This is a genomic window from Marinobacter suaedae, assembly GCF_030519635.1.
In the GTDB taxonomy this organism is placed as follows: Bacteria; Pseudomonadota; Gammaproteobacteria; order Pseudomonadales; family Oleiphilaceae; genus Marinobacter; species Marinobacter suaedae.
Window position 1 is genome coordinate 113225 of the sequence record NZ_JAUMIS010000003.1, and the last position, 57671, is coordinate 170895.

The following is a 57671-nucleotide window of genomic DNA, read 5'->3' on the forward strand; positions in this document are numbered from 1 at the left end:
CGAATCTGCCGTATGGGAGGCCGGTTCCGGTTTCCGTATTAGTGATTCGGCCAGTCCCTTGCCGGCGAGGCTCTTCAGTTGTTGTTGTGTGTAGCCAGCTTTGGTGATGGCGCTCATTGACAGACCTTCAGGGTGCTCCTGCAACAAGGTGAGAAGTGCCTTTTGTTTGTGCGCATTTGCTGGCAGTTCCGGGGAAGCGGACGTTGCGCGCCAGCAAATCTCGGGTTTTTCCTCGGCAGGCTGACCCCGTCGAAGGGCTGGCGGCAAGGCGGTAAACAGGCATTCGCCCAGTGGATGCTGGTAGTAATCGCTGGCCCAGCTTAATAGGCGGAAAGTTTCCGCTGGAAGGGCTGGCCAGTCCTCCAATGCGTACGATACGGGCTTCAAAGTTATGCCCGCAGGAGGTTTGGATCCTGTTTCCACAACAATGCCAGTGATCTTTTGGCGACCGAAAGGTACGTGAACTCTCTGTCCCGGTTGCAGTTGGAGTTCCACCGGAACGGTGTAGTCGAATAATTGGCGAATTGGGCGGTTCAGGGCAATGCGTGCGGTGGATGACACTCGATCTTCCCGTAGATTGTGGTATTTGCGTACCCTTGAGAACTGCCGTTTGGTGCGCAAAACCACCGTTGAACGGCGCTCAGAGCCCCGGGCTGCTTGCCTGAAGGGGGGATTGCAAGTAAGATGCGCGGTCTGTTCGGACAGGGCACGATTTTGCCCTGTCTTTTACATTGGTTCAAACATGCGGTGCCTGACGCTCTGGTCTGTTGTTAGTAGACGGCGATTGGGTAGCGGCATGACCTAAAGAGGTTCGCCATGAAAGAAGGTATTCACCCAAAGTATGAAGACGTTACCGCTACCTGCTCTTGCGGTAATGTAATCAAGACCCGCTCTACTGTTGGTCATGACCTGCAGCTGGACGTTTGTTCTCAGTGTCATCCGTTCTACACTGGCAAGCAGAAGGTTATGGACACCGGCGGTCGTATCGACCGGTTCCAGAAGCGTTTTGGTGGTCGTATCGGCGGCAAGAAAGCCTGATAGCACCAACGCTTACGAAAAGCGCCCCGCGGGGCGCTTTTTTTGTGCCTGACAGAAGTGTGTGCCGTGATTCTGGGTAGGTAGTAGTAACTATTGAGGCCTCACAAAACTCTGCAGCGAGACTTGTTGTTTATCAGGCAGCGGGCCATAATGGCGCGCTCCGGAGGGTGGAGTCCCTGCGGTTAATGACCTAATTAAACGTGACAAACGGAACAGTGGCAATGTCTCAAGATCTGAAAGAAGCGGCCCTTGAATACCACGCCAAGCCGCGGGCAGGTAAGCTGAGTGTTGAAATCACCAAGCCAACCAAAACGTCCCGTGATCTGTCGTTGGCGTATAGCCCCGGGGTTGCCGAACCGGTCCGCGAGATCGCAAAAGACCCGGAGAATGCATACAAATATACCGCCAAGGGCAACCTGGTGGCCGTAATCTCTGATGGCTCGGCGATTCTTGGCCTGGGTAACCTGGGTCCTCTGGCGAGTAAGCCAGTCATGGAAGGCAAAGGCGTACTGTTCAAGCGCTTTGCTGGTATCGATGTATTTGATATTGAGGTGAACTCCGAAAGTCCTCAGGCATTTATCGAAACGGTTGAGCGTATCGCGGATACCTTCGGTGGTATCAACCTGGAAGATATCAAGGCACCTGAGTGCTTCGAGGTTGAGCGTGCTCTGATTGAAAAGTGCAGTGTGCCTATTTTTCACGATGATCAGCATGGTACAGCCATCGTTACGGCTGCTGGCATGATTAACGCGCTCGAACTTCAGGGAAAGAAAATTGATGAGGCCAAGGTCGTTTGTCTGGGTGCTGGCGCGGCGGCGATTGCCTGTATGAAGCTGCTGATCAGCTGCGGTGTCCGCTCTGAAAATATCTACATGCTGGATCGGAAGGGTGTGATTCACTCAGGTCGTGATGATCTGAATCAGTATAAGGCGATGTTCGCTAACGAAACGGACAAGCGCACTCTGGATGATGCCATCGACGGCGCAGATGTATTCCTCGGCTTGTCCGGTCCGGACCTGCTGACGGCTGACCAGCTCAAGAAAATGGCGCCAAACCCCATCGTTTTCGCGTGTTCCAATCCGGATCCCGAGATCAGTCCGGAAGTGGCTTTGGCCGCCCGCGACGATTTAATCATGGCGACTGGTCGGTCGGATTACCCGAACCAGGTGAATAATGTGCTTGGCTTCCCCTTCATCTTCCGTGGTGCGCTTGATGTGCGTGCTACCGCAATCAATGAAGAAATGAAGGTTGCAGCAGTGCACGCTATCCGTGAGCTGGCCAAAGAGCCCGTGCCTCAGGAAATCTGTGAAGCCTATGGTGTCGACAGCTTCGAGTTTGGCAAGGAATACATCATTCCTAAGCCAATGGATGTTCGCCTGCTGGAAGTTGTTCCTGCGGCCGTCGCTCGCGCTGCGGTAGACTCCGGTGTGGCACGTCATCCATACCCGGCTCATTACCCGCTGAAATCCATGGACGACATCATTTAAGTCGTTTCTGGGAAATAAAAAAAACCGGCGGAATTCCCGCCGGTTTTTTTTATGTCTGCGCTTCGTGGTGTGACTGCCTAGAAGATCTGCCGGGACAGGTCTTCGCTGTCACCGTTGCCGCTCGTAGAGTTTTCTTCGGCGGTAATGGGCGCAGGCGCGTCCTCTTCGCGAAACAGTTCGAACACGCCTTCTTCACCTGGACGGGCCCGCTTGCCTGTTTCCGGGTTGATCCGGATGTTAACAATCCCGTTCGGGCGAGGCATGGTGGCCGCAGGCATGCCATCAAGTGCGACTTTCATATAGTCGATCCAGATAGGCAGTGCGGTGCTTGCGCCGAACTCGCGTCTTCCCAGTGGTGCTGGTTGGTCGAAGCCCACCCAGGCTGTGGTGGCGATCTTGTGGTTGAAACCTCCAAACCAGGTGTCCTTCTGTTCGTTGGTGGTCCCGGTTTTGCCCGCAATGTCCGAACGTCCCAGTGCCAGGGCTCGTCTACCGGTACCCATGCGAATGACGTCCTGCATCATCGAGTGCAGGATGTAGACGGATCTTTCATCGGCCAGGCGCATCATATAGCGCGTGTCCGGGCTTTCAATTTTGCCGCCCTCTTCCTTTGCCGTTGGTTCGTCTTTCGGTGCGGTGCTTTCTGTTAAATTCCCTTCTGTGTTCTCGGTGATCGCAATGAGAGGTTCCGGGTTTTCAGGTTGTTCGGTTTGTTGCTTTATGCAGGCCTCATCGCATAAGACCGTTTCAGGTGCGTTATAGAGGGTGTCTCCGTTGGCATCTTCGATGCGTTCGATGAGGTAGGGGGAGACATCAAAGCCGCCGTTGGCGATAACGGCAAAACCCCGGGCCAGTTCCATCGGTGACAGTTGACCGCTTCCGAGCGAGAGCGACAGGTTTTCTGGCATGTTATCGGCAGGGATCTTCAGTTGCCTGAGGTAGTCCAGGGTGTTTTCGATGCCAACATCTCTCAACAGGCGGATCGATACAATATTTCGGGAGCGGTAGAGGGCTTCCCTCAGGCGTGTCGGGCCATAAAACTGCCCTGAAGAGTTTTGTGGGCGCCAGGCTGTTTCCAGTTCGTCGTCTTCAAAGACAATGGGGGCGTCATTGTAAACGGTGGCGGGCGTTATTCCGTTCTCCAGGGCGGTCAAGTACAGGAACGGCTTGAACGTGGAGCCGGGCTGCCGCTTCGCCTGGGTCGCGCGATTGTACTTGCTCTGCCGGAAGCTGTAGCCGCCCGCAAGCGCCTCGATGGCTCCGGTTTGAGCGTTCAGGGAGATCAGGGCTCCCTCGACCCGGGGTACCTGTGCCAGCGATACCGAGGGAAGCGTGGGGGTCTCCCTGTTTTCTGGCTCTTCGCTGCGGTAGTGGACGTAGATTACATCGCCAGCGGCCAGCACATCCGAAGGTTTCTCCGGGCTGGGGCCGCGCAGGTCTTCGGTCTTGAAGCGCTGCGCCCAGGTCATGGTTTCAAAGGGCATGATGGCGTCGCCGATACCCCGGGCGTGTACTTTTGCTTGCAGGTTCTCGTCGTTCACCTCAGTGACCAATGCTGGAGTCAGTGAGGCGACGTAGGGGTAGTTCAAGACAAGGTCGGACGCCTCCTGGCTGTCGAGAGTTTCCTGGTCGATCTGCCCTATGGGGCCCCGGAAGCCGTGGCGGCGGTCATAGGCTTCAAGGCCGGCGCGCAGGGCGTTGGTGGCTGTCTGCTGGTTGTTGCTGTCCACCGTGAGTGTCACTACATAGCCGTCGGTGTAGGCGCCTTCACCGTAGCGACGAACCAGTTCGGATCTCGCCATTTCGGCCACGTAATCGGCGTCGACCTCGACATCGGTGGCGTTGTAGCTGGCGGTTAGGGGTGCAGAGGTGGCGAGCTCATGGGCGTCTTCGGTGATGTATCCGAGATCGCGCATGCGGCCAATGATCCAGTTGCGGCGAATAAGCGCCCGCTCTGGGTTCGCCAGAGGGTTAAAGGCGGAGGGGGCCTTTGGAAGGCCTGCGAGCATCGCCATCTGGGCAAGTGACAGCTCGTTGATGGGCTTGTCGTAATACACCTGGGCTGCCGCTGCAATGCCATAGGCGCGGTTGCCCAGATAGATCTTGTTCAGGTACAGCTCGAGAATCTGATTTTTAGTCAGCTCGCGTTCGATCTGAAGAGCAAGGAGTATCTCGTTGAACTTACGGATAAATGTTCGATCCCGTGACAGGAAGTAATTTTTTGCAACCTGCATGGTGATGGTGCTACCGCCGGACTGGATGGATCCGGTAGATATCAGTTCGATGGCAGCCCGCGCCAAGCCTTTGATGTCCACACCGAAGTGCTCGTAAAAACGTGCGTCCTCCGCGGCCATAAAGGCTTGTAACTGAATTGTTGGGATCTGTTCGATTGTGATAGGTGCCCTTCTCTTTTCCCCGAATTCTGCTATTAATCTGCTGTCTTTGCTGTAGATCCGAAGCGGTGTTTGCAACTTGATATCAAGAAGTTGTTCCACGGCCGGGAGTCCGGGGCGGAGATAAAGGTAAAAGCCTGAGGTTACGATGATGGCGACACTCAGTCCGGTGAAAAATAACCAGGCTAAAACACGAGATGTACGCAGCAAATGTGACATTTTTTTCTGACAACTGTTGGATATAGGGCTATTATTTGAGAAATTGCTTTAGGTTATGAAGGTTACCTTCGCTGGTGCAATGCTTCTCATTTAAGGAAGGCCATTGTAGACGGAAAACAAAAGAAATTCTCTTAAATAAAAAACACATAAATAACGACACCGGTGTTGTCTGACCAGGTATTAAGGTGAGCGCGTGTTCGGATTGTTTGGAAAGAAATCCAGTGCAGTGCTGGGCGTGGACGTAAGTTCAAGTTCAGTCAAGCTTTTGGAACTGTCAAAGCAGGGCGACCGATTCAAGGTCGAAAGTTATGCGGTGGAGCCGTTACCGGCGAACGCCGTGGTCGAAAAGAATGTCACTGACGTTGAGGCCGTCGGCGAAGCGTTGAACAAGGTGGCGTCAAAGTCGCGCACCGGGGTGAAGCAGGTTGCAGTAGCGGTATCCGGCTCTGCGGTGATCACCAAGATCATCCAGATGGACGCCGGGCTTAACGAATTTGAAATGGAAGATCAGATCGCCCTCGAGGCCGATCAGTACATTCCTTATCCCCTTGATGAAGTTGCCATCGATTTCGAAGTTCAAGGGACTTCCGAAACCAACCCAGACCAGGTCGATGTGCTTCTGGCGGCGTGCCGGAAAGAAAACGTCGATATTCGTGAGGATGCGCTGGAAATTGCAGGTCTTTCCACCAAGGTGGTGGACGTTGAGGCCTACGCACTTGAACGCGCTTATTCGTTACTTGAACCACAACTCGATTCCCAGGGCGAAGAGCTGGTTGTTGCGATCGTTGATATAGGCGCGACGATGACAACCCTCAGTGTTCTCGCTGGCGGCAAGACCGTTTACACGCGAGAGCAGATTTTCGGTGGTAAGCAGTTGACCGAAGAGATCCAGCGTCGATACGGTCTTTCCCAGGAAGAGGCCGGCCTGGCCAAGAAGCAGGGCGGATTGCCGGATGACTATGAGTCTGAAGTGCTCGGCCCGTTCCGTGAAGCCGTTGTGCAACAGGTGGCCCGGGCGCTGCAGTTTTTCTTTGGCGCCAGTCAATACAATGCGGTCGACTATGTGATTCTGGCAGGTGGTACTGCCTCTATACAGGGGCTGACAGAAATGGTCGAAGAAAAAACGGCAACGCCTACGTTGGTCGCAAACCCCTTTGCGGATATGGCAGTGGGCTCCAAGGTTAATGCGTCCACCCTCGGTAACGATGCCCCCTCACTGATGATTGCCTGCGGTTTGGCAATGAGGAGCTTCGACTGATGACAAGGATAAACCTCCGGCCCTGGCGTGAAGAGCTAAGGGCAGAAAAGCAGAAACAGTTCGTTGTCATGATCTTCGGTGCCGCCATTATCGCGGCAGGCCTCGCGTTTTTGTGGGTATCCGATGTGGATGGTCGAATCGCCCATCAGCAGTCGCGAAATGCCTACATCGAAACCGCGATGAAACAGCTCGATAAGCAGATCAAGGAAATCGAGGACCTCAAGCGAAAGCGCGATGAATTGCTGGCTCGTATGCAGGTGATTCAGGATCTTCAGGGGAAACGCCCGGTTATCGTCCGTGTCTTTGATGAAATGGTCAGAACATTGCCGGATGGCCTTTTTTACACCGAGTTGGAGAAGACCGGCGACACGGTTGAAATCGTGGGGATGGCCGAGTCCAACGGCCGGATTTCATCTTTGATGCGCCGTTTTGAAGAGTCGGACTGGTTCGCGGATCCGAGCCTTTCCAACGTCTTGGAAGCAGACAGCAAGAAAGCCGGGTACAGTCAGTTTAACCTGTCGGTGAAACAAAAGACGCCGGAGCCCGAAGGGGAGGAGAAGTAATGAGCCTCGCGGACTCAATGAAAAGTTTGAACGAGTTGGATCTGAATGATCTCGACTTCAATAACGCTGGTATTTGGCCTGCACCGGTCAAGTTTATTTTTGCTCTGATCGTGTTTGGCCTGATTCTGGGAGGCGGTTACTGGTTCTTCGTGAAGGACAAGTACGCGCAGCTGGAGAGGGTGGAGCAAAAGGAGCAGGAGCTACGGCAGCAATACGAACAGAAGGCCTATCGCGTCGCCAATCTGGAGGTGTTCAAGGCCCAGATGGCGGAGATGGAAGAGACCTTTGGCGCTTTGGTTCGGCAGTTGCCGAGTGAGACGGAGGTCCCGGGCTTGCTGGAAGACATCACCAATACGGCGCTGGGCAGCGGGTTGGCTTTACGGGAAGTAGAGCTGCAGCCAGAGCAGCAGCGGGATTTCTATGCTGAGTTGCCGATCGACATTCGTGTATCGGGCACTTATCACGAGCTTGCGTCTTTCGTGAGCAGTGTTGCGAGTCTGCCGCGCATCGTGACCTTGCACGACTTAACTATCAAACCAACTAGCGAAGATGCCGAGCAGCTTGATATGCAGGTTGTTGCGCGCACTTATCGCTACCGGGCTGGAGAATGAGCATGGCAGTAAAGCATGCAGGAAAAGCCTGGCTGGGTGTATGCCTGGTATCTCTGATGACGGCGTGCACGCAAGGCAGTGGTTTCTCCGATCTAGACAAATTCATGGCGGATACCCGGGCAAAGCCCCGCGGGCACGTTGAGCCGCTTCCCGAGTTCAAGGCTTATGAGGCTTTCACTTATTCGGCCGCGGATCGAAGGGCACCTTTTGAGGCTCCCATTGATGTGCAGCTCACCATGGCAGAACAGCAGCCAGATAGTCAGGTCGAGCCTGATCTGGATCGGCCTAAAGAAGTGCTGGAAACCTTTAACCTGAAAGAGCTTGCTATGGTCGGTACTCTCCGAGGGACCTCTGGCTCTCTTTATGCCCTGATAAGGGACGACGCAGGAGGTATCCATCGTGTTCGGACCGGCAATTATATGGGACAGAATTACGGCCGAATTGTCGGCTTGAATGAAACCCGGGTCGAGTTGCTCGAAATCGTTCCGAATGGTCAGGGTGGTTGGATAGAACGTCCGCGCTCCATGACATTGGACGGAGAGGAAGGCTAGGGAGCGGCATAATGATAATCGTAAGAAAAATGCATGAACAAAAAAGTTTGGGGTCGAGGCTAGCGATGTTTAAGAAACTCAATGTATACGTCGGCGTGATCACTCTGGGGCTGTTGTCGAGCCTGGCTCACGCGGTCACGCTGGAAGACGTTTCATTCTCGTCGCTGCCGGGAGAGCGCCTCGAGGTCACGTTGGCCTTTGACGGTCAGCCCCCGACGCCAACCGGATACACCATCGAGCGTCCTGCACGGATCGCGGTGGATTTGCAGGGCACAACGAGCGGGCTGGATACGCGTAGCATTCCGCTGGGTTCGGGAAACGCCCAGAGTATGACGGTGGTTGAAACCAAAGATCGTACCCGGCTGATTTTCAACCTGATTGAACTAGCCCCCTACGACACCGTAAGAAGCGGCAACTCGCTGGTTCTGACCATTGGTGGTGACTCATCCACAGCGCAACCTGCTGTCGCCGCAACCTCGTCAGCAGTTGCCTCCAGTTCGCCTCGTCGCGCAGATACCCTGGCGGGCGTCGATTTTCGCAGAGGCAAGGATGGGGAAGGCCGGGTCATTGTTGACCTGGGTAGCGAGCGCACTTCCGTCGATCTTGCCGAGCAGGCTGGTAAGATCCGACTGACCATGTCCGGCCTGTCCGTTCCGGAAAATCTGCGCCGCCGCCTGGATGTGACGGACTTTGCAACCCCTGTACACCGCGTCGATACCTTCATGGAAGGTGGTAATGCCGTGGTTGAGATTCGTCCGGAAGGAAGCTACGACTACATCGCTTATCAGTCTGGAAGCGAGTTCACGGTGAGTGTTGAACAGCTGAGCGAAGAAGAAGCTGAAGCTCGTCGCGAAGAGAAGTTCCCATACACTGGCGACAAGCTGTCCCTGAACTTCCAGGACATTGAGGTCCGCTCTGTTCTCCAGTTGATTGCTGATTTCACCGGACTGAACCTGGTGGCCAGTGACACGGTTGGCGGAAGCATCACGCTCCGTCTTCAGAATGTTCCCTGGGATCAGGCTCTGGACCTGATTCTGAAAACCAAGGGTCTGGATAAGCGTCAGATCGGTAACGTCCTTCTTGTTGCTCCGGCTGACGAAATCGCTGCCCGCGAAAAGCTTGAACTTGAAACCAATAAGCAAATTGCAGAGCTTGCACCGGTACGTCTTGAGATTATTCAAGTTAACTACGCAAAAGCTGCTGATGTTGTTGCTTTGATCGAAGCAGACCAGGAGCTAATCTCCGATCGAGGTTTTGTGTCTTCTGACAACCGCACTAACACCATCAGCGTTCGTGAGACCGCCGAAAATCTGGAAGAAATCCGCCGTCTCGTCTCAACTTGGGATGTGCCGGTTCGGCAGGTTTCTATCGAAGCCCGTATCGTTCGTGCACAGACCAATGTTGCTGAAGACCTTGGGATTCGCTGGGGTGGCGCAGCTTACAATGTGAGTGGCGACAATGTGTTTGCCATCGGGGGCTCACAGGGCACCGTTGAAGAAGCGCGTCAGGCTGCAGCCGGTAATAATGACACCATTACTTTTCCAGGTGCTTTGGCGGTCGACCTCGGTGTTTCTAAGGAGGGAGCCTCATCCTTTGCCATCGGCTGGGGTAGTGACGACTTCCTGGTGGACCTCGAGTTGTCTGCGCTGGAAAGCGACGGCCAGGCCGAGGTGGTTTCCCAGCCGCGAGTTGTGACAGCTGACCGTCAGACCGCGTCTATCAAGTCAGGTGAGGAGATTCCATACCAGGAAGCCTCTTCCAGTGGTGCAACGTCCGTATCCTTCAAGGAAGCGGTACTGTCTCTGGAAGTCACCCCGCAGATTACGCCGGACGACAAGATCATCATGGACCTGGTGGTCAATCAGGACTCCCGCGGTGAGGTTACAGCAGGTATCCCCTCCATTAATACCAACTCAGTGACCACTCAGGTGCTGGTGGGTAATGGCGAAACGGTCGTGCTTGGCGGTATCTTCCAGTCCGAGGTTGCGACCCAAACTACCAAAACACCGTTCCTCGGTGACATCCCATACCTTGGACGCCTGTTCAAGCGTACCGAGCATATTGATGAACGCAGTGAGTTGCTGATCTTCATCACTCCTAAGATCATCAAGAGCGATCTTATTCAGTAAATGCTCTGAGCAAAAAAGCCGCCGCGTAAAACCGGCGGCTTTTTTGTGTGACAGAGGTGTTCTAACGAGAAGGGTTATTTAGGGAAATTGTTGCCCTGTGCTATTCTCAGCGACCTGAAAAACCATCGAGCGGAAGTCATGTCATTGCCCAAGCGCGTTGTCCTGGTTGGCCCCATGGGGGCAGGGAAAAGTACGATCGGTCGCCTCCTCGCCAAGGAACTGGGTTATCAGTTTATGGATTCGGACCGCATTATCGAGGAGCGTTGTGGGGCGAATATTCCCTGGATCTTTGATGTGGAAGGGGAGGACGGTTTCCGTCAGCGGGAAACCGCCATGCTCCGCGAGCTTGCGGAACAAGATCAGGCTGTCCTGGCCACCGGTGGGGGCGCGATTATGCGACCGGAAAACCGGGAGGTTCTCAAACAGGACGCGGTCGTCATTTATCTGAGAACGTCTATCGAGCAGCAGGTCGAGCGCACACGTAAAGACCGGAATCGTCCTCTTCTGCAAAATGAGGATCCTGAGGCGGTTTTGAGGAAACTCTTTTCAATTCGGGACCCTCTGTATACCGGGTTGGCAGACATCGTGATGCAAACAGACCGGAAGAGCCCCCGTCTTGTCGTTCGGCAGCTCGTGAACAGATTGAACCCCAAGACTCCCAGGCACAAACGCAAGGTTCATAAGGAGGGGCGCCACCATGTCTAGGATTCTCCATGAGCTGAACGTGGATCTGGGAGATCGGAGTTATCCGATCGTCATTGGTCAACAGTTGCTGGGAAACTACGATCTGACACCTTGGGTTGGCGGCAGCCAGGTGATGATCGTGACCAACGAAACCGTGGCTCCGCTGTATCTTGAGCGTGCGATCCGGAGCTTCCCCGGCCTTCAGGTAGACACTGTCGTCTTGCCTGATGGTGAGCAATACAAGGACTGGGGGACACTCAACCGAATTTTCGATGCTTTGTTGGAAAAGCGTCATAGCCGAAAGACCACACTGGTAGCCCTCGGTGGGGGGGTTGTGGGAGACATGACCGGTTTCGCGGCAGCCTGCTACCAGCGTGGAGTGCCTTTCATTCAAATCCCGACCACCCTGCTATCACAGGTTGATTCATCGGTGGGAGGAAAGACGGGCATTAACCATCCCCTTGGCAAGAATATGATCGGGGCTTTCCACCAGCCCGACGTCGTGCTCATCGATACCGCCAGCCTGACGACTCTGCCGTCCAGGGAAGTTTCTGCGGGCCTGGCTGAGGTCATCAAGTATGGCCTGATCCGCGATCTGGATTTTCTCGCTTGGCTAGAAGCTGAAATGGAGCGCCTAGTGGCACTTGATTCTGAAGCGCTCGCTGAAGCCATTTACCGCTCATGCCGTTGCAAGGCCGAAGTGGTTGCTCTGGACGAAAGAGAAGGTGGGCTGCGCGCTATTTTGAATCTCGGTCACACCTTCGGTCACGCCATCGAAACCTTTGCTGGCTACGGTAACTGGCTTCATGGTGAGGCGGTCGGTACCGGCATGATCATGGCCGCCGATCTTTCTGCCCGGGAAGGTATGATCTCTGATGCCGATGAGCGTCGTGTCAGAGACATTGTTCGTCGTGCGGGATTGCCCGCTCGACCGCCGGAGGGGATGAGCCCTGATGACTTTATGGCCTTGATGGCGGTCGACAAAAAAAATATCGACGGCAAGCTTCGGCTGGTCTTGCTGGCTCATGTCGGTCAGGCCGTGGTGACCGCAGATTCCAAACCGGAAAACCTGACCGAAACCCTGGCGAAGTTTTGTCGCTAGGTTTTCGTTGGTAGCGGCATCGAACCGCGCGTAGTGAAAATCGCTGACAGGGAAGCCTTGTGACAGAGGATCGTCTCAATACCTGAGGTACCGATGGTGTTTTCCCCGGTTGCAGGAGCGACTTGGCTTGCGCGCCAATCCCCTGGAATCGGTACGCAGTGAATCGCCCCGCCTGCATTCGCAGGCATCGATCAGACGGCAGAGCCGATTGGTCCGGATTTGGCTGCCTTGGGCGTCCATCAGATTCGCTTGTTGCACACAAGAGACCAGCTAAACGATGCTCCCTGAGTCCGCCGTGCTGCAGCGCTTTGAACCTGCTTGGCAAAAACTTTCCGATTCCCGGGTCTAAACCCCGTTCGAGAGGCGCAAATGCGCCGAACTCCGCAGAATAAAGCATGCTGCCATTTGAGTACGTATTTCTACGTGTGTAAAATGGCCAGCCCCCTTATTTTCAGTGTCAGAGGGTGGTTAGTTGGCCCTTTAGCGGCTAACCCTCTGATTGAAAAGCATATCTACGCGAGAGTACGCTTATGATGACAGGTTTGTATCATCCCGAAGAATTCAGGGACAACTGTGGCTTCGGCTTGATCGCCCATATGAAAGGCGAGGCCAGTCACAAGTTACTGCAAACTGCCATCGAGTCGCTGACGTGCATGACCCATCGTGGCGGTATTGCTGCCGATGGTAAGACTGGCGATGGTTGTGGCCTGCTGATTCAGAGTCCGGACGCCTTCTTGCGGAAGGCTGCCAAGGCCGCCTTTGGCAAAGAACCCGGCGATGTCTTTGCGGTAGGGCAGGTGTTTCTGAATCAGGACGAGAGCAAAGCAGAGGCTGGACGGGCTGCCGTTGAAAAACGCCTGGTCGAGCAGGGGCTGGAAATCATGGGCTGGCGAGAAGTGCCGGTCGATGTTAGCTGTCTGGGGCCAATGGCCTTGGATTGCCTGCCCCGAATCGAGCAGGTGTTCGTGGTCCCGGCGGGGAAAGCGGAAAAAGAGTTCGCCATCAGCCTGTTTGTTGGCCGTCGTCACGCTGAGCGGGACATGGCCGATGATTCAGAGTTCTACATCTGCAGTCTGTCCCATCGCACACTGGCCTATAAAGGCCTGATGATGCCGGCGGACCTCGCCAACTTCTACAAAGATCTCGGCGACCCGGACTTGCAGACCGCCATCTGTGTGTTCCACCAGCGCTTTTCCACCAACACCATGCCGCGCTGGCCACTGGCCCAGCCGTTTCGCTACCTGGCCCATAACGGTGAAATCAACACCATCGACGGCAACCGTAACTGGGCCATCGCCCGCGCGGCCAAGTTCAGCTCACCGGAGCTGCCAGACCTGCAGACCCTGCAGCCGCTGGTTAACCTGACCGGTTCTGATTCTTCCAGTATGGACAACATGCTGGAGATCCTTCTGGCCGGTGGTGTAGAACTGTTCCGCGCTGTTCGCATGATGATTCCGCCTGCCTGGCAGAACGTCGATAGCATGGACCCGGAGCTGCGCGCTTTCTACGAGTACAACTCCATGCACATGGAGCCCTGGGATGGCCCTGCCGGGTTGGTTATGTCCGATGGTCGCTATGCGTTGTGTATGCTCGACCGTAACGGCCTGCGCCCGGCTCGCTGGGTCATCACCAAGGATGATTTCATTACCCTGGCGTCTGAAATCGGGACCTACGATTACCAGCCGGACGATGTGGTTGCCAAAGGCCGGGTGGGCCCGGGTCAGATGCTCGTGGTGGATACCGAAACCGGCCAGGTGCTGCACACCGATGACATCGACCAGCGTCTGAAGACAGCCCAGCCCTACCGGAGCTGGTTGCGCCAGAACGGTCTGCGTGTAGAAACCACTTTGAATCAGCAGACTCCGGAATTCAAACTGATGGATCCTGACGATCTTCTGGTTCACCAGAAGATGTTCAATGTGTCTTTTGAGGAGCGGGATCAGGTCCTGCGTCCGTTGGCCGAGAGTGGTCAGGAGGCGGTTGGCTCCATGGGTGACGATACGCCCATGGCTGTGCTCTCCAGCAAGGTGCGCCATGTCGGTGATTATTTCCGGCAGAAGTTTGCCCAGGTAACCAATCCGGCGATCGATCCGCTGCGGGAATCCATCGTTATGTCGCTGGAGACCTGCCTCGGCGTTGAACAGAATGTGTTTCAGGAAACCGCAGAGCACGCGAACCGGATCATTCTGTCGACGCCGGTTTTGTCTCCGGCCAAGTTCCTGAAAGTTGTCAACAACGGGCGGCCAGGTTTCGAAGTCGCCAACATTCACCTGAGTTACCGTCCTGAACTTGGCCTTGAAGGCGCTATCCGGGGCATCTGCGAACAGGCCGAGCAGGCCGTTCGGGATGGCAAGGTGATTCTGGTCCTGACAGACCGGGAGCTCAAGGACGGCGAACTGCCGATTAACTCGTTGATGGCTACCGGTGCTGTGCATCACCATCTGGTTGAGCGTGGCCTGCGTTGTGATTCCAACCTGCTGGTGGAAACCGGCTGGGCCCGGGATCCCCATCAGTTCGCGGTTTTGTTTGGCTTCGGTGCGACCGCCGTGTACCCCTACCTGGCCTACCAGGTGTTGAACGATTTGATCCGTACCGGCGAAATGCTGATGGACCCGATCGAGGCCAAGAACAATTACCGTCGAGGCATCAACAAGGGGCTGCTGAAAATCCTGTCCAAGATGGGTATCTCAACCATTACCTCCTATCGGGGTGCCCAGCTGTTCGAAGCCATTGGTCTGGCTGATGAGGTGGTGGATCTGTGCTTCAAGGGCGTGCCCAGCCGAATCCAGGGCGCTGGCTTCTTCGATTTTCAGCAGGATCAGGAGCAGTTGGCGGCTCTGGCCCGGAGTTCCCGCAAACCGATCACTCCGGGAGGTTTGCTCAAGTACGTGCACGGGCAGGAATATCACGCCTTCAATCCTGATGTGGTTGCCAAACTGCAGGAGGCTGTGACTAATGGCAATTACGGTCACTACAAGGAATACGCGGCGCTGGTTAACGAGCGCCCGGTGGCTACGTTGCGGGACCTGTTGTCCCTGCGCAAGGACGTGACGCAAATTGACCTGTCGGATGTTGAGCCGGTGGAGAAGATCTTCCCGCGTTTCGACTCGGCCGCGATGTCCCTTGGTGCTCTGTCACCCGAAGCCCACGAAGCGTTGGCTGTGGCGATGAACACCCTTGGTGGACGCTCCAACTCCGGTGAGGGTGGCGAGGATCCGGCTCGCCATGGCACTGAAAAGCGTTCCAAGATCAAACAGGTGGCTTCGGGGCGTTTCGGTGTGACCGCCGAATACCTGCGCAGTGCCGATGTCATGCAGATCAAAGTGGCTCAGGGTGCCAAGCCGGGTGAGGGTGGCCAGTTGCCGGGTGGCAAGGTGAACGACCTGATCGCTCGCCTGCGTTACTCGGTACCGGGCGTCACCCTGATTTCGCCGCCCCCGCACCACGACATCTACTCGATCGAGGATCTGGCCCAGCTGATTTTTGACCTCAAGCAGGTCAATCCGGATGCGCTGGTATCGGTGAAGCTGGTGTCTGAGCCGGGCGTCGGCACCATTGCCGCGGGCGTGGCCAAGGCCTACGCGGACCTGATCACCGTTTCCGGTTACGACGGTGGTACTGCCGCGAGCCCGCTGACATCGATCCGCTATGCCGGCTCTCCCTGGGAGCTGGGGCTGACCGAGACCCATCAGGCCCTCCGTGCCAACGACCTGCGGGGCAAGATTCGCCTGCAGACGGACGGTGGGATCAAGACCGGTCTGGATGTGGTGAAGGCGGCCATTCTGGGTGCGGAAAGCTTCGGCTTCGGCACCACACCGATGGTGGCGCTGGGTTGTAAGTACCTGCGTATCTGTCACCTGAACAACTGTGCAACCGGTGTGGCAACCCAGAACGAGCATCTGCGGGAAGAGCATTTCAAGGGCACGGTTGAAATGGCCATGAACTTCTTCCGTTTCGTAGCGGAAGAAACCCGTGAATGGATGGCCAAGCTGGGTGTCCGGACTCTGGAAGAGCTGGTCGGTCGTGTCGACCTGCTGGAATGCCTGCCTGGCAATACCGAGCGCCAGAAGAAACTGGATCTGTCCCGGTTGCTGTCCAATGACCACATTCCGGCCGACAAGCCGCATACCTGTCAGGTCGAGCACAACCATCCGTTCGACAGGGGCGCCTTGGCTGAGCAGATGATCAAGGACACGGCGACCGCCATTGAGAACACCTCCGGCGGTGCCTGGTCCTACAAAGTGACCAATTGCGATCGCTCAATCGGTGCCCGTCTTTCTGGTGAGATTGCCGCTCGGCACGGTAATCAGGGTATGGCGGACGCGCCGATCACCCTGGACCTGACCGGTACGGCCGGCCAGAGTTTCGGTGTGTGGAACGTCGGTGGTCTGAACCTGATTCTTGAGGGTGACGCCAACGACTACGTGGGCAAGGGCATGACCGGCGGCAAGCTGGTGGTGAAGCCGCCCCGTGGCAGCGAGTTCAAGACTCAGGAAACGTCCATTGTCGGTAACACCTGCCTGTATGGTGCAACCGGAGGCAAATTGTTCGCCGCTGGCACCGCGGGCGAGCGTTTCGCGGTACGTAACTCCGGAGCCCACGCCGTCGTTGAAGGCGCTGGGGACCATTGTTGTGAGTACATGACCGGCGGACTGGTGACTGTGCTGGGCAATACCGGCCACAACTTCGGCGCCGGTATGACCGGTGGCTTCGCCTACGTGCTGGACCGCAACAACACGTTTGTTGACAAGTACAACCACGAACTCGTGGAGATCCAGAGGATTTCAAGTGAAGACATGGAGTCCTACCGGAACCACCTGCGTGGTGTCATCCGTGAGCACATCTCGGAAACCGGCAGTGAGTGGGCCGCGCACATCCTTGAAAATTTCGAAGATTACATCGGCCGTTTCTGGCTGGTTAAACCCAAGGCTGCCAACCTGCGCAGCCTGCTGGCTAGCACCCGGGCAAGACCGGAATAAGGTCTCCCGGTAAGACAGGGTTTAAGGGTGGCCTATGGACGGCCGCCCTGGTCGAAATTGAGCTGATGAGAGTAGCAAGATGAAAGAACGACTGAGTAACGACTTCCAGTTTGTTGAGGTTGGCCGGGTTGACCCGAAAAAAGTCCCTGCCAGAAAGCGCAAGCAGGAGTTTGGTGAGATTTATCATCCTTTCACGGCTGGCGCCGCGTCTTCCCAGGCGCATCGCTGTCTGGCGTGTGGCAACCCCTACTGTGAATGGAAATGCCCGGTACACAACTACATTCCCAACTGGCTGAAGCTGGTGTCCGAGGGCAATGTGATGAAAGCGGTGGAGCTGTGCCACCAGACCAACTCACTGCCCGAGGTTTGTGGTCGCGTGTGCCCACAGGATCGCCTGTGTGAAGGTGCCTGTACGCTGAATGACGGCTACGGCGCGGTGACCATCGGGTCGGTGGAGAAGTACATCACTGATACCGCGTTCGCCTTGGGCTGGAAGCCCGACATGTCGTCGGTCAAGTGGACCGACAAGAAGGTCGCGGTTATTGGTGCCGGCCCAGCAGGGTTGGGCTGTGCGGACATTCTGGTGCGTAACGGCGTCAAGCCCGTGGTGTTTGACCGCTACCCGGAAATCGGCGGCCTGCTGACTTTCGGTATCCCTGAGTTCAAGCTGGAAAAGTCGGTGATGAGCCGTCGTCGTCAGGTATTCGAAGAAATGGGCGTGGAATTCCGCCTGTCCACCGAGGTGGGTAAGGATGTCATGCTTCAGGACATCATCGATGAGTACGATGCGGTCTTTATGGGCATGGGCACCTACACCTACATGAAAGGCGGCTTCCCCGGTGAGAACCTGCCTGGCGTTTACGATGCCCTGCCATTCCTGGTTTCCAACGTGAACCGCCGTCTCGGTTTTGAAGAGGACACGGCTGACTTCATTGATATGAAGGGCAAGCGCGTGGTGGTTCTTGGTGGTGGTGATACCGCGATGGACTGCAACCGAACCTCTATCCGTCAGCAGGCCGAGAGTGTGACCTGTGCCTACCGGCGGGACGAAGAGAACATGCCGGGTTCCCGTCGAGAAGTAGCCAACGCGAAGGAAGAAGGGGTGAAATTCCTGTTCAACCGTCAGCCCATCGCCATTATTGGTGAGGATCAGGTGGAAGGTGTGAAGGTGGTGTCCACGCGTCTGGGCGATCCGGATGAGAATGGTCGTCGTCGCCCTGAAGTTGTGCCGGGCAGTGAGGAGGTGATTCCTGCGGACGCGGTACTGGTCGCCTTCGGTTTCCGCCCCAGCCCGGCGGACTGGTTTGACGAGATGAACGTCCGTACCGACGATTCCGGACGTGTGGAAGCACCGGAGGAAGCTGCGTACGCGTTCCAAACGAGCAATCCGAAGATCTTTGCGGGTGGCGATATGGTTCGCGGTTCCGACCTGGTGGTCACGGCCATCTGGGAAGGGCGCCAGGCGGCCGAAGGTATTCTGGACTACCTCGAAGTCTGATTCCGGCCAGAAGACCAAAAGGGCGGCTTACTCGTGGTAAGCCGCCCTTTTTTATTGCTGCAAACGGGGTATCATTGCTCCCCATTCGGATAGAACCACTCACCGACCAGGAATGCTGGAATGTCTATGACTGAGTTGAAGAACGATCGCTTTCTGCGCGCGCTGATGCGCCAGCCTGTGGACCGTACCCCTGTGTGGATGATGCGTCAGGCCGGACGATACCTGCCGGAATACCGGGCGACCCGGGCCAAGGCCGGCGACTTCCTCAGCCTGTGCAAGAATACGGAGCTGGCCTGTGAGGTCACGCTTCAGCCGCTGGAGCGCTACCCACTGGACGCAGCGATCCTGTTCTCGGACATTCTGACCATTCCCGATGCACTGGGTCTGGGCCTGTATTTCGAAACCGGCGAAGGCCCCAAGTTCAAGAGAACCATCCGCTCCGAAGCCGATGTAGACGCCTTGCCGGCGCTGAATGCGACAGTCGATCTTGATTACGTGATGAATGCGGTGTCGACCATTCGTGGCGCGCTCGGTGGGCGGGTTCCGTTGATCGGTTTCTCCGGCAGTCCCTGGACCCTGGCCACCTATATGATCGAGGGAGGTTCGTCCAAGGACTTCCGTGAGGCCAAGAAATTGATGTATGGCCAGCCCGAAGTCATGCACCGGTTGCTGGATCATCTGGCGGACTCGGTCATTGATTACCTGAACGGCCAGATCGATGCGGGTGCCCAGGCGGTGCAGATTTTTGATACCTGGGGTGGGGTACTGAGCAGCTGGGCCTATGAGGAGTTTTCGCTTCGTTATATGAAGAAGATTGTGGCCGGGCTTAAGCGTGAAAACGATGGCCGGAAAGTGCCGGTGATTCTGTTCACCAAGAACGGTGGTCAGTGGCTGGAGTCCATCGCGGATGTCGGTGCGGATGCGGTTGGACTGGACTGGACTACAGACATCGGCAATGCCCGTGCCCGTATCGGCGACCGGGTTGCCCTGCAGGGCAACATGGATCCGGCCATGCTGTACGCGCCGCCGGCCCGAATCCGACAGGAGGTTGCCGACATTCTGCGCCGCTTCGGGTCCGGAACGGGACATATCTTCAACCTCGGTCACGGCATTACGCCGGACGTGGACCCGGAACACGCCGGTGCCTTTATCGAGGCGGTGGTTGAGCTGAGCCCCCAATATCACCAGTAATCTGGTGGTTGCTGCAGGGGTGTGGTCAGGCTGCACCCCATTCCTCGATTTGTGAAACAGGCGCCAGAATGGCCGCTGGCAGGATAGTGATGGCGGGTTTATAGTCGGGTAAAACCACGCAGGTAACAGGAGCGCCCCTTGTCAGCCTTAGCCGCGGAAAAACGCCGTTTCCATCGAATCGAATTCGACGCCCCCTGTGAGTTGCACTGGCAGGATGAGGTGTGGGAAACGACGGTTCTGGATATCTCTCTCAAGGGTGTCCTGGTTCGGCGGCCGGACGCGTGGGACGTGCCGCTGAAAGACCCCTGTGAAGTGATAATCCATCTGAATGATCGCGAGATCGGTATCGTGATGGCGGTGGCCCTGCGACATGTGGAAACCCACAGGCTGGGTTTCAAGTGTCAGTACATTGATCTGGAGAGTGCGAGCCACCTGAAGCGGTTGGTGGAATTAAACCTCGGGGATCAGGCGTTGCTGGAGCGGGAATTCGCTCACCTGCTCGAATAGGGGGCGTTTTTCATTTCCATGCTCTAACGAAAAAAGGCCCGTAAGGGCCTTTTTTCAGAACTCTTCAAGTGCCGCCAGCGCGTCACTCAGTCGGGTAACCGCGGTTACCTTCATGCCCTCTATGGGCTTTCTCGGAACGTTGGCTTTTGGCACCAGGGCGCGGGTGAATCCGTGCTTGGCCGCTTCGTAGATGCGTTCCTGGCCGCTGGGTACCGGTCGGATTTCGCCAGACAGGCCCACCTCACCGAAAATCACCACATCCTGTGGCAGCGCGCGATCCCGGAAGGACGACACGATCGATGCCAGCAGCGCCAGATCGGCACTGGTTTCGGCCACCTTGACGCCGCCCACCACGTTGACGAACACGTCCTGATCGGACACGTGCATGCCGCCGTGCCGATGCAGAACGGCCAGCAACATGGCCAAACGGTTCTGATCCAGGCCCACGGCCACGCGGCGGGGGTAACCCCCTTGCGCCATGTCCACGAGCGCCTGGATTTCTACCAGCATGGGCCGGGTGCCTTCCCACACCACCATCACCACACTGCCCGGTGCGGCTTCTTCACCCCGGTTGAGAAAAATAGCGCTGGGGTTTTTCACTTCTTTCAGACCCTGCTCCAGCATGGCGAACACGCCAAGCTCGTTAACTGCGCCAAAGCGGTTTTTGATGCCCCGCAGGGTTCGATAACGACTGTCACTGGAACCTTCCAGCAGGATGGAGCAGTCGATCATGTGTTCCAGTACTTTCGGGCCGGCAAGGCTGCCGTCCTTGGTAACATGGCCCACGAGGAACAGAATGGTGCCGCTTTGCTTGGCGAAGCGGGTCAGAAAGGCGGCGCTCTCCCGCACCTGAGATACCGAGCCCGGGGCTGACTCGATGTCGGACATATGCATGACCTGAATACTGTCGACCACCAGAATACGGGGTTTCTCCGTCTCGGCAATCTGAATTACCCGCTCCACGCTGGTTTCGGACAGCATCTTCAGGTCTTTGGTGGGTAGTCCCAGGCGCTTGGCGCGCATGGCGACTTGCTGCAGGGATTCCTCCCCGGTGACATACAGAGCCGGCACGCTTTCCGCCAGATGGCAGACTGCCTGAAGCAGTAGAGTGCTTTTACCCGCGCCGGGGTGCCCGCCCATCAGCACAGCTGAGCCTTCGACGAGGCCGCCGCCCAGTACCCGGTCGAACTCCTGCATACCGGTGCTGATGCGTGGCTGCTCCGCCAGGCTCACGTCATCCAATCTCTGGATTTCGGTCAGACTGCCGGCAAACCCTTCAAAGCGGGCGCCGCGAGCGCCCTTGGGCTGACTCCCAACGCCACGAACTTCACTGATGGTGTTCCATTCGTGGCAGGCACTGCACTGGCCTTGCCACTTGGAGTAGTCTGCACCGCATTCGGTGCAGACATATGACGTTTTGGTCTTTGCCATCAGGCCAGCTTCTTGTACTTCATGCGCTGGGGCACCATGGCGGAGTCACCCTTGCGCTTCTTGTGGTCTTCGTCGTATTCGTTGAAGTTACCTTCGAAGTACACCACTTCGCCATCATCCTCGAACGCCAGGATGTGGGTGGCGACGCGGTCCAGGAACCAGCGGTCGTGGGAGATCACCAGGGCGGCTCCCGGGAAGTTGAGCAGGGCTTCTTCCAGCGCTCGCAGGGTTTCCACGTCCAGGTCGTTGGTCGGTTCGTCCAGCAGCAGAACGTTGCCGCCTGCTTTCAGCAGCTTGGCCAGGTGCAGGCGGTTGCGCTCCCCACCGGACAGATCACCAACCCGCTTTTGCTGGTCGGAGCCCTTGAAGTTGAAGCGGCCAACATAGGCGCGGGACGGAGTCTCGTAGTTGCCCACCTTGATGATGTCCTGGCCGTCACTGAGTTCTTCCCAGACGGTCTTGTCGCCTTCGAGGTCGCGCATCTGGTCCACGTAGGCCAGTTTGACCGTCTCGCCGACAGTGATGGAGCCGCTGTCGGGCTGGTCCTTGCCGGAGATCATGCGGAACAGGGTGGACTTGCCGGCCCCGTTGCCGCCGATGATGCCGACAATCGCGCCGGGCGGTACGTTGAACGAGACGTTTTCATAGAGCAGGCGGTCGTCGAAGGACTTGCTGATGCCGTCCACCTCGATGACTTTGTCGCCCAGGCGGGGGCCAGGCGGAATGTACAGTTCGTTGGTTTCGTTACGCTTCTGGAATTCCTGGGATGACATTTCCTCGAAGCGGGCCAGACGGGCCTTGCTTTTGGACTGACGGCCCTTGGCGTTGGAGCGCACCCACTCAAGCTCGTGCTTGATGGCTTTCTGGTGGGCGGCTTCCTGCTTGGCTTCCATCTCCAGACGCTTCTCTTTGTTCTCCAGCCACTGGCTGTAGTTGCCCTCGAACGGGATGCCGTGGCCCCGGTCGAGTTCCAGAATCCAGCCGGCGACGTTGTCCAGGAAGTAACGGTCGTGGGTAATGGCTACGACAGTGCCTTCGTAGTCGTGCAGGAAACGCTCCAGCCAGGCGACGGATTCGGCGTCCAGGTGGTTGGTGGGCTCGTCCAGCAGCAGCATGTCCGGGCCCGACAGCAACAGGCGGCACAGGGCAACCCGGCGACGCTCACCACCGGACAGGTTTTTTACCATCTGGTCCCAGGCTGGCAGGCGCAGTGCGTCGGCGGCGACTTCCATCTTGCGCTCGATGTCGTGGCCGTCGGTGGCCTGGATATAGGCCTCCAGTTCGCCCTGCTTCTTGGCCAGAGCGTCAAAGTCGGCATCCGGTTCGGCATAGGCGGCGTAAACCTTGTCCAGTTCGGCCAGCGCCTCGTGGACGCCGGAAACCGCCTCGTCGACAATTTCCTTCACGGTTTTGTTGTCGTCCAGTTCCGGCTCCTGGGGCAGGTAACCAACGTTGATGCCCGGCTGGGGACGGGCTTCACCGATGTAATCCTGATCAACACCCGCCATGATGCGCAGCAGGGTGGACTTACCGGCGCCATTCAGACCCAAAACACCGATTTTGGCGCCGGGGAAGAAGCTCAGGGAGATGTCTTTGAGGATTTCGCGCTTGGGTGGTACCACCTTGCCGACGCGATTCATACTGAATACGTATTGGGCCATAACGGGCTGTGTCCTCTGTTGAATTCGGAGGTGATCAAAATATGACTTGGGGATTAGGCACGTAAGGTAGCGAAACCGCATCGCTATAGCAATTGAGGGAAAGTCGAAGCACCGTGGTGTGAGGGTTTGTCCTGAGCCGGTAATAGCGGTACAAAAGATGATTTTTTACCGGTATCTAAGCTAGAATAGCGGCCCAATTTTTCAGGGTGTACGGATGGGCACAGCGCCCCCGTACCAGCCACACATACAGGGGCAGCGCATCCATGTTTAATCGTGATATGAAAATCGCCGGCTTTGACGATGAACTCTGGAACGCCATGCAGGCGGAAGAGAAGCGTCAGGAAGCTCATATCGAGCTGATTGCATCCGAGAACTACACCAGTCCGCGGGTGATGGAAGCTCAGGGCAGCAAGCTGACCAACAAGTACGCCGAAGGCTACCCCGGCAAGCGCTACTACGGTGGCTGCGAATACGTCGATGTGGCTGAGCAGCTGGCCATCGACCGTGCCAAGGAACTGTTCGGTGCGGCCTACGCCAACGTGCAGCCGCACTCCGGCTCGCAGGCTAACTCGGCCGTGTTCATGGCTCTGCTGAAGCCAGGTGACACGGTTCTGGGCATGAGCCTGGCTCACGGTGGCCACCTGACCCACGGTGCCAGCGTGAACTTCTCAGGCAAGATCTACCAGGCCGTCCAGTACGGTCTGAACCCGGAAACCGGCCTGATCGACTACGACGAAGTGGAAGCACTGGCGGTTGAACACAAGCCGAAGATGATCATTGCCGGCTTCTCCGCTTACTCACAGGAGCTGGATTTTGCCCGTTTCCGTGAGATTGCAGACAAAGTAGGCGCCTACCTGTTTGTTGATATGGCGCACGTGGCTGGTCTGGTTGCCGCTGGTGTTTACCCGGACCCGGTACCTCACGCCCACGTGGTTGCGACCACCACACACAAGACCCTGCGTGGTCCTCGCGGTGGCCTGATCCTGGCCTGCGACGACGCTGACCTGCAGAAGAAGCTGAACTCCGCCGTTTTCCCGGGTGGCCAGGGTGGCCCTCTGATGCACGTGATCGCCGCCAAGGCTGTGTGCTTCAAGGAAGCCATGAGCGATGAGTTCAAGGCTTACCAGCAGCAGGTTGTGAAGAATGCCGGCGCGATGGCTGAAGTGTTCGTTGATCGCGGCTACGACGTGGTTTCCGGTGGCACCAGGAATCACCTGTTCCTGCTGAGCCTGATCAAGCAGGACATCACTGGTAAAGATGCCGATGCGGCTCTGGGCCGTGCTCACATCACCGTGAACAAGAACGCCGTGCCGAACGATCCGCGTTCCCCGTTCGTGACCTCGGGCCTGCGCATCGGCACCCCGGCGATCACCACCCGCGGTTTCGGTGAAGCCGAGTGCCGCGAGCTGGCCGGCTGGATCTGTGACATCCTCGATAACATGGATGACGAGTCCATCATCGAGCGGGTACGTGGCCAGGTTGAGGCCGTGTGTGCCCGATTCCCGGTCTACGGCTAAACTTTCCGTCAAGACCTGCCGGGCCGTGTGTCTCAGGCGCACGGCCCGGCCTCCGTTCTGGAGCCTCTGAATTATGCATTGTCCCTTCTGTGGTGAAGCAGATACGAAAGTCATCGACTCGCGCCTTGTGGCCGAGGGCGATCAGGTTCGCCGCCGCAGGGAATGTCTGTCCTGTCATGAGCGTTTCACGACCTTTGAAAGCGCCGAACTGGTGATGCCCCGGGTGGTTAAGCAGGATGGCGTCCGGCAGCCCTTCGATGAAGAGAAGCTTCGCTCCGGTTTGATGAAGGCGCTTGAGAAGCGTCCCGTGAGCATCGAGCAGATTGATGCGGCGTTGAACCGGATCAAGTACCGCCTGCGGGCGACCGGGGAACGGGAAGTCAAATCCATGCAGGTGGGCGAAGAGGTCATGACCGAGCTGCGCCAGCTGGACCAGGTGGCGTACGTTCGCTTTGCTTCGGTGTATCGAAGTTTCCAGGACATCAATGAATTCAAGGAAGAGATTGAGCGCCTGGCCGAGGCCAATGGTGAGCATCCGGTGGATGTGGCCAAGGCACTGGCGGATAATCATCCTGCGAAAGGGAAAGCATGACGGACGTCCGTGACAGGGCCATGATGGCGCGGGCGATTCAGCTTGCCTGGCGTGGTCGCTACTCGACGCATCCCAACCCGAGGGTGGGGTGTGTTATCGCCCGGGGCAATGTCATCCTGGGTGAAGGCTGGCACGAGCGTGCCGGTGAAGCCCACGCTGAAATCCGCGCGCTGAGCCAGGCCGGTCCGTCCGCCCGAGGCGCAACGGCCTACGTCACGCTGGAGCCATGCAGCCATTTTGGCCGGACTCCGCCCTGCGCCCGCGCATTGATTGATGCCGGTGTGGCACGAGTGGTTGCCGCCACCAAGGACCCCAATCCGGCAGTCTCGGGCCGCGGGCTGGAGTTGCTGATTGAAGCCGGTATTCAGGTGGAAGTCGGGGTGCTGGCGGATGAGGCAGCGCGACTGAATCCGGGGTTTATGAAACGAATGAATACCGGGCGGCCGTATGTTCGCCTGAAGATGGCGGCCAGCCTGGATGGACGCACGGCGATGGCATCTGGTGAAAGCCAGTGGATTACAGGACCGGAAGCCCGCAAGGATGTTCAGCGTCTGCGGGCAATCAGCGACGCTATTCTGACAGGCGTGGGCACCGTGCTGGCGGACGATCCCTCGCTGACCGTAAGACGGACCGAGTTGGGGGATATCGGCGACGCAACCGAGCCTTCCCGCCAGCCGCTTCGGGTGATTGCTGACCGGGATGCCCGCACGCCACCAACGGCGAAGATTCTGCACGGAGGCAACGTGCAGCTGTTTTGCGCATCATCCACGTTGCCCACGGCGCCGGCGCAAGATCTGGCAGCACTGGGTGTGAGTATCAACGGGGTGGCCTGGAAGGACAACGGCATTGACCTGTCGGAGTTGCTGGACGCTCTGGGTGACCTGGGTATTAACGAATTGCTGGTGGAAGCCGGTCCGACGCTGGCGGGTACGTTTATTCAGGAGCAGCTGGTTGATGAGCTCTGGCTCTATCAGGCCCCGGTATTTCTTGGCAGTACTGGCCGGCCAACGGCCCACCTGCCGCTGGAAAGTATGGCCGACAAGGTTTCCTGGATCGTCCGGGATCGTCGCCAGGTCGGCGACGATCAGCGCCTGATTCTGGTGCGTAGCTAATTCTTAAATTCACGGTGAACGGCAGTTCAACTGTCTATCAACCGCAAGGGTACAAGACCGTATGGCACTGAATACCATTGAAGAGATCATTGAAGACATCCGTCAGGGCAAGATGGTCATCCTGATGGATGACGAGGATCGTGAGAACGAAGGCGATCTGGTCATGGCGGCGGAACACTGTACCCCGGAAGCCATCAATTTCATGGCCCGCTTCGGTCGTGGCCTGATCTGCATGCCGATGACCCGTGACCGCTGTGCGCAGCTGGGCTTGCCGCTGATGGTTCAGCAGAACGCATCCGGTTTCGGCACCAAGTTCACCCTGTCCATTGAGGCAAAAGAAGGGGTGACTACCGGTATCTCTGCCGCCGACCGCGCACGCACCGTTCAGGCTGCCGTGGCTCGCGATGCCAAGGCCTCCGATCTGGTTCAGCCCGGTCACATTTTCCCGCTGATGTCCGATCCGGGCGGCGTCTTGAGCCGAGCGGGGCATACCGAAGCCTCCTGCGACCTGGCGGCGCTGGCAGGATCTGAGCCGGCAGGTGTGATTTGTGAAATTATGAACGACGACGGCTCCATGGCACGTCGTGAAGACCTCGAGCGATTTGCCGAAGAGCACGATCTCAAGATCGGCACCATCGCCGATCTGATTCACTACCGCACCATGAATGAACGCACCATCGAGTGTGTGGAAGAGAACGAGCTGGACACCGAGTACGGTGTGTTCAAGCTGCGCACCTATCGGGACAGCATTCAGGGCTCCACCCACCTGGCTATGGTGATGGGTGATATTCGTGAAGATGAGCCTGTCCACGTTCGCGTGCACATCACCGATACCCTTCGGGACTTACTCGGTGCCCGTCGCAAAGACTCCCGTAGCTGGCCCCTGCACCGTGCGCTGGAGAAGGTGGCGGCCGAAGGCCAGGGGGTTGTGGTTCTGCTCAACAGTGGTGAGGACAGCTACAATCTGGAAGACCGCATTCACGATTTCTTCGGCGAGGAGCGGGGTTCCGCCGGTAAAGGTAGTTCGGGTGTCTATTTCACTGTCGGGACCGGCTCACAGATCCTGCGCGATGTGGGTGTTCGCAAGATGCGACTGCTGAGTCCGCCCATCAAGTTTTCAGCCATTTCCGGATTCGATCTGGAAGTGGTGGAGTACGTTCCCTACACCCCTGACTAAGTAACCCGGTCAGGGCGTGTGCCCTGGCCTGACAAGGAGCCATGCATGGCAGATATTAAAGTAATCGAAGGTGACTTCACTCAGTGCAGTGGTCGCTATGCGCTTGTGGTTGGCCGGTTTAACGGTTTCGTGGTTGAGAGTCTGGTGGAAGGCGCGATTGATACGCTGCGTCGCCATGGTATTTCCGAGGACGACATTGCCATCATTCGCGTGCCAGGTGCCTACGAAATGCCGTTGGCGGTCAAGCGCGTTGCCGAGACTCAGGATTACGATGCAATCATCGCCCTGGGTGCCGTGATCCGCGGTGGAACTCCGCACTTTGATTATGTCGCCGGCGAAGCCTCCAGTGGCCTGGGTGCCGTGAGCCTGGAGACCGACGTGCCTGTTACCTTCGGTGTCCTGACCGTTGATTCCATTGAACAGGCCATTGAGCGTTCCGGCACCAAGGCGGGTAACAAGGGCGCGGAAGCCGCCATTACCGCGCTGGAAATGGTCAGCCTGTTCAAGAAACTGGGTGAGTGATGAACACAACCGACGATAACACCTCCGGACCAGCGCCGGGCAGCAAGCCAAAGGCTGGTGACCGCCGCCGCGCTCGTGCGCTGGCGATGCAGGGGCTGTATCAGCGTCACTTCAGCAAGAGCTCGATTTCCGATATTGAAGCGGAGTTCATGGTCGACAATGACATGACCAAGGTCGATCTGCTGTATTTCCGTGACCTCCTGAAAGGTGTTCATCGGGAGCAAGGGGATCTGGATACCCTGATTGAGCCCTTCCTGGATCGGCCGCTGGCGGAAGTGGACCCGATTGAACTGGCCATTGTGCGTCTTGGCGCCTATGAGCTCAAGCACCGGCTTGATGTGCCCTACAAGGTCGTCATCAATGAAGGCATTGAAATGGCCAAGCGCTTCGGTGGTACCGAGGGGCACAAGTTCGTCAATAGCGTGCTGGACAAGCTCAGCCGCAGACTGCGAACTGCAGAGACTCGCGCGCGCTAGACGATGGGTGAGTTCGAGCTGATCCGCCGCTTTTTTCAGCCGCTGGCGGGACGGTCCGCCTCATCCAGCCTGATTCTCGGCCCCGGTGACGACTGTGCCATACAGCGTGTGCCGGACGGTCGGGATCTGGTATTTTCCGTCGACACCCTGGTCGAGGGTGTCCACTTCCCAAAAGCCTACCCCTCCGACAAACTCGCCTGGCGCGCCCTCGCTGCTGCTGCCAGTGATCTTGCCGCCATGGGGGCTGAACCTGTCTGCTTTACGCTCGCCCTGACTTTGCCTTGCGCCGATGAATCCTGGCTGTCTGCCTTCTCTCGTGGTCTCTTTCAGGCTGCAGAAGAATTTGGACTGGCGCTCGCGGGGGGCGATACCACGCGGGGTCCTCTGGTGGTGACGCTGCAGGTTCATGGCGTGGTTCCGAAAGGGCAGGGGCTTCACCGCAACGGCGCAAAAAACGGCGATCTGGTGTGTGTTTCCGGTTGCCTTGGTGATGCAGGGGCAGCTCTTGAATATCTGGCGGAGCCGGACCCGACGCAAGACATGCAGGCGGTGCTCCAGCGCTACCACCAGCCTCTACCTCGTCTGGCGCTTGGCCAGCAACTGTCTGGCGTGGCATCGGCTGCCATTGATATATCCGATGGCTTGGCGGCAGATCTGGAGCACATCCTGGAAGCCTCCGGGGTGGGAGCCAGTATTCGCGCCGAGGCCATTCCACTCTCACCGGCACTGGTGCGGCTAACGGGCGATCAGGCGGTGGATTACGCGTTGCGATCGGGCGACGATTACGAACTGTGCGTTACCCTTCCGCCGGCAGGTTGGCAGGCCTTGCCATCGGATATTCGTCAGCAGCTTTCGGTGATTGGCTCGATTGAGCCCGAGCCGGGGTTGAGGATTCAGGGTTGGCAGGGAACTGCCGACCAACACGGGTTTGATCATTTCAGGAGTATGTCATGAGCCGGGAGGATTCCGTTCAGGAACCGGACGTACCGCAGGCCCTGCTACCCCCGGGGTTTCTCAAGCACCCGGTACACCTGTTGGCCTTCGGTTTTGGCAGTGGTGCTGCCTCCCGGGCCCCGGGAACCTGGGGCAGTCTTGCGGCTATTCCCCTGTGGTATACCTTCTCGTGGCTGCCGCCGGTGGCCTATTGGGTGGTGGTGGTGATCGCCTTGCTGGTGGGGATCTGGCTGTGTGGGAAAACCGCCGACGACCTGAAGGTCCATGACCACGGAGGCATCGTGTGGGACGAATTCGTGGGTATGTGGATCGCCCTGGGATTGTTTCCGTCCAATGCGATTGGTGTGTTGACGGCGTTTGCGCTTTTCCGGCTGTTCGATATCGCCAAGCCCTGGCCGATCGGCTGGTTGGATGAGCGCCTGCCCGGTGGCTTTGGCATCATGATGGACGATGTGGTCGCGGGTATCATGGCGCTGGTGAGTCTTTACGCCATAGACCGTTGGGTTGTGGCTATTCTGGTGTAGGCCGCGGCCGCCCTCAATGGGTGACCGCATCTTCTGGCAGCAGATTAACCACATGCAAGAAGCGGCGAAGGCCGGTTTCTGCACGTTCGCGGCTTGCGAAAGGCCCGCTGTCGAAACCTTCCCGTGTGGCAAAGTACCACTGGCTGCCAACGCTGAAGAAACGACTGCTTCTGAATGGGGTCGGGCCGGCTTCTCCGGTCCTGCGATGGGTATCCATATCTCCTCCAGTTCCCCAAGTGTCACCAAGGAGCCGAGCGGTTGCGCCTTTTGGCAGGCCTTCCTTCCAATTTAAACCAAAAAGCCCTGTGTTCAAGAAAGCGTTTCCGTTTTTGTGGACCACGGTATTCGCATTGCTGGCGCTGAAATGACTCACTTTCAGAGTTATACGTCGGCTTGCCCTCAGAGAGTTCACTCGTCAGAATGCTTTTTTGATTTTCCCTTTCCCAACCAGTTCCGCCTACTCAAGGAGAATAAATGCGTACTTTTTCGAATCCGGCCGTTGTTCGGCGACCTGTGTGGCGACCGGTGCATGGTGCCCGCGCGCTGCTTTTCGCTCTGTTGGCTTTGGTGATCACCGGCTGTGCGTCCAGCGTGTCCAGTGTAGAAACCTGGGATGGCTCCCCGGCGGGTGCCTCTGATGCCGCCACGCTCAAGGCACCGGGTGAAATTCAGGTGTCTGAAGTGAACGGTCGCCGTGTCGGCAACTTCCTGATGGATGATCTTGCCCTGGATTATGCGCTGCTGCCGGGCCAGAACGAGGTCGTGTTTACCTACAAAACCATCTGGGCCAAGACAGAAGTGGTCGGCAACGGCGAGTCCAAAGTGCACGTGGTCGAAAGTGAACCGCAGGTGGTTCGTTTCGATGCCCAGCCCAACGAGGTGTACACCTTCCTGTTCGACAAGCCGGGCACGAAGGTTGAAGCCGAACAGATGATGGCAGGCTTTTCCGCAACGGTGGTTGGGGCTGATGGGATAGCGGTCGCCAAGTCTTCTGAGCGGGCGTTGGATCAGGTTGCCGCGCGAACGCCGGTTCCTGCGGCTACCGCTGCCCCGGTCGGCGGCATTGATGCGAGCGCACTTGATACGCTGAAGGCCGTGTGGGAAACCGCCTCCGAGGACGAGAAAAAAGCCTTCCTGCGCTGGGCTTTCGAATAACTCTGCAGCAAGACCAGGGGCCGCCCTTATTAGGGAGGCCCCTTTTTCTAGGGTCTCAGCCGGTGAATGGCTTTCTTGAGGGCCCCTTCCAATGCGTTCAGCACATCATCCGCAAGGGTGGGTTGTGTGGAATCTGCCTCTGTTTGTTGCAACGCTTCATCCCCCACATTGGCTGCTGCTTCCTCGATGGCCGACAGGCTGTCCTCAATGTAGCTGGCCAGTGACTCCCCGTTAGGGACTGCGTCGGGACACAGGGTGAAGTTGATGGTCAGTTGTCCCTGATAGCTGACCGCGACGATAACCAGTCCCAGGCCGTCGAACAGTGGTGCCGTGTTGTACTGCTGGACCAGTCGAGCGCCCTGGAGGTACAGAGGGACCTGAGGTCCCGGAACATTTGTGATCGGCAGGTTGAATGCAGGCTGGTAGCGTTGCGCCACCTGCAACTCGGAGTAGAGCCGCGCCGACAGCGCCAGCAGGGTGGATGGAAGCAATTCGGTCAGGCGGTCGGCAGCAATCGCCTCCCGGTAAGGTTCGGACACCACAGCATTGCGGTGAATGTTGTGAATCCGGAGCGCCGGGTTGGGCTCGGTGGTGGCGAGATCCAGAAGCATGGCGGACATCTGGTTGCCGGTCGCCCGGCGAAGGCTGCTGGAGCGCACGGAAATGGGCGTCATCGCTACCAGCGACCGGCTGACATCGGCGCCCTGGTCATCCATGTAACGTCGGAGACTCTCGGCGCACAGTCCCAGCACCACATCATTGAGGGTCACGCTGCCCAGATTGGCCTTGACTGTTTTCAGCCGCGACAACGCCACCTGGCAAGAAATGATCTGGCGATTGGCAGTCACTTGCCGGTTGAACGGACTCTGGGGAGCCGAAAACAATGGAAATGGCATGGGGAGCTTTCGAAGCTGTTTCTGGACGATGCCCCGGGTGGTCGCTTCCATGGCGTTGATGGCCAGGGAGGTAAACTGAAGCGGCGTTTTCAGGAGGTTTGCGCCGGCTTGCAGTATCACCCGTTCCTCCGATGGGGCCGGGCGGGGGCTCCAGGGTCGGGGCGGGTGGACGGGGCGCGGCTCTGGCGTGTACTCCAGCAGCTTGCTGATGATGTCTTCACCACTGAAGGCGTCAATGGCCGCGTGGTGCAGTTTGACAATAAGCGCGAAACCACCGTCCTCAGATGCGTCATTCAGCTTGAATCCGTCGACAAACGTGATGTGCCACAGTGGGCGATCCCGCTTGAGGGGCTCCTCCATGATCTTGGACGCGAGTGTGGTGAGGTTATCCCCGGTGCCATGGCCACCCAGGCTGACATAGGCCAGGTGACGTTCGATGCTGAAGTCCGTGTCATCCACCCAGTAGGGGCGGCCCAGTCGCATAGGGATTTCTTTCAGGCGCTGGCGAAATACCGGAACCACGTGCAGGCGGCTGCGCAGATAGGCTACAAAGTTGCCGTAGCTCAGCGGTGTTGCCTGTTCACTGGCATCAAAGAGGTAAATCCCCCCGATGTGCATCGGGGTGGTTTCCGATTCCAGATACAAAAACGAGGCATCCAGTTCCGACAACTGACGCATCTATGGGCTCCATTACGGTTGGCGTTCGCGCAGTATAAACGAGTACGGGCGCCAGTCGCTTGGCTTATCCGTCGGTTTTTCTCATTTGAGCAGCCAGTTACACGGGGCTCTGGTGTGTCAGCCAGTCTGTCACTGAGGGATCGTTACTGAGCCGCTCCCAAAACCACGTCAGGGCCTTGCCCTGAGACTCACTGTGTCTTGCCAGGTGCAGCAGGACCGGTGGTCTGGGTTCGACAACGGTTTTGCTGACCAGGGTGCCATGTTCCAGTTGTTCCCGGATTCGTCCCCGGGGCAGCCAGCCCACCGCGAGTCCGGAAACCTGCAGGGCAATTTTCTGGTCCACGTTGGCCACCGTCAGGGTGCGCTGTTGGTTGAAAATACCGGCGTGGCCGTGGGGCAGGGAGCGCGAGGTGTCGGCTGCCACGGCCGCTGGATAGCGGGCGATATCGGCTTCGGTGAGGGGCTCCTGTGCGCTGGCCAGCGGATGATTCGGGGCAACGGCAAATTCGAACGGCATTTCCCCGAGCGGGTGGATGGTGTAGTGCCCGGCAGGCTTGCTCAGGTGATCGGCACCCACCACCAGATCGACGCGATGGTCTTTCAGGGCATCCCAGGCGCCGGCGAATACCTCCTCGACAACCTGAACATCAACCGGAACACGGAGTTCGCAAAAGGCTTTCAGGGCTGGAAAAAGACAGTGGGCGGGCAACAGGGAATTGATGCCGATGCGCAGGCGGGTTTCCCAGCCCTGGGCCACCTGTCGGGTAGTGTGGGCCAGGTTCTCCGCGGCCTCCAGCAGTGAGCGCCCTTCCTCAAGAAGGTACCGGCCCGCTGGGGTGAGTGCTGCCCGGTGGCCACTGCGATCGAAGATGGCGACATCCAGGTCTTCTTCGAGTTTCTGAACGGTGTAACTGATGGCGGACGGCACCCGAAACAATTCATTGGCGGCGCCGGCGAAACTGCCTTTACGGTCAATAGCGTCGAGCACCTTCAGGGCGTCGATGGTGATGGCTGTATGCATGTTCGAATTATCTGAGGAAGTTGGCCAGAAATGCTTGTTTGAGAGGGTAGCAGGGTCGCCGGTATTCTGCTGGCTAATATTCCGTAAATGAACAGTAGGGAGGTGGCGCATGGGGCTGCTCGTCGATGGCAAGTGGCAGGATAAGTGGTACGACACGGATAAAACCGGCGGCAAATTTGAACGAGAGGCCGCCCGCTTTCGAAACTGGGTAACAGCAGGTGGTGAACCCGGCCCCCGGGGCGAAGGCGGATTTCCTGCAGAGAGTGGGCGCTACCATCTGTATGTGTCGATGGCGTGCCCCTGGGCGCACCGGACCCTGATTTTCCGAAAGCTGAAGGGGCTGGATGCCCATATTTCCATATCGGTTGTCAGTCCGGACATGCTGGAAAACGGCTGGGAATTCCGCCCTGGAGAGGATGCGCACGAGGATCACCTCTACGGCAGCCAGTTTATGCACCAGATCTACACCCGTGCAGCACCGGATTACACCGGGCGGGTGACGGTTCCTGTGCTCTGGGATAAGCGGCGGGAAACCATTGTCAGCAATGAATCCGCTGAGATTATCCGTATGTTCAATTCGGCGTTTAACGGTCTGGAAGGTGTGAAGGCCGGGCTGGACTTTTGCCCGGACACGCTTCGGGATGAAATTGATGGGATCAATGGGCGCGTCTATCACACCATCAATAACGGCGTGTACAAGGCGGGTTTCGCCACCGCGCAGGATAAATACGAAGTCGCCTACGACGAGTTGTTCGAATCGCTTGACTGGTTGGAGGACCGGCTCAGTCGTCAGCGGTATCTGGTGGGCGGCCAGTTAACCGAGGCAGACTGGCGGCTGTTCACAACGCTGGTGCGCTTCGATGCCGTGTATTTTGGGCACTTCAAGTGCAATCGGAACAGGATTTCGGATTTCCCGGCCCTGTCGGCCTATGTTCGTGACCTATACCAGGTGCCGGGTGTCGCAAACACGGTGGATATGGGGCAGATCAAGCGCCATTACTATTTCAGTCACACCATGATCAACCCGACTCAGGTGGTACCGAAAGGGCCCGAGCAGAACTTCGACGCCCCGCACGGACGGGACAGGCTCAGTTAACTCGGGCGACCGCGAGTTCGCTCAGCAGAACCATGGCGGTCTTGTGAGTTGATCCTTCCAGTGTGGAGAGGCAGTCTCTGGCTTTCTCCGCTTCTTCGCGAGCCCGTTGCATGGTGTATTCCAGGGCTCCGGAAGTTTCGACGATCTCTCCGATCCGGGACAGGTCGTCCAGGCCACCTTTACGTATGGCCTGACGAATCAGGTCGGCATCGTTTTTCTCGCCGTGTGCCATCGCGTGAATCAGGGGTAGGGTGACTTTGCCCTCGGCCAGGTCGTCGCCCACGTTCTTGCCCATGGTTTCGGCATCGCCCCGGTAGTCCAGCACATCGTCCACCAACTGGAACGCCAGTCCCAGGTGCTTGCCGTAGTCTCGCAACGCCTGCTCCTGGGCTTCGCTGGCTCCGGCCAGCAGGGCGCCGGTATGAGAGGCGGCTTCAAACAGCTTGGCGGTTTTGTCGTGAATGACCTTCATATACTGATCTTCGGTCAGCTTGGGGTTCTTCACGTTCATCAGTTGCATCACCTCGCCCTCGGCGATGACCGCCGTGGCGTGGGACAGAACCTCCATGATGGCCAGGTTTTTCAGTTCCACCATCATCTCGAAAGCACGCGCATAGAGGAAATCCCCTACCAGCACACTCGGTGCATTGCCCCAACGGGCGTTGGCGGTGCTGCGGCCCCGGCGCATGTCGGAGGTGTCCACCACATCATCGTGCAGAAGGGTGGCGGTATGCAGAAACTCGATGACCGCCGCAAGCTTCAGGTGGTCGTCTTTCTTGTAGCCCGCAGCCTGGCTGGAAAGCAGCACCAGCAGAGGTCTGAGGCGTTTTCCGCCACTTTCGACAAGGTATTGGGCGATCTTTTCCACCAGGGGAACGTCGGATCCAAGCCGCTCGAGAATGAGGTCGTTTACCCGGCTAAACTCCTCGGACACGGTGTCGTATATGCGCTCGGCTGTCATGCGGCTTGTGAATCCTTGATGCTGCGTTAGGTGGTTCTGAAATAAGCAAAAACAGGGCAGGTCGCGGCAATGCTAGGTATTACGGGCTTTAGTGTCAACTTGGCTTGTATTGCCCGGCGGCTTTTCGTACAATCACGCGCCCAACTCATCCCAACCTGCGCTCCCTGCTATAGGGTTGCCGAAGCGCTTCCCTTAGAACCAGGTGGATAAGAGCAGGGATGGGTCAATCGCGGAGAAGGTAAATGTACGCAGTTATTGTTAGCGGTGGTAAGCAGCACCGTGTGAAAGAAGGCGAAACTCTGAAGCTGGAAAAGCTGGAAGTTGAAACCGGTGGCAACGTTGAGTTCGATCGCGTTCTGCTGGTCGCCGACGGTGACAACGTTAAGGTCGGTGCTCCGGTCGTTGACGGTGCCAAGGTTACCGCTGAAGTGGTTAGCCACGGTCGTCACGACAAAGTGAACATCATCAAGTTCCGTCGTCGTAAGCATCACATGAAGCGTCAGGGCCACCGTCAGTGGTTTACTGAAGTTAAGATCACGGGTATCCAGGGCTAAGGCTCTCGAATTACCCCTTAGATAAGGAGGCTGGTAATGGCTCATAAGAAGGCAGCAGGTAGTACCCGTAACGGTCGCGATTCCGAGTCGAAACGACTTGGTGTCAAGCGCTTCGGCGGCGAAGCTGTATCTGCAGGCAGCATCATCGTTCGTCAGCGCGGCACCCGTTTCCACGCTGGTAGCAACGTAGGCATTGGCAAGGACCACACTCTGTTTGCAAAAGCAGACGGCCAGGTGAAGTTCGAAACCAAAGGCCCGCAGAACCGCAAGTTCGTGAGCATCGTTCCGGCTGCGTAAGCAGCGGCGATCCGGTTCTGTCGAACCTTGGGTAGCATTGATATCCTGATATAGTCAGTGATCAATGATGCCAGGAGCCCCGCAAAGCTTCCCTGAGGCTGCGGGGCTTTTTTCGTTTAAGCGCGAAGCGCAAAGGGTTAAACCATGAAATTCGTAGACGAAGCCACCATCATCGTTGAAGCCGGCAAGGGCGGGCATGGCTGTCTCAGTTTCCGGCGGGAAAAATACGTGCCCAAGGGCGGTCCCGACGGCGGGGATGGTGGTGACGGTGGCTCCGTATATCTGGAGGCGGACGAGGCGCTCAATACGCTGATCGATTATCGCTTCCAGCGTAAGCACAAAGCGCAGAACGGTGAGCCGGGCTCCGGGCGCAACTGTACCGGGACCAAGGGCGAGGATCTTGTGTTGCCGGTACCGGTGGGCACGACTGTGGTTGACATGGATACCCATGAGGTACTCGGCGATCTGACCAAAATTGGTCAGCGTCTGAAGGTGGCCCAGGGCGGTTTTCATGGGCTGGGCAATACCCGCTTCAAGTCCTCGGTAAACCGGGCGCCTCGCCAGACCACCAAAGGCTCCGAAGGCGAACTGCGCAACCTGCGTCTCGAGCTGAAGGTGCTGGCCGACGTGGGCTTGCTGGGGATGCCTAATGCGGGCAAGTCGACCTTCATTCGTTCTGTATCTGCTGCTCGTCCCAAGGTGGCGGATTACCCGTTTACCACGCTGGTGCCCAACCTGGGTGTGGTGAGCGTACAGGCGCACCAGAGCTTTGTCATCGCCGATATTCCGGGGTTGATCGAAGGCGCGGCCGAGGGTGCGGGGCTGGGTATCCGTTTCCTCAAGCATCTGGTCAGAACCCGGCTGCTACTGCATCTGGTGGATGTTGCCCCCTATGACGGCTCATCCCCGGTCGAGTCGGTCCGCGCTATCGAGCATGAGCTGGAAAAGTTCAGTGAAACCCTGGCGAACCGGGAGCGCTGGCTGGTGCTCAACAAGGTGGATATGGTCGCGGAGGAAGATCGTGACGCCCAGTGCCAGGCCATCATTGACGAACTTGACTGGCAGGGGCCGGTGTTCCGTATTTCCGCGCTCAGTGGCGAAGGGACCAAGCCTCTGGTTCAGGCGGTGATGCGCTGGATTGAGGAGCAGGCCGAGGAAGAGGCGCAGAATCCTGAGTTTGCCGAGCGCGAAGCGGCGCGGCGTCGCCGGATGGATGAAGAGGCCCGGGCCCGAATCCAGGCAGAGCGGGAGGCTCGCCGGGCTGCCCGCGAAGATGGCGTTGAGGATGATGACGATGACGACTTTGATGACGACGATTACGACGTTGAAGTGGTCTACGCCCCGGAATAATAAGAGAGAAGCACGCGCGTTATGAGTGAACGTACCCAGCTGCGCCAGGCCCGTCGTCTGGTGATCAAGATCGGAAGTGCCTTGCTGACCAACGATGGCAAAGGTCTCGACGTGGCATCGCTGGGTTTGTGGGTGGATCAGATTGCCGAGCTGATCAGCAGTGGTGTGGAAGTCGTGATTGTCTCCTCCGGGTCCGTGGCTGAAGGCATGAGCCGGCTGGGGTGGTCGGAGCGGCCGCAACAGTTACACCTTTTGCAGGCTGCTGCGGCAACCGGGCAGATGGGGCTGGTACAGACCTGGGAAGCCCAGTTCAAACGCCACGGGCTGCACAGTGCCCAGATTCTTCTTACCCATGATGATCTGTCGGATCGTAAGCGCTACCTCAACGGCCGCAGTACCCTTCGTGCACTACTGGATGTGGGTGTGGTGCCCATCGTGAACGAAAACGACACGGTGGTTACCGACGAGATTCGCTTCGGTGACAACGACACGTTGGGCGCTCTGGTCGCGAACCTGATCGAAGCCGATGGCCTGATTATTCTGACCGACCAGCTCGGGCTCTTTGATAAGGATCCCCGAAAGCATGACGATGCCTCCCTGGTCACCGAGTGCAAAGCCAGCGATTCGTCGCTGGATGCCATGGCTGGCGGTGGCGCCGGAGTGCTGGGGCGCGGTGGTATGCTCACCAAGCTGAGGGCGGCCCGGTTGGCGGCGCGTTCTGGAGCATTTACGGTCATTGTGGGTGGCCGGATTGAGCACGTGGTTACCCGATTGCGTGAAGGCGAGGTGCTGGGTACCTTGCTTTTGCCCGAGCAGGGCCGAACCGCGGCACGCAAGCAGTGGCTGGCGAGTCACCTCCAAACCCGCGGAAAGCTGGTTCTGGATGATGGCGCGGTCCGCATGGTGTGCCTCAACGGGCGCAGCCTTTTGCCGGTGGGTGTGAAAGAGGTGTCGGGCACATTTCGTCGCGGGGAAATGGTGTCTTGCGTGGATCTTTCCGGCAAGGAGGTGGCCCGGGGGCTGGTTAACTACGATGCGGCGGAGGCTCGAGCGATTGCAGGCCAGTCCAGTGACCGCATTGTTGAGGTTCTCGGCTATGCGTCGGGTGAAGAGATGATTCACCGGGATAATCTGGTGGTTGTCTGATAAGTCTTTGGGGCGGTCCTTGTGGCGGTTCCAGCGGCTCGTATTGAAGCATCCTGTCAGTCTAATTCGCAGTCAGCTCATATTCTCAAGCCTTTCCCGTTACCTCCCGGCTGAGCCCCGGGTCTCAGGTTTTCCTGACCGCCAAAAGAAGCGTATTGCGCTTTCTGCATCATTGGCCCTGCAACCACAGTGTTTTATCCATTTCCCGCATGGCACTCCTTGCGCAGTCGATAAGCAGGGGGGATCAACAACATTGAGTAATAGTATGAACTGCGTCTCATTTTATAGGCGTTGCTTTGATTTATTGCCTTTGCCTGCTGACCCTGCCCGTTCTTTACACTATACCTTCTTTATGTAACAAAAATTTAACAATGGACTGCGTGCGGCCTAACCGGTAGGTGTCCTCGAATTTGAGGCTGTAAGGAGCGGTTACTGGCAGGCAGCAAGATGACGTGAGGGAATATGTCGACTCTAACGGAAGGCCTGTCGGGTGCTGAAGAGTGCCGGTTTGTAAATTCCAGTTGCCAGGTGGCGCAGGGAATCAGAGTTGTATTGGTGCTGTTACTGGCTCTTGTGCTGTCTGCTTGCGGTGGGGATTCCGGCGGATCTGATTCTGGCTCGGTTGAGGTGAGTGCAGGAGAATTGCCGGCAATTTCCAAAGTTGCCTCCCTGAGTCGCAACTATGTTGAAGTTGAGTTCGCTCAGCCCGCGGATACTGATGCCTCGGGTAATCCTCTGAACTACAACGTCACGTTGTCGAACGGAAACCGGGTGGTTGTGGTTGGCGCCTACCCGGGGCCGGACGGGAAAACGGTTCTGCTTCAGCTTGCTCCGGAGGAAGAAGATATCCAGTTGATTCCGAACGGAACTCTTCAGCTGGATCTGGCAAATGTTAACGACGAGCCCGTTCTGTTCATCGGTGATGGCAGCGAGGAGCCGCGGCTGCTGGCACTCACGTCCCTCAGTGACACCGTTGTGTTTTTGCGCTTCAGTGAGCCGGTTTCGGATGCGGCCGGCGACATCAAGAACTATCGCCTGACATCCAATGCCGGCAACGGTCTCAAGATTACCCAGGTTGTCCTGGGTGCTGAGGCAGATACCGCTGTTTTGACCACCGAGTCGCAGGATGACGCCTACTACGATCTGGAACTGAGCAAGGTGACCGGCCTTGTGAGCGGCTTGCCGCTGTATATGTTGCCTTCCGACAAGACCTTCCTGGGTATGTCTCTCGAGATGGCGAGCGCGGAGGCGCCATCCGTGGTCAGCGCGGCATCGCTGGATAACACCCATGTGCAGGTCACCTTCAGCAAGCCGATGAGCGAGCAGACGCCAGGCTCTGCAACCTTCTCTATTACCCAGGCCAATGTGAACCCGGAATCTGGCGTTCTTGAGGTGCTGGACGCTCGCTTTGCCAGCGCGGATCACCGCGTTATTGAACTGACTACACGATCCCAGAGTGAGCTGACCTATCAGGTTGCTGTTACCAACGCCACCGACATGTATGGCCAGCAGCTGAAAGTAAACGATGGTGTGGTTTCATTCGTGACCGCCAACACCGCGATCTTTGCTGGAACACCTGCAGGCGCACAGGAGCTGGTGGATACCGATGGCGATGGCCTGTACGACAGTGAAGAGCAGGCCGGCACCATCGTTATTGTTGAGATGGCGAACGGAGAAATCATTACCCGGCAGGTGACCAGCGACCCTAACCTTGCCGACACCGATGGGGATGGCCTTGACGACTACCTGGAACTGCAGTTTGGCATGAACCCCCGGGCAACCGATACCGACGGGGATGGTATCCACGATGACCTTGAACTGAACAAGGTTTTCAGTAACCCGTTCGCCCAGGACAGCGATCTGGATGGCTTGCAGGACGGCTTCGAGCACTTCGATCTCAAAACATCGCCGGTACTGGCGGATACCGATGGGGATCAGCTCGATGACTATCGAGAGCTGTTTGAGCTGAATCGTAATCCGCGCATTGCCGACGTGCCCAAGCTAGCCATCAGCGTGGGAGATGTTCGTCTTCAGCTTGATGAGCGGTTCAGTTACACGGATGAAACCGGTGAGGTGATTACGGAAGAATCGAATACCAGCACGACCCTGGCATCAAGTGAAAATACCTCGTTCTCGAGAACAGATGGTGGAACGGATGAGTGGGGCGGTGGAGGCGGTTTTCGTACGGGGATTGGCAACGGCAGCTTTTTTGGCGGGGACAAAGGAGTTTCCGGTGGGCTGGAAGTCACTGGCTATGTGTTCGATACCAATACCACCAACTGGCAGACGGACAAAGGATCGGCGCGGGAATCCCAAGAGGCTTACGAGCAATCTCAGACTAAGGGTAAGGAACTGAGCACTACTCAAACCGTAACGCGCGAAGTGATCGGGGCCAGTATCGATGTGCCCCTGAGTATCACTAACGAAGGTAATGTGCCTTTTACCCTTAGCAATCTGGAAGTGACCGTTTTGCAGCAGGTGGGTGGGCGTGACACGTTTTTGCCGGTGGCCACACTGGTATCAAGTTCAGAGCTGGCCACCGGGTCGTCGCTGACCATCAATCTGGGCGGTAACACCAACGAGCGCGGGCCCTTCCTGTTCAGCAGCCGCGAGGTATTCCCCAATCTGGTCGAAAGCCTGATGCGTAACCCCGCTTCATTGGTTTTCCGCGTTGCCAATTACGATGTCGAGGATGAGCTGGGTCGCAACTACACGTTTATCAGCCAGGTCGCCCGCGACCGCACCGGCAGTATCGTATTGGACTTTGGCGATGCCGGTGCGGCAGAAAACTACCTGTTGGCCACTGCGGGGGTGCTGCAGGACGATCAGTATCTGGGCGGATTCAGTCCGTCGGGGCGTGCGCTCGGTCTGCCCCTGAGTTACCTGTTGGAATCGACCATTGGCTTGCCGCGACACCAGACCAGTCAGGACTATATTTCCGCCGGCTTTGATGGCGTTCTGAATACTGCCGCCCAGGGCGACGATGTTCTGGACGTGGATGCAGAGGTGATTCGCGCGGGTGCGAACGGTTGGCTTGAATCGAAGCCGGGCGGTGACGATTACATCGCCAATCCGACCGGTGTTAGCGGTATTGTCGCTGGCTTGAATAAAGTGGCGAATAGTATCGCTCAGGGAGATGATATCCAGCTGGTCCCCGTGGGCACAGATGGCTTGAGCCTCGGCACCATTGTGATTGGCCCCGGTGAAAACGGTGTGCTGGATACACCGGCCAAAGAGGACGATATTGTCGACTTTATTGGCGGGTACGAAACCAGTCGAACGTGCTCCGCCTTTTCGGAAAATGCGGGTGCTATTTGCCGGCTTGATGGCGAATGCGTGAGCGGCACCTGCAGCGGCCCGCAGAAGCTGGCCCGAATCAAGTCTTTGCGTGATGGCGATTTCAACCGGGGGTGGGTGGTTCTGACCTCCGGCCAATTGCCGGATGCGGCCGATTTCGACAAGATTACTGTTGAACCGGGCGACAACCTCAGCCTGGCATTCCTGCAGGACCTGGATGGTGATGGGCTGTTTGCCCGTAATGAGTTTTTATTTGGCTCGACAGACAGTGACCGTGACCGCTTCGACAACGAGCTTTTTGGCCCGGCTTTCTCGGGGCAGGCGGGTTCCGATGGCGTACCGGATTCGGTGGACAGCGACCAGGACGGGTTGAGCGACTTTGCGGAAGTGTTTGTTGGCTGGAAGGTCGCCGTAGACGGCGGAGCCCTGCGTCAGACCTTTTCGTCGCCCCGGTTTGGCGATACCGATGGCGATGGCCTTTGGGATGTTGAGGAGCAGGATCTGCGGGGCTTTTGCGAGCCGGGCGATAACCGTACGCAAGCGCTTTGTGCTTTCCAGGATGACGATCCGGTCAGTCAGGCGGACGCTATCGGTATTATTGCTGGCGCAAACAAGACAGCGGACACCACGGCCGTGGGTGATGATGAGCAATTGACACCACCGCAAACGGCCGGCCTGGCGTTCGGTACACCGGTTATCGGACCTGGTCCGAATGGCATTCTGGATACAGAACTCGATGGCGATGACGTCTATGAAGCAGTCTCAAGTATTCCGCCGGCAACAGACCCTGCCGAGCCGGATACCGACCGGGACGGCATTCCAGATGCTGAGGAGCTGGGGGGAGTCGATGCACTTCTGGCCATCGTTGATGGTGGTGATGGTGTCGCGGACACCCTTGCCAGTGGCGACGATATCCAGCGAGCCTTTATCAACAACCCGGTTCCCGTCGGCAATGTGATTGTTCTGCCGGGATCCAATTCCATTATCGATAGCACCCCTGAAGGGGACGATGTATTGCGTCAAGCAGAGACGGTTCTGACAGATCCGCTTCGCCGCGATACTGATGATGACTCGGTGGCTGATGGTAGTGAAATTGTCCGCGGTTCTGATCCGACTATCGATGACAGGGCGGATTTCTTTGACGCAGATCAGGATGGTTTGACTGACGGTGAGGAGGATTTAGGCTGGCTGGTTTCGGTCAATGGCGCCGCCGGGGATGAGGTCACCTCCAGCAAGTCGTTGCCCGATACGGATTTTGACGGCTTGCCGGATTTTGTCGAGCGTGACCTCCGCACCAATCCGCGCAGTGTCGACACCGATGGCGATACCATCAGTGATTACGACGAGGTGGCGGATCTGTCCAAGTACCTCAGTATTGCTGCGCTGTATCCCAATATGAACATCACATCGGCCAATACCGGTGGCTATGGCACGAATCCCACAAAATCGGATAGTGACAACGATGGCTTGCAGGATCAGGTCGAGCTTATTTCAGGCTCGAGACTTCTTTTTCCTGGCGATACAGCCGCAACCACGATCTTTACGTCCCCTGTCTACCCGGATACCGATCTGGATGGTTTGAACGACGGTGATGAGATTGCTGCTCGGACGGATCCGACCAATGCGGATACCGATGGAGATGGTCGCACGGACGGGTCGGAGCTCACCGTGGGTACGGATCCGCTGGTTCCCGATGTTGCTTTCGAGGTCGTTATGCGTGACATCATCATTAACAACCAATGCAAGGACGCCTCAGAAGGGAGTGCTGATGAGCAGGCAGGCGAGGTGATGTGGTGGGTCGTGGTGGAAGACCCTCAGACCGGTCAGAAGAAATTACTGTCTGACGCGCTGGATGCCGAAGCGTTTCAAAATAGTGATGAAGACCTGGGGGCCATTTTCTACCAGCCAGCGACCTTTGATGGCGTAGATTATGGCTTCAGGGACCGAGTGCCTCCTCAAGTACCCGACCGTAGTGCAGATGAACGTCGTGCCTGCTACTACAAGCGTGTTTGGAGCCAAAGTACCTGGTTGCAGTTGGAGGACTCATGGGTAGGGCAATCTAACTTAGTAAATGTGCTGAGCTTGAAGCCCGGAGAATCGTTTGGCATCCAGGCGGCATTTCTTGAGGCAGATGCCTTTATCTCGGATGATTGCGGCACCGCGCCCAATTTCATTCCTTCAACGATCACTGCGAGCGAGATCCATAAAACGCTTCGCAAGCGGTACAGCTATGACGATCTGGCTGGTTCGGGAGGTATCTCCCTGACCGGGGCCGATGCAAACGATGTGGTTAACAAAAACACCTGCAATATCGATTTCCGGATTGATATTGAGATAGTGCGTTAGCCATCTGGTAGCTGGTCTGTCCTTGTGGGCAGATCGTTTCAAGGGTTTTTTGTCGTGAGGTCAGGGACTGGCTTGCTGGCTTTTATCGGAAACTGACACAAAAAAACCGGCCATTCGGCCGGTTTTTTCAGTTCTGAAGGAAAGCTCGCTTACGCGCTCTTCAGAGCCTTGATCTTGGCGCTCAGGCGGCTCTTGCTGCGAGCAACCTTGTTCTTGGCGAAGATGCCCTTGTTGACCATGCTGTCCAGGATAGGCTGGGCCTTCTGGAAAGCGGCCTGCGCTTCTTCGTAGTTACCGGCTTCGATAGTCGCCTGTACTTTCTTCACGTAGGTACGAGCCATGGAACGCAGGCTTGCGTTGTGCTTGCGGTTTTTCTCGTTCTGACGAGCGCGCTTCTTGGCTTGCGGGGAATTTGCCACCGTAAAACTCCTGAAAGTTCTGTATTCGTTGCTGAGTGATTCGTTACATCACGGGCGCGCCAAAAACAGCGCGTCGAAATAAATGACGCGGAACTATGCCGCCGTAACCCCGAAATGTCAAGACTAAAACCCAATTCATGCCGCGGCCCGCAAGGCCTGTGTTACACTCGCGGCACGCTTTGGCAGGGGGTGGACGGAAGCACGTAATTCCCGAAATGCCACTTAGTTTTTCCTTTTAGTCGATTGCTCAGGACCAGACCAGCACGCCATGTCATCGCAACCAGAGAATTCCCCGGAAAAACACCAGCCGCCCAGGGCCCCAGGACTGCTCAGATCTTCCGGCGTGGTCGGTGTCATGACCATGCTGTCCCGGGTGCTGGGGTTGGTGCGGGATATGGTTATCGCCCGCTATTTTGGCGCCGGCGCCGGGGCGGATGCTTTTTTCGTGGCCTTCAAGATTCCCAACTTTTTGCGCCGGCTGTTTGCCGAAGGGGCCTTTTCCCAGGCCTTTGTGCCGGTGCTGTCGTCCTATCGGGAAAAGCAGGATATCTCGGACGTAAAGCGTCTGGTGGATGCGGTGGCGGGATCGCTCGGGGTGGTTTTGCTGGCCGTCACTCTGGTGGCCATGTTGGGGGCACCGGTATTGACGGCGGTGTTTGCCCCCGGGTTTCTTGATGACGACCTGAAGTTTTCCCTCGCCAGCGACATGCTGCGTATCACCTTTCCTTATTTACTGCTGATATCGCTGACCGCATTTGCTGGTGGAATACTCAACAGCTATGACCGCTTTGCGGTGCCGGCCTTTACCCCGGTGCTGCTCAATCTGTCGATGATCGCCGCGGCAATTTTCCTCACGCCTTTGATGGATGAGCCAGTTCTGGCGCTGGCCTGGGGGGTGCTGATTGCCGGTGCCCTGCAGTTGTTCTTCCAGTTGCCGTTTCTGATGCGTCTTGGGTTGTTGCCCCGCCCCCGGGTGGATTACCGGCATGAAGGGGTCTCCCGAATCCTGAAGCTGATGGCACCGGCCCTGTTCGGGGTGTCGGTCAGTCAGGTCAACTTGTTGCTCGATACGGTGCTGGCGTCGTTCCTCCAGACCGGCAGCGTCTCATGGCTCTATTACTCGGACCGGTTGTCGGAGTTGCCGCTCGGGGTGTTCGGGATCGCCATTGCTACCGTCATTCTCCCGAGCCTGTCCCGCAAGCACGCGGCGGCCTCTGCGGACCAGTTCGCTGCCACCCTGGACTGGGCGGTTCGCGCCGTCTTGCTGATCGGGTTGCCCGCTGCGCTGGCGCTTGCTTTATTGGCGGAGCCGCTGATCGCCACGCTGTTTCATTACGGCGCGGTTACCGATCGTGATGTGATGATGTCAGCCCAGAGTCTCAGGGCGTATTCCGCCGGTCTGCTGGCGTTCATGCTCATCAAGGTGCTGGCGCCGGGTTTCTTCGCCCGGGAGAATACCCGCACACCCGTCAAGATTGGCATCATCGCCATGGTGGCGAACATGGTGTTCAATCTGATCCTGATTTTCCCGCTGGCCCACGCTGGGCTGGCGTTGGCCACATCGTTGTCGGCCTGGCTGAACGGCTTTTTGCTCTGGCGGGGGCTGCGCAAAGAAGGTGCCTGGCAGAGTCAGTCCGGTTGGCCCAGGTTCCTTATCCAGTTGGTGGTAGCTAATTCGGTTTTGGCTGCGGTGATTCTCTGGCTCAAGGCACCGGTGAATGTCTGGCTGGCGGCAGGTGGTTTTGATCGGGCTGCGGACATGGCGGTGCTGGTGTCGGCCGGTGTTGGCGCTTACTTCCTCTCGCTCGCCGTGGTAGGGGTGCGGGTAAGACATTTTCGCCACAGGTAGGGTATAATCGCGCGTTTTCTCACCAATGGGTCCGTCGCATGGGCTCGAAGGCAGGGAAGCGAAAACACCAAAAGCCAGCTGGCAATTGAAGGTTTGCATTGCATGCGTCTTATCCGAGGTCTCGCCAACCTGAAACAACTCGCCCAACAGGCGGATTCACCACTGGCCAGTGGCTGCGTGGCGACCATCGGTAATTTCGATGGTGTGCATATCGGTCACCAGACCATTTTGCAGCAAGTTAAAGAGAAGGCCGCCAGTCTGGGATTGCCGTCCGTGGTGATGGTGTTTGAGCCGCAGCCCCGGGAGTTTTTTCAGGGCGATCAGGCGCCGCCCCGTTTGATGTCTTTTCGCCAGAAGTTCGAAGCGTTGACCGCTGCGGGCGTGGACTACGTATTGTGCCTCAACTTCAATGGTCGTTTTCGCCGCCTGACCAGCCAGGCCTTTATTGAAGAGGTGTTGGTGGATGGCCTGGGTGTTCGTCATTTGGTGGTGGGAGACGACTTCCGTTTTGGCTGCGACCGTACGGGCGACTTTATGCTGCTGCGGGAAACCGGACGGATCAGGGGGTTTACGGTGGAAAATACCCGGACAGTCACCCTGGATGGTGAACGGGTAAGCAGCACCCGGATTCGTGAGTGCTTGAACGTGAATCGCCTGGAAGAAGCGGAAACCCTGCTTGGGCATCCTTACCGGATTCGCGGCACCGTGGTTTATGGGCGCCAGCTGGGGCGGGAAATCGGTGCGCCGACGGCAAATATCCGTTTGAAGCGCATGGCACCCTTACAGGGTGTGTATGTGGTCAGCGGGACACTGGATGACGGTTCGGTATACGATGGCGTCGCCAACATCGGCCTTCGTCCTACGGTAGATGGCAAGCAGCCGGCACTCGAAGTGCACCTGTTCGACTTTACTGGCACACTTTATGGCCGCCACATTGAGGTGGTTTTCCGCCACGGGCTGCGGGAAGAAATCCGTTTTGCCTCCGTGGATGCGCTGAAGCAACAGATCGCCAAAGACTTTGAGTCTGGCCGGAAATGGATTGCTGAACATGGCTCCGCCCGGGCAACAAGCTGAACAACGCCGGATAACACCGGCACAATTGATGACTGACCGAAACTGACCTGAAAGAGTACGCACAGAGACCATGAGCGACTACAAAGATACCCTGAATCTGCCGGAAACCGCGTTTCCCATGCGTGGTAACCTGGCCAAGCGTGAGCCCGAGATGCTCAAGCGCTGGCAGGACCTGGATGTCTACGGCAACCTGCGCAAGCAGCGTGAAGGTCGGGACAAGTTCATTCTTCACGATGGCCCTCCTTACGCCAACGGCAGCATTCATATCGGTCACGCGGTCAATAAGATTCTCAAGGACATGATCGTCAAGTCCCGCGGTTTCATGGGCTTCGACGCGCCCTACGTGCCGGGATGGGACTGTCATGGCCTGCCGATTGAGCACAAGGTCGAGCAGGAAATTGGCAAAGCCGGCGTGAAGGTGGACTACAAGACTTTTCGCCAGGCTTGTCGCGACTATGCCGCCAAGCAGGTGGAAGGCCAGAAAACCGATTTTATTCGCCTGGGTGTGATGGGTGAGTGGGACAAGCCTTACCTGACCATGGACCCGAAGGTTGAGGCAGGCATTGTCCGCGCCCTCGGCAAGATCGTTGCCAATGGTCACCTGGTTCGTGGTTACAAACCCGTCTACTGGAGTGTGGTTGGTCAGTCCGCACTGGCAGAGGCCGAGGTTGAATACCAGGACAAGACATCGACCCAGATTGACGTGCGTTTCACTGCGGTGGATCAGGATAAAACGTTGGCCCTGTTCAATACCCGGCAAGGTGAGGGCAGTGTGTCCGTGGTGATCTGGACCACCACGCCCTGGACCATTCCGGCCAACCAGGCCGTGTCTCTGAACGCTGATCTCCAGTACGCGCTGGTTCAGACCGATGTTGGCCATGGTCCCGAGCGCCTGATTTTGGCGGCGGACATGGTCGACGGCATCATGAGTCGCTGGGAAGTGGAGGCTTTCGAGGTGCTGGCTACCTGTGCCGGTGCGGATCTCGAAAACCTGGCCCTGCAGCATCCGTTCTACGACAAGCAGGTACCGGCGATACTGGGCGATCACGTCTCCACGGACGCCGGTACTGGTGCTGTTCATACCGCGCCGGATCACGGTCTGGAAGACTTTGAGGTGGGCAAGGCCTACGGTATCGAAACCCTGAACCTGGTGCAGGCCGACGGTACCTACACCAGTGCTGCCGGCGAACTGGCCGGTATTCATGTCTACAAGGCGGACGAGCCTGTGTGTGCCGCGCTGGAACGGGAAGGCAAACTGGTGCGTTCCGAGAAGTTCCGGCACAGCTATCCGCACTGCTGGCGAACCAAGACCCCGCTGATCTACCGCGCCACGCCGCAGTGGTTCATCAGTATGGACAAGAAGTACCTCCGTGCCGACGCGCTTGAGGCCATCCAGGGTGTTCGCTGGGTGCCGGGCTGGGGTAAAAACCGTATCGAAGCCATGTTCGAGCAATCCCCGGACTGGTGTATCTCCCGTCAGCGTACCTGGGGTGTTCCGATTACCCTGTTTGTTCACAAGGAAACCCAGGATCTGCATCCGGACACCGAGCGTCTCATCGAGCGCGTGGCGGAGCACATCGAAGCCGATGGTATCGATGCCTGGTACGATCTGGACGCGACAACGCTGCTTGGGGACGATGCCGATCAGTATGAGAAAGTCACGGATACCCTGGATGTCTGGTTTGACTCCGGCGTGACTCACGATTCCGTCCTTCGGGCACGGCCTGAACTGGGGCAGTTCCCGGCGGATATGTATCTGGAAGGTTCCGACCAGCATCGTGGCTGGTTCCAGTCTTCGTTGAAAACGTCCATCGCCATGAATGGCGTCGCACCCTACAAGCAGGTGCTGACCCACGGCTTCACCGTGGATGGCAAGGGACACAAGATGTCCAAATCCCTCGGTAACGTCATCGCGCCCCAGGAAGTGATGAACGAGCTGGGCGCGGATATCCTTCGCCTGTGGGTGGCGGCCACCGACTACAGCGGCGAGATGACCGTGTCCAAGGATATCTTGCGCCAGACCGCTGATGGCTACCGCCGGATCCGTAACACCGCTCGCTTCCTGTTGAGCAACCTGACCGGCTTCGATCCGGAACAGCACATGGTTGCCCCGAAGGAGATGATCGCGCTGGATCGTTGGATGGTGGATCGGACGCTTCAGTTACAGAACGAGTTGCGGGAAGACTACGAGAACTACGCGTTCCTGCGGATCTATCAGAAGGTGTACAACTTCTGCGAGGCGACCCTTGGCGGCTTCTATCTGGATATCATCAAGGATCGCCAGTACACCACGCCGGCGGACAGTCTGGCGCGCCGGTCCTGCCAGACCGCTCTGTACCATGTGGCTGAAGCCATGGTGCGCTGGATTGCGCCGATCCTGAGCTTCACGGCCGACGAGATCTGGCAGCACCTGCCGGGTGAGCGAGGCGATACCGTGTTCTACGAAACCTGGTATGAGGGCCTGAAGGCGTTGCCGGATAGCGCCGAGCTGGGTCGCGATTACTGGCGCGACATCTTCGGTGTGAAGGAAGCCGTCAACAAGTGCCTGGAAGATGCGCGTGCCCGGGGTGAAATCAAAGGCTCCCTGAGTGCCGAAGTCACCCTGTACTGCGAGGGTGACCTGGCCGCAAACCTGAAACATCTGGGTTCCGAACTGCGTTTCGTGTTGATTACCTCCGAAGCGACGGTTAAGCCGGTGTCCGAGGCGGGCGATGCCGAGTTGACCGGTTACGAAGGCTTGCGTGTGGCGGTTACCCCCGCTTCCCACGACAAGTGTGAGCGCTGCTGGCACCATCGTGAGGATGTGGGTCGGAACGCCAAGTACAAGGATCTTTGCAGTCGCTGCGTGACCAACATCGAGGGGCCGGGTGAGGCTCGCTCGTTTGCCTGATGGATACGGTAATGGCTGAAAATCAGGCAACCGGAAGCAAGTTGAAGTGGCTCTGGCTGGCGGTGCTGGTGATCGTGCTGGATCTTGGCACCAAGGCGCTGGCCACGGCAACGCTGACTTATGGCACGCCGGTTCCGGTGTTTCCCATGTTCAACCTGACGTTGCTGCACAACACCGGCGCCGCTTTCAGCTTCCTGGCCCAGGCCGATGGCTGGCAGCGCTGGTTTTTCGTGACTCTGGCGCTGGTGGTCAGCTGCGTGCTGGTCTACTGGCTGAAAGGCCTCAAGCGGCATGAAACCTGGATGGCCATCGCTATCGTACTTATTCTTGGTGGTGCGCTGGGTAATGTCTACGACCGTGTCGTGCACGGGTATGTGGTGGACTTTCTGCACTTTTACTGGCGCGACTGGCATTTCCCGGCGTTCAACCTTGCAGACACCGCCATTACCATCGGCGCTGCCATGATGATTCTGGATATGTTTCGTAACTCCGATCGCGAGGGCGACGGGGAAGCGCAAAGGAGCGAATGAACTCAATGAAAGAACTTCCCGTAGACAAAGGCACCCGGGTAAAGCTGCATTTTGCCCTGCGTATGGACGACGGTGAGGTCATCGATTCCACCTTTGACAAGGAGCCTGCGACCCTCGAAATCGGCGATGAAAATCTGCCTGAGAACTTCGAGGCATTGCTGATGGGCATGCAGGCGGGCGATCGCGATACCTTCCAGGTTCCGCCCGAGAAAGGCTTCGGTCAGCGTAATCCGAACAATCAACAGACGTTCAAACGCCATGAATTCAGCGCCGACATGGTGCTGGAGCCAGGGGTGGTCATCTCCTTTGCCGATGCCAGCCAGAGCGAGTTGCCCGGCGTGGTGATGCGCGTTGAAGGGGACGAGGTGGAGGTGGACTTCAATCATCCTCTGGCCGGGCGTACACTGACGTTCGAGGTGGAAATTCTCGACGTCGAGCCAGCGAAACCGACGCACTGATTTCAAATTTTCCCATCGATTACCAGCGGGACACCAGCATGCAGATCCGACTCGCCAATCCCCGTGGCTTTTGCGCCGGCGTTGATCGCGCCATCGAAATCGTTAACCGCGCTCTGGACGTATTCGGCGCTCCGATCTACGTGCGTCACGAAGTGGTCCACAACAAGTTTGTGGTGGATAACCTTCGCGATCGCGGAGCCATTTTCGTGGATGAACTGCATGAAGTGCCGGACGACACGCTGGTGATCTTCAGTGCCCACGGTGTATCCCAAGCCGTGCAGAGCGAAGCGGCTCGTCGCGGATTGAAGGTGTTCGATGCCACTTGTCCGTTGGTCACCAAGGTGCATATGGAAGTGATGCGCTACAGCCGCGATGGGCGGGAATGCATTCTGATCGGTCACCATGGCCACCCGGAAGTGGAGGGCACCATGGGACAGTACGATCACAGCAACGGCGGCGACATTTACCTGGTGGAAAACGAACAGGATGTCGAAAAGCTGGAGGTCCGCAACCCGGCTCGTCTTGCTTACGTTACCCAGACCACCCTGTCCATGGACGACACGGCCAGGGTAATCGACGCCTTGCGCGTCAAATTTCCGGACATCCAGGGGCCGCGCAAGGACGATATCTGCTACGCCACCCAGAACCGTCAGGACGCCGTAAAACAGCTTGCGGGTGACTGCGATCTGATGCTCGTCGTCGGTTCTCCCAACAGCTCCAACTCCAATCGCCTCCGCGAACTCGCGGAGCGCATGGGTACTCCTGCCCATCTGATCGACAATGCCTCCCAGATCGATCCTTCCTGGCTTGATGGCAAGTCGTCAGTTGGTGTCACGGCTGGGGCCTCCGCGCCGGAAGTTCTGGTTAATGATGTGGTGTCCCGCTTGCAAGATTTAGGTGGGGAGTCTCCTCAGGAGGTTGATGGGCGTGAGGAAAATATCGTGTTTTCTATGCCGAAAGAATTGAGGATCGACGTGGTTGAGGTTTCCTGAACTCAGGTGTCGTGCTCGGACCAGTAGCGCCCGAAGCTCTGGTCTGTGCTCTTGCAATTTAGCCCTTCTCCCGCTCAAAAATGTGAGCTTAATCCCATCTTTTTCCGCTGGTTAGCCGTTTATCCGCTATAAGCTTCCGCTTGTCGAATGCCACTGGTTAACTTGCCCCGTGTCCGAATAGCCTATAAGTCGGTCTTAATAGGAATCGACTATGTATCAGTATCATCGCGCTGCGGGTTTTACGCTAATTGAGCTGATTGTCACAATCATCATCATCGCGATTTTGGCAAGCTTTGCCATTCCGTCCTTTCGCGACACCGTCATGAACAATCGTCTGGCGGCCCAGGTCAACGAAACCACCAGCATGATCAGTTTTGCACGAAGTGAAGCCACCAAGCTACGCTCCGGCGTCGTTACGGCGTGTGGTTCGACCAATCTCGCCAGCTGTTCTGGCAATGCCGCCTGGGAAACTGGCTGGATTATTTTCCGGGATATTGACGGCGATCGGACCCTGGACGCGGGAGACGGTGATGCACTGCTGAAGGTAAGGGAGGTCCTTGATGGGGGCAACTCTCTGCGGCTGGTCGACGCGAGCAGTGACAGCGGTAACTTTATTCAGTTTGCCAGTAATGGCTTTCCTATCCCCTCTGCCACGGGTAATGCCGCTGGTACGTTTGTGATTTGTGATGATCGTGGTGCTGCTCAGGCGAGGGCGGTGGTTGTCGGGGTGTCCGGGCAGACCCGACTTGCTCGTGACAGCGGCGGCACTGCCGGAGTCCTCGATGACCATGATGGCAACGACGTTACCTGTCCATAAAGGGTGAGTTTCAGATGTTTAAAAAAAATCCTCAGGTATTCCGCCTTGTGAAAGGCCGTGCCGGTGGCCAGCGTGAAAAGGGTTTCACCTTGATCGAAATCCTGGTCACGCTGTTCATCCTCGCTATCGGATTGCTTGGCCTGGCCAGCCTGCTTTTTGAAGGTATGCTCAACAACCAGGGTGCCTATCTTCGCACCCAGGCCAGTATCCTCGCCTACGACATGGCTGACCGGATGCGGGCCAACAAGGATCAGGCCACCGCCTACGACAATTTCACTACCGACGGAGCATCAACAGCCCTCCCGGCCTGCGCCAGTCAAGCAGCCGGCTGTTCGGCTGCCGGCCTCGTTGATTACGACAAGGCCGCCTGGACTCGCCAGATCCAGAACGTTGGCAGCAACATGACCATGATCCCCGGCGGCATTGGCACCATCAGCCACGATGCCGCCACCAATACCTACACCATCAGCGTGCAGTGGCAGGAGGGCAGTCGGAGCAATGCTGCCGGCCAGATAGCCGGTGACAACTCCTACACCGTGAGCTTTACGCTGTGAGGGCAGAAACCATGAAATTGTTGGATGTTCGAAGGAACAGGCTTTTGAGAATGCAGGCAGGTCTCTCGCTGGTCGAGATGATGGTTGCCCTGACAGTCAGTTCGATACTTCTGCTTGGCATTTTTACCGTCTATATCGATTCCAGCCAGACATCCCGGCTTGCCAACTCCCTGGCGCGGGTGCAAGAGTCCGGCCGGATTGGCACCGATATCATGGCTCGGGACATGCGGATGGTCGGTTTTCAGGGGTGTGCCGACCCGGATGATGTGACTTTGAATATCATCGCCGAAAATCCTCCGACGGGAAGTTTTTTCGACTCGACCCTTCGGGGCTGGGAAGTGGACGACGCCAGCTGGGCCGATGGCACCGAGTTTGATGGAACCAGCATCGAGACCCGCGCTGTTGTGGGTAGCGATGTCCTGGCGGTGCAGCGCGGGGAGTCGGTCGAAGTCGAGCTAACCGGTAACATGTCGGCCGACAACGCCAATATTCAGGTGCAGGGGTCTGACGTAGGGTTGTTCAGCCAGGGGCAAATTGTCCTTATTTCAGACTGTGAGGCGGCGGACCTGTTTCGGATTTCCAGTCAGCCCAGTTCTGATACCTGGGCCCATGCCAATAACGTGAATACCAGCAACCGACTGAGCCAGGCCTACACCGACTCGGCTCGAGTCATGCAGTTTTCCGCCACGGTGTACTTTGTTGCCGATACAGGCCGTGACGATGCCCGCGGCAACGACATCCGGGCCCTTTATAGGGCCACCAACAATCTGCTGAATGCTGCCACTCCCACGTTCCAGATTGATGAGATTGTGGAGGGTGTTGAGAGCATGCAGCTGGAATATGGTGAGCTCTTGCCAACCGGCAATGTTCGTTACGGAACCGCTGACCAGGTGGGCGATATGACCAATGTCATCACCGTTCGTGTCGGCCTGTTGATCAGTGACGCGGATGGATCCAGCAATTTTACCGACACCATCGATTACCCCCTGCCTGGGGAGACCATTGTCGCAGCAGGTGGCGCAGCAGCCGGTGCAGTGACGCATCCGGAAGATGACCGGGTTCGTCGTACCTTTATTTCCACCGTTATGCTTCGTAACCGCGACTAAAGGGGGAGTTATGAATCACCTGAAAACCACTGTCATGTCCAGGTACCAGGATGGGGCGGCATTGATTACCAGCCTGATCGTTCTACTGGTGCTGACTCTGATCGGTGTCGCGGGCATGAACTCGTCAATTATGCAGGAGCGTATGGCAGTTAACGCCCAGAACTCCAACCGTGCCTTTCAGGCGGCCGAGGCAACCGTCGGCGCACTTACCAATCAGTTGAAGGCCAATAATCTCGATACACTCCGGGAGTCCATGCAGTCCGCCTCTGGTTACAGTACTGAAGAGGCTCAGACCATAGATAGCTCCAATGGTGTTTCCGGCTCATATCAGGTTCGCTATCTCGGTGAGATTATCGTAACCAGCGGCACCTCGATGAATGCCGATGAGGGCTCAAACAATCTGAAAGGGTTTCGTTACGAGCTGATCGGTGAGGGTTCCATGGCCAACACCGGAGCTGAGGCTCGAGTGTTTAAAGGTGTCGAGTACTACTGAATCGCAGTCGCGAAGAGGGAACAAGATGAATTATATGCGGTTGTTCGCAAGATTTGTTATCAGCGTCGTCCTAAGTTCGGGTGTTGCTGGAGTTCAGGCACAGCAAAACGGTTCCATGCTTGACGGTAACCTCCTGGCAGCGGAGGTACCTGCAACTGAGATCGTTCAAAATGCTGCGGGTGATGTGGTTCAGGTGCGCGTTGATAGTTGTGACGTGTGCGATCAGGCTGGATACCTTCCCTCACGAAACCTGAAGATCACTTACGGAAAGGATGAAGTGCTGTCCGGTCAGCTAAAAACTTTCAATGGGCGAGCGGCAACAGTTGTAATTAACCGTGACACCGGAATGGTGGATCGAATCATGTTTTGGCGTGAGCGTGGAGTGGGAGACGAATGATGAAGCAGTTCAGTCGAATGTTCACGGCCGTTGGTTCAGCAGTTTACTTTTCTATGGCCGGTATGGCCGCCTTGGCGGATGATACAGAGATTTTTTTTAATAACCCTGAGAACACCGTCAAGCCGAATATCATGCTGATCCTGGATGCGTCAGGCAGCATGGGTACAGACGACGTGAACGGACAGACGCGTCTTTCTGCAATGCAAACCGCGACTAACAGTCTTCTTGACGGTTTGACGGATGTGAATGTGGGGCTAATGGTTTTTGGTGGCTCTGACGGAGCCTATTTCGAAGCGCCTATTGAACCGATCGAGAATAATAAGGCGAGCCTCAAGACTAAAGTTTCTGCATTAACTGATTCAGGTAGTACGCCATTGTCTGAAAGCCTGTTTCAGGCTATGCGTTATTTTCAGGGAGAAGAGGTCTTTATAAGAAGCTCCAATATGGCCGGGGATACAGTCTCTGGTGTTGTAAATGATGGAGGTTTGACCTATCAGAGCCCGATAGATTACTCATGTCAGCCAAATTATGTAGTGCTCCTCTCTGATGGTACGCCTCAGTCGGACATCAATCATAATGGAACCATTGAGGGTGTCGTAGGAAGTTGCACTGATAACTGTCTGGATGAAATCGCTGAACACATGTACACCAGCGATATGATGCCGACTGACAGCTTCCCGGGCGTTCAGAAAGTCTCAACCTATACCGTGGGTTTCGTCAATGGCCAGCAGTTGTTGTCGGACGCAGCGACGAATGGAGGAGGCCAGTACATTCTGGCAAATAACTCATCAGAGTTGACGGCAGCCTTTCAGAATATCGTGAGGGAAGTGAAGGCCCGATCGACAACCTACGTTGCACCTGGTGTTGCTGTAAATACCTTCGACCGTCTGAATCACCTGAACATGCTCTATTACGCCCTGTTCCAATCCGGAAGAGGTTCCATCTGGGATGGGAACCTGAAGCGTTATGAGCTTGCAATTGAAACCGATGCAAACACCGGTGAAAAATCGGCCTACATCGAAGATGCCAACGGCAATGCTGCGATTGATCAGGCAACCGGGTTTTTCAAGGACACGGCGAAAAGCTGGTGGAGTACGGCCGCAGATGGCGCCAATGTCC

General features: G+C 57.3%; 49 protein-coding genes (2 of these 49 running past the window's edge). 40 read left to right on the forward strand and 9 right to left on the reverse strand.

The genetic code is table 11. The annotated features are described in order from the left end of the window. A protein-coding gene (locus tag QVZ43_RS16080; RefSeq protein WP_302910731.1) for a primosomal protein N' crosses the window boundary here: on the reverse strand, positions 1-561 show its 5' portion. It extends 1614 nt beyond the left edge of the window; the window shows 561 of its 2175 coding nt (coding positions 1-561); it begins with the start codon at positions 559-561; its stop codon lies beyond the left edge, outside the window. A gap of 255 nt (positions 562-816) precedes the next feature. Between QVZ43_RS16080 and rpmE the strand changes: the two genes are divergently transcribed. Both rpmE and QVZ43_RS16090 read left to right on the forward strand, forming a co-directional pair. Beyond that, the gene (gene rpmE, locus QVZ43_RS16085; protein ID WP_223795666.1) at positions 817-1038 is read left to right on the forward strand and encodes a 50S ribosomal protein L31; all 222 of its coding nucleotides are present in this window, start codon (positions 817-819) and stop codon (positions 1036-1038) included. A gap of 221 nt (positions 1039-1259) precedes the next feature. Then, positions 1260-2525 carry a malic enzyme-like NAD(P)-binding protein gene (locus tag QVZ43_RS16090; RefSeq protein WP_223795665.1) on the forward strand — a complete coding sequence of 422 codons (1266 nt, stop codon included), beginning with the start codon at positions 1260-1262 and terminating at the stop codon, positions 2523-2525. Between the two features lie 77 nt (positions 2526-2602). Here the strand turns inward: QVZ43_RS16090 and QVZ43_RS16095 are convergent, their stop codons facing one another. Further along, a complete protein-coding gene (locus QVZ43_RS16095) occupies positions 2603-5137 on the reverse strand; it encodes a penicillin-binding protein 1A (RefSeq protein ID WP_302910732.1) in 2535 nt (844 codons plus the stop codon). A 193-nt stretch (positions 5138-5330) separates the two neighbouring features. On the opposite strand from QVZ43_RS16095, the gene QVZ43_RS16100 reads away from it, so the two are divergent. The 11 genes from QVZ43_RS16100 to QVZ43_RS16150 all read left to right on the forward strand — a co-directional run bounded on the left by QVZ43_RS16100 (position 5331) and on the right by QVZ43_RS16150 (position 20210). Continuing rightward, a complete protein-coding gene (locus tag QVZ43_RS16100) occupies positions 5331-6395 on the forward strand; it encodes a pilus assembly protein PilM (RefSeq protein ID WP_302910733.1) in 1065 nt (354 codons plus the stop codon). Then, entirely contained in the window at positions 6395-6958 is a 564-nt protein-coding gene (locus QVZ43_RS16105; RefSeq protein ID WP_302910734.1) for a PilN domain-containing protein, read from the forward strand. The genes QVZ43_RS16100 and QVZ43_RS16105 overlap by 1 nt, the downstream gene beginning before the upstream one ends. After that, positions 6958-7569, forward strand: a complete 612-nt coding sequence (locus QVZ43_RS16110) for a type IV pilus inner membrane component PilO (RefSeq protein WP_223795661.1) — start codon at positions 6958-6960, stop codon at positions 7567-7569. The genes QVZ43_RS16105 and QVZ43_RS16110 overlap by 1 nt, the downstream gene beginning before the upstream one ends. 2 nt (positions 7570-7571) lie before the next feature. Then, on the forward strand, positions 7572-8120 hold the full coding sequence (locus tag QVZ43_RS16115) for a pilus assembly protein PilP (protein ID WP_302910735.1): 549 nt from the start codon (positions 7572-7574) through the stop codon (positions 8118-8120). 65 nt (positions 8121-8185) lie between these two features. Further along, the gene (locus QVZ43_RS16120; protein WP_302910736.1) at positions 8186-10249 is read left to right on the forward strand and encodes a type IV pilus secretin PilQ; all 2064 of its coding nucleotides are present in this window, start codon (positions 8186-8188) and stop codon (positions 10247-10249) included. A gap of 138 nt (positions 10250-10387) precedes the next feature. After that, positions 10388-10954 carry a shikimate kinase AroK gene (aroK, locus tag QVZ43_RS16125; RefSeq protein ID WP_302910737.1) on the forward strand — a complete coding sequence of 189 codons (567 nt, stop codon included), beginning with the start codon at positions 10388-10390 and terminating at the stop codon, positions 10952-10954. After that, positions 10947-12035 carry a 3-dehydroquinate synthase gene (gene aroB, locus QVZ43_RS16130; protein WP_302910738.1) on the forward strand — a complete coding sequence of 363 codons (1089 nt, stop codon included), beginning with the start codon at positions 10947-10949 and terminating at the stop codon, positions 12033-12035. Before aroK ends, aroB begins: the two co-directional genes overlap by 8 nt. A 530-nt stretch (positions 12036-12565) precedes the next feature. Continuing rightward, positions 12566-17014: a glutamate synthase large subunit gene (gltB, locus tag QVZ43_RS16135; RefSeq protein WP_302910739.1), complete on the forward strand. Its 4449-nt coding sequence runs from the start codon at positions 12566-12568 to the stop codon at positions 17012-17014. A gap of 79 nt (positions 17015-17093) precedes the next feature. Then, a complete protein-coding gene (locus QVZ43_RS16140) occupies positions 17094-18512 on the forward strand; it encodes an FAD-dependent oxidoreductase (protein ID WP_302910740.1) in 1419 nt (472 codons plus the stop codon). Between the two features lie 126 nt (positions 18513-18638). Further along, a complete protein-coding gene (gene hemE / locus QVZ43_RS16145) occupies positions 18639-19703 on the forward strand; it encodes a uroporphyrinogen decarboxylase (protein ID WP_302910777.1) in 1065 nt (354 codons plus the stop codon). Between the two features lie 138 nt (positions 19704-19841). Beyond that, positions 19842-20210, forward strand: coding sequence for a PilZ domain-containing protein (locus QVZ43_RS16150; protein ID WP_302910741.1), 369 nt, complete (start codon positions 19842-19844; stop codon positions 20208-20210). 54 nt (positions 20211-20264) lie between these two features. Here QVZ43_RS16150 and radA read toward each other — a convergent pair whose 3' ends face one another. Then, positions 20265-21641, reverse strand: coding sequence for a DNA repair protein RadA (gene radA, locus QVZ43_RS16155; protein WP_302910742.1), 1377 nt, complete (start codon positions 21639-21641; stop codon positions 20265-20267). After that, positions 21641-23302: an energy-dependent translational throttle protein EttA gene (ettA, locus tag QVZ43_RS16160; protein WP_302910743.1), complete on the reverse strand. Its 1662-nt coding sequence runs from the start codon at positions 23300-23302 to the stop codon at positions 21641-21643. Before ettA ends, radA begins: the two co-directional genes overlap by 1 nt. A 263-nt stretch (positions 23303-23565) precedes the next feature. Between ettA and glyA the strand changes: the two genes are divergently transcribed. The 8 genes from glyA (at position 23566) to QVZ43_RS16200 (ending at position 30176) form a co-directional block, all read left to right on the forward strand. Continuing rightward, on the forward strand, positions 23566-24819 hold the full coding sequence (glyA, locus tag QVZ43_RS16165) for a serine hydroxymethyltransferase (protein ID WP_302910744.1): 1254 nt from the start codon (positions 23566-23568) through the stop codon (positions 24817-24819). Between the two features lie 73 nt (positions 24820-24892). Continuing rightward, positions 24893-25411, forward strand: coding sequence for a transcriptional regulator NrdR (gene nrdR, locus QVZ43_RS16170; RefSeq protein ID WP_223795649.1), 519 nt, complete (start codon positions 24893-24895; stop codon positions 25409-25411). After that, positions 25408-26523 (forward strand): bifunctional diaminohydroxyphosphoribosylaminopyrimidine deaminase/5-amino-6-(5-phosphoribosylamino)uracil reductase RibD, encoded by a 1116-nt coding sequence (gene ribD, locus QVZ43_RS16175; protein WP_223795648.1) that lies wholly within the window; start codon positions 25408-25410, stop codon positions 26521-26523. The genes nrdR and ribD overlap by 4 nt, the downstream gene beginning before the upstream one ends. Positions 26524-26584: 61 nt before the next feature. Next, on the forward strand, positions 26585-27700 hold the full coding sequence (gene ribBA, locus QVZ43_RS16180; protein WP_302910745.1) for a bifunctional 3,4-dihydroxy-2-butanone-4-phosphate synthase/GTP cyclohydrolase II: 1116 nt from the start codon (positions 26585-26587) through the stop codon (positions 27698-27700). Positions 27701-27745: 45 nt separating this feature from the next. Continuing rightward, a complete protein-coding gene (ribH, locus tag QVZ43_RS16185) occupies positions 27746-28222 on the forward strand; it encodes a 6,7-dimethyl-8-ribityllumazine synthase (RefSeq protein WP_223795646.1) in 477 nt (158 codons plus the stop codon). After that, entirely contained in the window at positions 28222-28698 is a 477-nt protein-coding gene (gene nusB / locus QVZ43_RS16190) for a transcription antitermination factor NusB (RefSeq protein ID WP_223795764.1), read from the forward strand. Before ribH ends, nusB begins: the two co-directional genes overlap by 1 nt. Positions 28699-28701: 3 nt before the next feature. Further along, complete coding sequence (thiL, locus tag QVZ43_RS16195) at positions 28702-29652, forward strand: thiamine-phosphate kinase (RefSeq protein ID WP_302910746.1); 951 nt, start codon at positions 28702-28704, stop codon at positions 29650-29652. Then, positions 29649-30176 (forward strand): phosphatidylglycerophosphatase A family protein, encoded by a 528-nt coding sequence (locus tag QVZ43_RS16200; RefSeq protein ID WP_302910747.1) that lies wholly within the window; start codon positions 29649-29651, stop codon positions 30174-30176. The genes thiL and QVZ43_RS16200 overlap by 4 nt, the downstream gene beginning before the upstream one ends. 13 nt (positions 30177-30189) lie before the next feature. Here the strand turns inward: QVZ43_RS16200 and QVZ43_RS16205 are convergent, their stop codons facing one another. Continuing rightward, positions 30190-30393, reverse strand: a complete 204-nt coding sequence (locus tag QVZ43_RS16205; RefSeq protein ID WP_223795643.1) for a DUF6316 family protein — start codon at positions 30391-30393, stop codon at positions 30190-30192. Positions 30394-30650: 257 nt separating this feature from the next. On the opposite strand from QVZ43_RS16205, the gene QVZ43_RS16210 reads away from it, so the two are divergent. Beyond that, the gene (locus QVZ43_RS16210; protein ID WP_302910748.1) at positions 30651-31331 is read left to right on the forward strand and encodes a DUF2057 family protein; all 681 of its coding nucleotides are present in this window, start codon (positions 30651-30653) and stop codon (positions 31329-31331) included. 47 nt (positions 31332-31378) lie between these two features. Here QVZ43_RS16210 and QVZ43_RS16215 read toward each other — a convergent pair whose 3' ends face one another. Further along, positions 31379-32905, reverse strand: coding sequence for a WS/DGAT/MGAT family O-acyltransferase (locus QVZ43_RS16215; protein ID WP_302910749.1), 1527 nt, complete (start codon positions 32903-32905; stop codon positions 31379-31381). Between the two features lie 97 nt (positions 32906-33002). Further along, the gene (locus QVZ43_RS16220; RefSeq protein WP_302910750.1) at positions 33003-33926 is read right to left on the reverse strand and encodes a LysR substrate-binding domain-containing protein; all 924 of its coding nucleotides are present in this window, start codon (positions 33924-33926) and stop codon (positions 33003-33005) included. A gap of 109 nt (positions 33927-34035) precedes the next feature. On the opposite strand from QVZ43_RS16220, the gene QVZ43_RS16225 reads away from it, so the two are divergent. Further along, positions 34036-35022, forward strand: a complete 987-nt coding sequence (locus QVZ43_RS16225) for a glutathione S-transferase family protein (RefSeq protein ID WP_302910751.1) — start codon at positions 34036-34038, stop codon at positions 35020-35022. Here QVZ43_RS16225 and ispB read toward each other — a convergent pair. Continuing rightward, the gene (gene ispB, locus QVZ43_RS16230) at positions 35015-35983 is read right to left on the reverse strand and encodes an octaprenyl diphosphate synthase (RefSeq protein ID WP_302910752.1); all 969 of its coding nucleotides are present in this window, start codon (positions 35981-35983) and stop codon (positions 35015-35017) included. The genes QVZ43_RS16225 and ispB overlap by 8 nt on opposite strands. A gap of 242 nt (positions 35984-36225) precedes the next feature. On the opposite strand from ispB, the gene rplU reads away from it, so the two are divergent. The 5 genes from rplU to QVZ43_RS16255 all read left to right on the forward strand — a co-directional run bounded on the left by rplU (position 36226) and on the right by QVZ43_RS16255 (position 44973). Then, positions 36226-36537, forward strand: coding sequence for a 50S ribosomal protein L21 (gene rplU, locus QVZ43_RS16235; protein ID WP_223795637.1), 312 nt, complete (start codon positions 36226-36228; stop codon positions 36535-36537). 36 nt (positions 36538-36573) lie between these two features. Then, the gene (rpmA, locus tag QVZ43_RS16240) at positions 36574-36834 is read left to right on the forward strand and encodes a 50S ribosomal protein L27 (protein ID WP_223795636.1); all 261 of its coding nucleotides are present in this window, start codon (positions 36574-36576) and stop codon (positions 36832-36834) included. A gap of 144 nt (positions 36835-36978) precedes the next feature. Further along, positions 36979-38184 carry an Obg family GTPase CgtA gene (cgtA, locus tag QVZ43_RS16245; protein WP_302910753.1) on the forward strand — a complete coding sequence of 402 codons (1206 nt, stop codon included), beginning with the start codon at positions 36979-36981 and terminating at the stop codon, positions 38182-38184. Positions 38185-38205: 21 nt separating this feature from the next. After that, positions 38206-39330, forward strand: a complete 1125-nt coding sequence (proB, locus tag QVZ43_RS16250; RefSeq protein ID WP_302910754.1) for a glutamate 5-kinase — start codon at positions 38206-38208, stop codon at positions 39328-39330. A gap of 462 nt (positions 39331-39792) precedes the next feature. Then, positions 39793-44973 (forward strand): hypothetical protein, encoded by a 5181-nt coding sequence (locus QVZ43_RS16255; RefSeq protein WP_302910755.1) that lies wholly within the window; start codon positions 39793-39795, stop codon positions 44971-44973. Between the two features lie 149 nt (positions 44974-45122). Here the strand turns inward: QVZ43_RS16255 and rpsT are convergent, their stop codons facing one another. Beyond that, positions 45123-45392 carry a 30S ribosomal protein S20 gene (gene rpsT, locus QVZ43_RS16260; RefSeq protein WP_206645344.1) on the reverse strand — a complete coding sequence of 90 codons (270 nt, stop codon included), beginning with the start codon at positions 45390-45392 and terminating at the stop codon, positions 45123-45125. Between the two features lie 268 nt (positions 45393-45660). Between rpsT and murJ the strand changes: the two genes are divergently transcribed. The 12 genes from murJ to QVZ43_RS16320 form a co-directional block, all read left to right on the forward strand. After that, positions 45661-47241, forward strand: coding sequence for a murein biosynthesis integral membrane protein MurJ (gene murJ, locus QVZ43_RS16265; protein ID WP_302910756.1), 1581 nt, complete (start codon positions 45661-45663; stop codon positions 47239-47241). 102 nt (positions 47242-47343) lie between these two features. Further along, the gene (gene ribF / locus QVZ43_RS16270) at positions 47344-48315 is read left to right on the forward strand and encodes a bifunctional riboflavin kinase/FAD synthetase (RefSeq protein WP_302910757.1); all 972 of its coding nucleotides are present in this window, start codon (positions 47344-47346) and stop codon (positions 48313-48315) included. A 70-nt stretch (positions 48316-48385) separates the two neighbouring features. Then, positions 48386-51205, forward strand: coding sequence for an isoleucine--tRNA ligase (gene ileS / locus QVZ43_RS16275; protein WP_302910758.1), 2820 nt, complete (start codon positions 48386-48388; stop codon positions 51203-51205). Then, on the forward strand, positions 51205-51735 hold the full coding sequence (lspA, locus tag QVZ43_RS16280) for a signal peptidase II (protein ID WP_302910759.1): 531 nt from the start codon (positions 51205-51207) through the stop codon (positions 51733-51735). The genes ileS and lspA overlap by 1 nt, the downstream gene beginning before the upstream one ends. A 5-nt stretch (positions 51736-51740) precedes the next feature. Beyond that, a complete protein-coding gene (gene fkpB, locus QVZ43_RS16285; protein ID WP_302910760.1) occupies positions 51741-52193 on the forward strand; it encodes an FKBP-type peptidyl-prolyl cis-trans isomerase in 453 nt (150 codons plus the stop codon). Between the two features lie 38 nt (positions 52194-52231). Further along, positions 52232-53185, forward strand: a complete 954-nt coding sequence (gene ispH, locus QVZ43_RS16290; protein ID WP_302910761.1) for a 4-hydroxy-3-methylbut-2-enyl diphosphate reductase — start codon at positions 52232-52234, stop codon at positions 53183-53185. 211 nt (positions 53186-53396) lie between these two features. After that, positions 53397-54002 (forward strand): GspH/FimT family protein, encoded by a 606-nt coding sequence (locus QVZ43_RS16295; protein WP_302910762.1) that lies wholly within the window; start codon positions 53397-53399, stop codon positions 54000-54002. A 14-nt stretch (positions 54003-54016) separates the two neighbouring features. Next, complete coding sequence (gene pilV, locus QVZ43_RS16300; RefSeq protein ID WP_223795625.1) at positions 54017-54556, forward strand: type IV pilus modification protein PilV; 540 nt, start codon at positions 54017-54019, stop codon at positions 54554-54556. Between the two features lie 50 nt (positions 54557-54606). Then, positions 54607-55662: a PilW family protein gene (locus QVZ43_RS16305; RefSeq protein WP_263283186.1), complete on the forward strand. Its 1056-nt coding sequence runs from the start codon at positions 54607-54609 to the stop codon at positions 55660-55662. Positions 55663-55672: 10 nt separating this feature from the next. After that, positions 55673-56155: a pilus assembly PilX family protein gene (locus QVZ43_RS16310; RefSeq protein ID WP_302910763.1), complete on the forward strand. Its 483-nt coding sequence runs from the start codon at positions 55673-55675 to the stop codon at positions 56153-56155. A 25-nt stretch (positions 56156-56180) separates the two neighbouring features. Next, on the forward strand, positions 56181-56552 hold the full coding sequence (locus tag QVZ43_RS16315; protein WP_302910764.1) for a hypothetical protein: 372 nt from the start codon (positions 56181-56183) through the stop codon (positions 56550-56552). Continuing rightward, positions 56549-57671 carry the beginning of a pilus assembly protein gene (locus QVZ43_RS16320; protein ID WP_302910765.1) on the forward strand. Its footprint extends 1760 nt past the window's final position, so the window shows 1123 of its 2883 coding nt (coding positions 1-1123); it begins with the start codon at positions 56549-56551; its stop codon lies beyond the right edge, outside the window. Before QVZ43_RS16315 ends, QVZ43_RS16320 begins: the two co-directional genes overlap by 4 nt.

Coding starts and splice junctions, on each gene's coding strand:
- rpmE (WP_223795666.1), top strand. CDS start 817: ATGAAAGAAGGTATTCACCCAAAGTATGAAGACGTTACCGCTACCTGC.
- QVZ43_RS16090 (WP_223795665.1), top strand. CDS start 1,260: ATGTCTCAAGATCTGAAAGAAGCGGCCCTTGAATACCACGCCAAGCCG.
- QVZ43_RS16095 (WP_302910732.1), bottom strand. CDS start 5,137: ATGTCACATTTGCTGCGTACATCTCGTGTTTTAGCCTGGTTATTTTTC.
- QVZ43_RS16105 (WP_302910734.1), top strand. CDS start 6,395: ATGACAAGGATAAACCTCCGGCCCTGGCGTGAAGAGCTAAGGGCAGAA.
- QVZ43_RS16110 (WP_223795661.1), top strand. CDS start 6,958: ATGAGCCTCGCGGACTCAATGAAAAGTTTGAACGAGTTGGATCTGAAT.
- QVZ43_RS16115 (WP_302910735.1), top strand. CDS start 7,572: ATGGCAGTAAAGCATGCAGGAAAAGCCTGGCTGGGTGTATGCCTGGTA.
- QVZ43_RS16120 (WP_302910736.1), top strand. CDS start 8,186: ATGTTTAAGAAACTCAATGTATACGTCGGCGTGATCACTCTGGGGCTG.
- aroK (WP_302910737.1), top strand. CDS start 10,388: ATGTCATTGCCCAAGCGCGTTGTCCTGGTTGGCCCCATGGGGGCAGGG.
- aroB (WP_302910738.1), top strand. CDS start 10,947: ATGTCTAGGATTCTCCATGAGCTGAACGTGGATCTGGGAGATCGGAGT.
- gltB (WP_302910739.1), top strand. CDS start 12,566: ATGATGACAGGTTTGTATCATCCCGAAGAATTCAGGGACAACTGTGGC.
- QVZ43_RS16140 (WP_302910740.1), top strand. CDS start 17,094: ATGAAAGAACGACTGAGTAACGACTTCCAGTTTGTTGAGGTTGGCCGG.
- hemE (WP_302910777.1), top strand. CDS start 18,639: ATGACTGAGTTGAAGAACGATCGCTTTCTGCGCGCGCTGATGCGCCAG.
- radA (WP_302910742.1), bottom strand. CDS start 21,641: ATGGCAAAGACCAAAACGTCATATGTCTGCACCGAATGCGGTGCAGAC.
- ettA (WP_302910743.1), bottom strand. CDS start 23,302: ATGGCCCAATACGTATTCAGTATGAATCGCGTCGGCAAGGTGGTACCA.
- glyA (WP_302910744.1), top strand. CDS start 23,566: ATGTTTAATCGTGATATGAAAATCGCCGGCTTTGACGATGAACTCTGG.
- nrdR (WP_223795649.1), top strand. CDS start 24,893: ATGCATTGTCCCTTCTGTGGTGAAGCAGATACGAAAGTCATCGACTCG.
- ribD (WP_223795648.1), top strand. CDS start 25,408: ATGACGGACGTCCGTGACAGGGCCATGATGGCGCGGGCGATTCAGCTT.
- ribBA (WP_302910745.1), top strand. CDS start 26,585: ATGGCACTGAATACCATTGAAGAGATCATTGAAGACATCCGTCAGGGC.
- ribH (WP_223795646.1), top strand. CDS start 27,746: ATGGCAGATATTAAAGTAATCGAAGGTGACTTCACTCAGTGCAGTGGT.
- nusB (WP_223795764.1), top strand. CDS start 28,222: ATGAACACAACCGACGATAACACCTCCGGACCAGCGCCGGGCAGCAAG.
- thiL (WP_302910746.1), top strand. CDS start 28,702: ATGGGTGAGTTCGAGCTGATCCGCCGCTTTTTTCAGCCGCTGGCGGGA.
- QVZ43_RS16200 (WP_302910747.1), top strand. CDS start 29,649: ATGAGCCGGGAGGATTCCGTTCAGGAACCGGACGTACCGCAGGCCCTG.
- QVZ43_RS16205 (WP_223795643.1), bottom strand. CDS start 30,393: ATGGATACCCATCGCAGGACCGGAGAAGCCGGCCCGACCCCATTCAGA.
- QVZ43_RS16210 (WP_302910748.1), top strand. CDS start 30,651: ATGCGTACTTTTTCGAATCCGGCCGTTGTTCGGCGACCTGTGTGGCGA.
- QVZ43_RS16215 (WP_302910749.1), bottom strand. CDS start 32,905: ATGCGTCAGTTGTCGGAACTGGATGCCTCGTTTTTGTATCTGGAATCG.
- QVZ43_RS16220 (WP_302910750.1), bottom strand. CDS start 33,926: ATGCATACAGCCATCACCATCGACGCCCTGAAGGTGCTCGACGCTATT.
- QVZ43_RS16225 (WP_302910751.1), top strand. CDS start 34,036: ATGGGGCTGCTCGTCGATGGCAAGTGGCAGGATAAGTGGTACGACACG.
- ispB (WP_302910752.1), bottom strand. CDS start 35,983: ATGACAGCCGAGCGCATATACGACACCGTGTCCGAGGAGTTTAGCCGG.
- rplU (WP_223795637.1), top strand. CDS start 36,226: ATGTACGCAGTTATTGTTAGCGGTGGTAAGCAGCACCGTGTGAAAGAA.
- rpmA (WP_223795636.1), top strand. CDS start 36,574: ATGGCTCATAAGAAGGCAGCAGGTAGTACCCGTAACGGTCGCGATTCC.
- cgtA (WP_302910753.1), top strand. CDS start 36,979: ATGAAATTCGTAGACGAAGCCACCATCATCGTTGAAGCCGGCAAGGGC.
- proB (WP_302910754.1), top strand. CDS start 38,206: ATGAGTGAACGTACCCAGCTGCGCCAGGCCCGTCGTCTGGTGATCAAG.
- QVZ43_RS16255 (WP_302910755.1), top strand. CDS start 39,793: ATGTCGACTCTAACGGAAGGCCTGTCGGGTGCTGAAGAGTGCCGGTTT.
- murJ (WP_302910756.1), top strand. CDS start 45,661: ATGTCATCGCAACCAGAGAATTCCCCGGAAAAACACCAGCCGCCCAGG.
- ribF (WP_302910757.1), top strand. CDS start 47,344: ATGCGTCTTATCCGAGGTCTCGCCAACCTGAAACAACTCGCCCAACAG.
- ileS (WP_302910758.1), top strand. CDS start 48,386: ATGAGCGACTACAAAGATACCCTGAATCTGCCGGAAACCGCGTTTCCC.
- lspA (WP_302910759.1), top strand. CDS start 51,205: ATGGATACGGTAATGGCTGAAAATCAGGCAACCGGAAGCAAGTTGAAG.
- fkpB (WP_302910760.1), top strand. CDS start 51,741: ATGAAAGAACTTCCCGTAGACAAAGGCACCCGGGTAAAGCTGCATTTT.
- ispH (WP_302910761.1), top strand. CDS start 52,232: ATGCAGATCCGACTCGCCAATCCCCGTGGCTTTTGCGCCGGCGTTGAT.
- QVZ43_RS16295 (WP_302910762.1), top strand. CDS start 53,397: ATGTATCAGTATCATCGCGCTGCGGGTTTTACGCTAATTGAGCTGATT.
- pilV (WP_223795625.1), top strand. CDS start 54,017: ATGTTTAAAAAAAATCCTCAGGTATTCCGCCTTGTGAAAGGCCGTGCC.
- QVZ43_RS16305 (WP_263283186.1), top strand. CDS start 54,607: ATGCAGGCAGGTCTCTCGCTGGTCGAGATGATGGTTGCCCTGACAGTC.
- QVZ43_RS16310 (WP_302910763.1), top strand. CDS start 55,673: ATGAATCACCTGAAAACCACTGTCATGTCCAGGTACCAGGATGGGGCG.
- QVZ43_RS16315 (WP_302910764.1), top strand. CDS start 56,181: ATGAATTATATGCGGTTGTTCGCAAGATTTGTTATCAGCGTCGTCCTA.